This window comes from Microvirga sp. P4_A5 (assembly GCF_056402495.1).
Window position 1 is genome coordinate 1 of record NZ_JBFUHH010000017.1, and the last position, 56,698, is coordinate 56,698.

Genomic DNA, 56,698 nt, shown 5'->3' on the forward strand with positions numbered 1-56,698 from the left:
GTCCCGCTCCCCGGGAAGCGCATCGGCTGTCTTGAGAGCGCCCCGGCGCAGCGCGTCCTCGATGGATTGCTGCAACTGAATGTAGAGGGGCGTCGGATTGCTTTCGTCGAGGGGCGCGAGATCCGGCGCGTCGGGGGCGACGTTATGCATGAGCCCTCACCGCAACGGCATCTCGCGCCAGCAGAATCGCACCGTCCAGGGCGTCCCCGGCCGGTTCCGCGATGGCCTTCTGGACCGGCGGCGGCAACCATGGCCGCAATGGCTCGGCAAGACCGCCGAACAGGCACAGGGCCGGTGCGCCGAGATCCAGGAGACGCAGGGCGATCTGGGCTAGGTCGTCCGCAGCCTTTTTGACGATTGCGAGACCGAGCGGATCGCGTCGGTCAGCATGCTCAAGCACGGTCGGTGCGAAGCGCGCATAGTCGCTCCCGCGCGCGGTGCCAACCCAATCGACGATGGCCTCCGGTTGGTTGCCGAACTCGGCGAGAATCGCATGCGCGAGGGGGCTCGCCGCGATGCGGCCGTCATGAGCCCAAATGGCATGTCGCAACGCGTCGCGTCCGATGGCAGCCCCGCTCCCCTCGTCGGAAATCTCGTAGCCCCAACCGCCCACGTAATGCCGCTTTCCGCCCACGCTGCCGTAGCCACAGGAGCCCGTTCCGACAATCAGGATCGCACCGTCGCCTCCGTTGAAGGCGCCGAGCCAGGCCGCGTGCGCGTCGGTGTCCACTGTCATCGAGGCGAAAGGATGCGGTCGCGACAGGAAACGTTCGAGGGACGATGCCTGCCCGGCGCCGGCCGCACCCATGCCCGCATGAACCCGCGCGAGTTCCGGTTCCCCAAGCTTTGCCGATGACAGCGCCTCGCGCGTGGCGGTGAGAACCGAATTCCAGACGAGATCGGGATCGAGCCTTAGATTGGCGCGCCCGCCCGAACCTTCCCCGAGCAACATTCCCTGCGGGTCACGCAGACGCGCCCGGCACTTGGTGCCGCCTCCGTCAAGGCCGAGAAACAAAGGTTCGCGCATGATCAATCAGTTGCCGGTCCGACGCAGCGATGCTCCGAAATGTCGCCAGGGGCCAACCATGCCACTTAATATCCAGTTCGGGAAGAGCCGCGCGGACCCATGGCTCTCAATGTCCGGTTATGGCCGATGCGGTGGCTCGCATTCAATACCACTAGCAGAGCACTTATGCCCTCCGTCAGACCCCGGTCACCCCGAGCATATAGAGGGTCAGTCCGGCGAGCGAACAGGCGGCCAGCGTCGGTATGACGCCCAGTTTGAATCGAAACATGGCGACGACGGCGCATGCCGAGAGAATCAGCGCCGGAACCCGCACGCTCGCGAGTTCGGGCACGTCCAGGTGCAGGGGTCCGAGATCGATTGACGACACGCGTGCGAACACGGTGTGGATGGCGAACCAGATCCCCAGGTTGAGAATGACGCCGACGACTGCCGCGGTGATGGCCGACAAGGCGCCGCTCAACGCGCGATTTCCACGGATCGTCTCGATGTAGGGCGCGCCGAGAAAGATCCACAGGAAGCAGGGCGCGAACGTGACCCAGGTCGCCAGCAGGCCGCCAAGCGTGCCTGCCACCAAGGGCGTCAGGTGGCCGGGATCGCGAAAAGCCGCGAGAAAACCCACGAATTGCAGCACCATGATCAACGGGCCCGGCGTGGTCTCGGCCATTCCAAGCCCGTCGAGCATTTCGCCCGGTTTGAGCCAGCCAAAATGTTCCACCGCCTGCTGCGCCACATAAGCCAGAGCCGCATAGGCGCCGCCGAACGTTACCAGCGCCATCTTGGAGAAGAAAATGGCGATCTGGCTGAAAACACTTCCGCTTCCGAGCAGCAGGATCAGCGTCACGACCGGCAGCAGCCACAGGGCAAGCCAGATGCCGGCGACGCGCAACGTCCCACCGGCCGAGGGGCGGGCGCCCCCGCCTTCGTCTCCGAGAGCCGTCGGGGCCTCTGCCTCGGCCGGGTCCTTCATCTGTTGCGATGGAAAAGCCCGCCAGCCCGCGCGTCCGCCAATGAATCCGACGAGCCCCGCCACCAGGACGATGAGCGGGAAGGGAACGTCGAACGCAAAAATCGCCAGAAAGGCAACGGCCGCGATAGCGACCAACACGTTGCTCTTCAGAGCCCGTCGGCTGATCCGCACGACCGCTTCCAGCACGATGGCAAGAACCGCCGCCTTCAGGCCGAAAAATATCCCCACGACGAGACCGACATTGCCGTAGAGCGCGTAGATCCAGCTCAACGCCATGATGGCGATCACGCCCGGCAGGATGAACAATCCGCCGGCGAGAAGCCCGCCGCGGGTCCGGTGCATGAGCCAGCCGATATAGGTTGCGAGCTGTTGCGCCTCGGGGCCGGGGAGGAGCATGCAATAGTTCAACGCATGGAGAAAGCGTCCTTCCGAAATCCACCGTTTCTCTTCGACGAGGATACGATGCATCACGGCAATCTGGCCCGCGGGCCCGCCAAACGAGAGCGCGGCGACGCGCGTCCAGACGGCGACGGCCTCTCGCCATGACACGGCGCGCGCGGGTCCGGACTCGGGAAATGACGGTTGCTCGGGCTTCACCGAATCAACGTCCGGTCGGCTTGGCGCTGGGCCAGTTGTGGGTTTCGTCCGTAGCATCCCTGCACCACCGGTAAAAGGCATCGTAGAGGGACAAACCCGCTTCGAGTTGCTCGATGTCGTCGGAATACATCCGCGACAGGCCGAGCGATGCCGCGAGCAGGCCGGCCGCCTCGGGGGCGAGGTCGAGCCGCGCCGTATCGGCACCGCGCACGATCGCCGCCAGCCGAAGCAGCGGCTCCGTCGCGAGGCAGAACTCGGCAACCATCACGTCAAAGGTGCAGGCGTCGCCGCGGTGGCTCCAAAACACGTCTGGATGGTCGACATCGAACGGCGTGGCGTTGAACCGCTCTGCAACGCCCATCACGTCGCCGGGCGGAACATATAGAAATACCGCGCCCGGATCGACAAACCGACGAATGAGCCACGGGCACGCGATGCGATCGATCTTGGGGCGCGCACGGGTCACCCAGATTGTTCGCCCGCGCGTGTCTCTGGGCGGGATTCGGAGGGTTGGGACCATCGGCAATCCCTCGCCCGACCAGGCCAGCGCGCCGCCTTCGAGACTTTCGGCGGCGATACCCTCCTGCCGAAGCCAGGCGGCGACTCCAGCGCTGATTTTAAGACCTTTCTGACAGATGACCACCACGGGTCTTCCGGCAAATTCCGCCGCCCAATCCGGGACTGTCCCAAAGGGACGGCGGATGGCGCCGGGAACGAGACGCGGGTCGGCCGCGAAGTCTTCGTCGATCTGAACGTCGATCAGAGCCGGGCAATCGGGGCGACCGACGAGACGGGCAAGTTTCTGCGGTGAAATGGCGTTGGGTGACGACATGGGATACGTCCGTAATGTTGGGGCGGACGCGATGCTTAGGCATGTCGCCTCGTGGGGAGATCGCAGGTCCCCATGCGGGTATTACGCCGCCGAACTCGCTGTCATGTCAAGACGAAGGCCACAGACGGCCCGACCCCGCTCAGGCGGGCGCATGGCGGGTTCTCTCGGATGCGAGAAAAGCCGCCACTGCTTCGACCGGCATGGGTTCCGCGTAAAGGTTGCCCTGGGCCTGCGCACATCCTCTCGCGCGGAGGAAATCGGCCTGCTCCTTGGTCTCGACACCCTCGGCGATGACGTTCATGCCAAGGCTGAGGCCAAGCTCGATGACGGCCTGAACGATCGCGGCATTTTCGGGGTCGTTCTCCAGATCCGTCACGAAGCTCTGGTCGATCTTGATGTCATCGACCGGAAATTGCTTGAGGTGCAGCAGCGACGCGTAGCCGGTGCCGAAATCATCGAGGGCAATGCGGATGCCGCTATCATGAAACTGCTTGAGCGCCGTGACCACATGGGTCGAGCTTCGACCCAGGAAGACCGTTTCGGTGATCTCCACCTCGAGGCGCTCGTTCGGAACGCCGGCCTCTCCCAGGATGTCGATGAATCGTTTGGCGAGCCCGACCCAGTTGAATTGCGCGGTCGACAGGTTGACCGCGACCCGCCCGCAATCGATTCCCGCGTCGAGCCAATGCCGGATGTCGGCGGCGACGCGACGGATCATGTGTTCGCCGACAGCGACCGACAATTCGGGATCTTCGAAAGCGGACAGAAACGATGCCGGAGTCAGAAATCCCTGGGCCGGGTGTTGCCAGCGCGCCAGAGCCTCGAAGCCGATGACCTGTCCGCTCGCGAGATCGATCTTTGGCTGGTAATACGGGACGATCTCACCCAGCCGGACGGCTTCCTGGATCTCGCGGGTGACGGTCGCACGCTGTTCGATCCGATGGCGCATATCCGGCGTGTAAAACACAGCGCGGTTGCCGCCCTGGGCCTTGGCGGCGTAGAGCGCCAGATCGGCGTCCTTCAGAAGTTCGGTCGGTTTGCGGTCGTGCTCGGGGAAACCCGCCACTCCGATGCTTGCAAGGCCGATGAGAATTTCATCGTTGTGACGGAAGGGTCGACCGAGCTCCGCCAATACCTGTTCGGCGAGGTTCATCGCGTTGCCGAGTTCGATGGGCTCGACGACGACGAGGACGAATTCATCCCCACCCAGCCTGGCGACCGTGTCGCCATCGCGCATCATGGCTTTGAGCCGCGAAGCGGTTTCTACCAGAAGAGCGTCGCCCGCGTCGTGACCGAGCGTGTCGTTGATGCTCTTGAGATTGTCGAGATCCATCAGGAGAAGGCTCACCTGCGTGCCGTTCCGCTCGGCCTCCACAAGCGCCTGCTCGAACCGGCTCTGGAAGAGCGCGCGATTGGGGAGGTCGGTAAGCGAATCGTGGCTGGCGGCGCGCCAGACGCGCTCTTCCGCAGCCTTGCGCTCCGTGATGTCGACCACTGCCGACATGATGTAGGTCTCTCCCCGGATATCGAGCTTGTCGCTGGCGATCAGCACTGCACGAACGGTGCCGTCGGCGATGCGCGCCGTCGTCTCGAAAGCTGCCACGCGCCCATTGCGTGCAAGCGCCTCGAGCATCGTCTTGCGGTCTTCGGGATTGGCATAAACTTCACTGATCGAGCGGATGCGCACCGTCGCGGGGTCGACGCCGAAGAAGCGCATGGAGGCGTCGTTCGTGGCGACCAGCGTACCGTCCACGCGCGTCACGACGAGCGGGATGGGGACTGTCTTGAACATCGTCTCGAACATCGCCCTGCTGGCGATCAATTCCTCCTTCGCATGACGCTCCGCCTGTGTGGCCGACCACTCCGTGCGCTGCAGCCGGTTCGATCGTGTTACGACCAGCAGCAAGGCCAGGTTGAGCGTGACCATCGCCAGCACGAGGCCGGTATCGGTCGGGCTGGTCTGGACGGGTAGGAGGTAGCCCGCGAGCAGCAGGATGCTGCAGACCATGCCGGCAATCACAGTCCAGCGAAACGAGGTCGGAACGACCAGATAGAAAATGGACGGCAAGAGCAGAACCACGAACAGCGCGAGGTTGCTGTGGGAGCTGACCAGAAGCGCCACCCCGACGGCGGTGACCAGTTCCCAAACCACCATCGTTTTCTGGGCACCTCGAAAGGTGGCGGCCTGCCGGATGGCCCAGTAACAGGCGAGAGACACGATGACGACCGCGACGCGCGCGGGAATTGCCACGTAAAAGTGCGGATCGCCGTAGAACCGCCAATCGCTCAGCAGGAAGAGAGAGTTGAGAATCGCGGACAGCACATACAGGATCCGCATGTGCTGGAGCGTGTCCGCGAGACGCTCCGCCTGGAAGGCGGCCTCCCTGTCGGGTGCACGAAACTCCCCACCCAGGGGGGTCAGCGGATGAGCGGGCGTCTCGGTCATATGGGATCGACTGGCTTCTGCCCCCGAGAACTGGGGTGCGGTCGGAGGCTGCGACAACACTAACGGACAAACTTAACCAGCCAAAGGGATATAAGACGTTACCTCGCGGGGAACGTGAACCGTGTGTTTCCCCAACGGCATCTCGCCTGCTAGTCGATCGATGGCCGCTGACCGGCCCACACGCCGCGCATGATCTCTTCCGGCGGCCCCGACGCAACGACCCGTCCGTCCGACACGAAAGACATCTGGTCGGCGATGTCGGCGACCTCGTCGGGCGTGTGGATAGTCATCACAATGGTCACCGGCCTGGTCTTCCGCATCTCGTCGACTAACAGAATCATGTCGCGGCGCAATGTCGGGTCGAGACTGCTGAACGGTTCGTCGAGGAGGATCAGGGGTCTCTTGGAGACGAGTGCGCGCGCAAGGGCGACCCGCTGGCGCTGCCCCCCCGACATCTCGCCGGGCCGTCGGTGGCCGAGCCCCTCGAGGCCGACCGCCGCCAGGGTGTCGGCCACGATCTCGCGCTCGTCCGGTGTCAGGCGCAGCGAGGGACGCAGACCCAGGCTGGCATTCTGCGTGGCGGTCAGATGCGGAAAGAGATTGTGGTCCTGGAACACGATGGCAACCGGGCGCTTGGCGGGTGGAAGCGGCAGCAGATCGAGACTGTCGAAGGCCAGTTCGCCGCTCTCAGGCGTCTCGAAGCCGGCGATCATGTGCAGAAGGGTCGTCTTGCCACCCCCCGAGGGACCCACGATGGCGCAAAGCGCTCCGCTCGGGACCGTCAGCGAGTAATCGGCAATGAAATCCGGCCACACGAGGCGGCACTTTTCAATCCTCAGCATAAGACAACCGACCTGAAACCTGGGCGAGGCAAAACGCCATGACGAGGATGAGCAGCCCGATGGCGGCGGCCTCGTCAAGCCGGTATGCGCCGAGACGCTCATAGAGGAGATAGGGCAGGGTGCGCAGCTCCGTTCCGCCGAAGAGCGCGACGATGCCGAAATCACCGAACGACAACGCCATGGAAAGCGCGAAAGCCGACAGGAACGGGCGGCGAAGGAGAGGCCAATCCATCAATCTCACCCGAGTGGCGCCCGAGAGACCGAGTGAGTCGGACAATCGGCCATAGCGCTCCCCTGCCAACATCATGCGCGGCGCGACTGACCGATAGGCAAATGGCAGGGCGCCCAACCCATTGATCAGCGGCAGGAGGATGATGCCCGCCACCGCAGGATCGACGGATCGTCGGATCATTAGGAAGAGGCCAGCCGTCAACGCGAAGGGCGGCACCGCCAGCAGCATGTTGGGCAACAGGTCGTAGAATGCGGCGAGCCGAGGGGACCTCACGACAAGCCGTTCGCGGCGCGCGGCGGCGCCCAGCGCCACGGCGAGCAGGCACGCGACGACTGCGGCGACGATGGAAATCGCCAGGCTCGTGGCGAACGCAGCAAGAAGATCGGCGTCGAGGACGTCGGCCATGTAGCGCGCGCCTGTCAGCACACTCATGAGCAGGGGGACCATGAAAGCTGCGCCCGCGAAAAGTACAGCCGCGTCGAAGACCTTCAATCCTCCATGAGCGGCGTCTGGCCGCTGGGACGGCGATCGACTGGTAACCGTGGCGGGCGGGCGGGTAAACGTCCAATTCAGCACGATGGTGATCGACAGACAGATTGCGAGCTGGATGAGCGCCAGCCAGGCGGCGCGGGGAAAGTCCAGCTCGATCTTCAGGGCTTCATAGATCGCCACTTCGAGGGTCGCTCGGGCCGGACCGCCGCCTAGAGCCAGCACGATGGCGAAGCTTTTGAAACATAGAAGAAAGACGAGGCTCGCAAGCCCCGCGAGCTCCGATCGCAGAACCGGCCAATCGAGATGCCGGAATGTCTGTGCGGGCGAAAATCCGAGTGCCGCCGCGAGCCGCCATTGTTCAGCCGGAACCTGGGCGAGCCCATCGAGGACGATCCGCGCCACGAAGGGCCCGTTCAACAGGACATGCGCGATGAGAATCGCCGGATAACCGAAGATGCTGAACTCGACGTTCAAGCCTGCGACTTTAAGGCCCTCGGCAAGCCAGCCGTTGCGGCCGTAGACGCTCAGCACGGCCAGCACTGCGACGATGCTCGGCATCACCATGGTGGTACCGAGCATGGCAAGAATGGCGTCGCGGCCCGGAAACCTGCGACGCGCCAGCGCCAGGGCGAGAAAGACGCCGAAAACGATCGACAGGATCGTCGAGAGCGCGGCCTGCGCGAGAGAGAACACAAGAACGCGAACGAGATATGGGCCGATCGACAAAAGCGCGGGCTTGCCGCCATCCACGGACGCAAGAGCGATGAAGCCGCCGACGACGAGAGCCACGATCGCAAAGGCGACGAGGCTCCCGGGATGCGGTGGCTTCACGCGCATGAGGTCAGCGCGACGTGGCGTTCAGCCACTCATCGGTAAAGGCCCGGCGATTCTGCTGCACTTCCTCGGGGGTGTAGAGCAACGTCGAGGACGGCTTCACCAGATCCTTGAAGGCTGCGGGCAGCCCCGAAGCGGGCTCGCTCGCGGGCATCATCCAATTGCCCTCCGGCATGGCCGATTGAAAGGCGTCGGAGAGGATGAAGGTCATGAACTTCTTTGCGAGCTCCGGCTGCCTGGATGTCCGCGTCATGCCGGCGAGTTCAACATGCAGGTAATGCCCTTCGGCAAAAGCTGCCGCTTTGAAATTGTCCTTCTTCTCGGCCACCACATGGTAGGCCGGCGAGGTCGTGTAGGACAAAACCATATCCGCCTCGCCCTTCATGAAGAGGCCGTAGGCTTCCGACCACCCTTTGGTGAAGGTGACGGTTCGCGGTTTCAGTTGCGTCCAGGCCTGCCCCGCCTGATCGCCATAGACCTTTCGCATCCACAGCATGAAGCCGAGGCCTGGGGCGCTCGTGCGCGGGTCCTGCAGAACGATCTTCGGTCCGTTGGGGTTCTCGACCAGTTCCTTCAGGCTTTTGGGTGGATTGGCGAGCTTGGTGGAATCGTAGACGAAAGCCAGGTGTCCCCAATCGAWGGGCACGAAAGTATCGTCGGACCATGCGATGGGCAGCGACAGCTTTTTCACGTCCGCCTGATGAGGCGCGAAGATGCCGAGCGCCTTGGCTTCCGCCGCGAGATTCATGTCGAGGCCGACGACGACATCCGCTTTCGTCGTGTCGCCTTCGAGGCGCAGGCGGCCCACGAGAGATCCGGCATCCTCCGCCGTGACCCAGTTCAACTCGCAGGTGCACTCGGCTTCGAACCGCTCCTTGACGGTTTTGCCCGGGCCGTATTTCCCCGCGAAGGAGCCATACGTATAGACCGTAAGCGAGGGCTTGGTTTGCGCGTGTGCGAGACCTGTCGCCAAAGCAAAGGCAATGGCCGCGGAGGCGAGTGTTCGTAACATCAGGAAGCTCCCATGCGTGAGGCAAGCCGGGCCGGCGGCGCAAATTGCACGGGGCGCAGTGGTCTGCGAGATCGCATGCTCATTCCCTCCGCCGGCATAACCCGGATCAGGTTCAACGGGTCGACGGCTCAGCCGCCTCTCAGCCCTGACAACAGGCTCCCCGTGAGACATCCCGCTTCTAGAACAGTTCCGGCCGCCTCACAAGTCTGCCGAAGAGTTGCCGACGTGCCGGTATTCTGCTTGGGATGCGAGAGATTTCTGCAAGGGAGATGGCGATGACGGGCAGGCCCGAGGCCTATGACGTGGCAGTGGTTGGCCTTGGCGCCATGGGGGCGGCGACGATCTACCAGCTTGCACGGCGCGGTGTGAATGCCATTGGCATCGACCGTCACTCGCCGCCGCACGATCGCGGATCGACCCACGGGGAAACGCGCATCACCCGGCAGGCGGTGGGTGAAGGGGAAGCCTATGTGCCGCTGGTTCTGCGGGCGCACGAGATCTGGCGGGAGCTGGAAGCGGAGACGGGCGAGACGCTGTTGACCCAATGCGGCTGTCTCATCGTCGGTTCGGGGACAGGCGCCACTGGCACGCGCCGCGCGGCTTTTTTTGCCACCACCCAGCGTGCCGCCGAGCGCTACGGAATCGCTCATGAAATGCTGAGCTCTTCGGAGATCCGTCATCGTTTCCCACAATTCACGCCGCAGGATTACGAAATGGGTTATTTCGAACCGGGCGGCGGCTATGTCGACCCCGAGCGTTGCGTCGCCGCCCAGCTTCGGCGCGCCGTAGAGCTGGGCGCCGTTCTGACCACAGGCAGGAATGTTCTGGCGATGGACGACGAGGGCGCGGGCGTTCGCATCCGCACAGACCGCGGCGACATTCTCGCCGGACAGGTCGTCGTCGCCGCCGGATCGTGGGCCCCGTCATTACTCGGCGCGCAATTCCATGAGGTTCTGTCGCCGAGCCGGCAGGTGATGCACTGGTTCCCGGTGGACGAGGACCGTCTGGAGGATTGGCAAAACGGACYGGTCTTCATCTGGACGCATGGCCCGCTCCCGTCCGACATGTTCTATGGTTTTCCGGCTCTTCAAGGGCATCGCTCGGTCAAGACCGCGGGCGAGCAATATGACGATACCACTCATCCGGACCGCGTGGAGCGCGACATCGGGGAGGACGAGTCCCGCCTCATGCGCGAAGCCCACGTTGCCGGCCGCCTGCTCGGCCTCGCGCCGAGAGCGGAGAAATCCGTGACGTGCCTCTACACGGTAACGCCCGACTCACACTTCCTCATCGACCGGCATCCTCGAAACGAGCGGATCCTCGTCGTGTCTCCCTGTTCCGGGCACGGTTTCAAGCATTCGGCTGGGATCGGCGAAGCCGTCGCCGAAATTGCAACGACGGGGCGCAGCGCGTGCGATCTCACGCCTTTCGGATTGGCACGCTTCGCTTCATCGGCCGCGTGATTATCCTTATTGGCGCTTGTCGGACAGCCCCGCTCGCCGCAACGCATCCGCGAGCGCCCCGCCGCCCGACGAGTCCTTGGGGCTTGCAGGCTTCTTGTCGGCGTAGCGCTGGAACGACGCCCGTTCGTCGCTGCGCGGTCCCGTCGGCTTTTTATCGATGGGGTCGCTCATCCGCATGGTGAGCGCGATACGTTTGCGCGCCTGATCGATCTCGATCACCCTCACGCGAACCACGTCGCCTGGCTTCACAACGCTGCGGGGGTCCTTGACGAAGGTGTCGGCCAGGGCCGAGATATGGACGAGCCCGTCCTGGTGCACGCCGATATCGACGAAAGCGCCGAAGGCCGCGACGTTCGTCACCACGCCTTCCAGCATCATGCCGGGCGTCAGATCGCTGATCTTCTCGACGCCGTCCATGAAGGTCGCGGTCTTGAATTCCGGGCGCGGATCGCGGCCGGGTTTTTCGAGCTCGGCCAGAATATCCTTCACCGTCGGGACACCGAATTTCTCGTCGGTGAATTGCTGCGGTTTGAGCGCTTTCAGCATTGAGCCGTTGCCGATCAGAACCTTGATGTCGCTCTTTGTCGCTTCGATGATCCGTCGCACGACGGGGTACGCTTCCGGATGCACGCCGGATGCGTCGAGCGGGTCGTCGCCTCCGGGAATGCGCAGGAAGCCTGCGGCCTGCTCGAAGGTCTTCGGCCCAAGTCCCATCACGCCCGAGAGCGCCTTCCGCGTGCGGAAAGGTCCATTGGCATCGCGGTGGCTGACGATGTTCTGCGCCACCCACTCGCCGAGGCCGGAGACGCGTGCCAGCAAGGGAGCGGATGCAGTGTTGAGATCGACGCCGACGGCGTTCACGCAGTCTTCCACCACCGCGTCGAGCGAACGCGAGAGTTTGTGCTCGGCAAGATCGTGCTGGTACTGGCCGACGCCGATGGATTTCGGATCGATCTTCACCAGTTCGGCCAGTGGATCCTGCAAACGCCGCGCGATCGACACGGCGCCGCGAATGGACACGTCGAGGTCGGGCAGTTCCTGGCTCGCATAGGCCGAGGCCGAGTAGACGGAAGCGCCTGCTTCCGACACCATGATCTTGGTAAGCTTGAGATCCGCGTTCTTCGCCACCAGTTCGGCAGCGAGCTTGTCGGTCTCGCGGGATGCCGTGCCGTTTCCGATCGCCACCAGCTCCACCTTGTGCGCGCGGCACAGCTTTGCAAGGCTTGCGAGCGAATGGTCCCATTGCCGTTTCGGTTCGTGCGGGTAGATGGTGTCGGTCGCCACGACCTTGCCGGTCGCGTCCACGACCGCCACCTTGACGCCGGTTCGAAACCCCGGATCGAGTCCAAGCGTCGGACGGGCACCCGCGGGTGCCGCGAGCAGCAGATCGCGCAGGTTGCCGGCAAACACCCGGACGCCTTCCTCTTCGGCCAGCTGCCAGAGCCGCATTTTCATGTCGAGTTCGATGGCGAAGCGGAGTTTCGTGCGCCATGCCCACCGCACCGTTTCGAGAAGCCAGCGATCGCCCGGTCGTCCCCTGTCGGCAATGCCGAAGGTCGTCGCCGTTCGGCCCTCATAGGCGCTGGTATATCCGGGTTCGGCGCTGTCCTTGTCCTCGTCCATCCTCAAATCGAGGATCTCTTCCTTCTCGCCGCGAAACAGCGCGAGAATGCGATGCGATGGCAGCTTGGTGAGAGGCTCGACGAAATCGAAATAATCCGAAAACTTGGCGCCATCGGTGGATTTGCCGTCGCGTACCTTCGACGTCAACTTGCCGCGCTGCCAATAAAGATCGCGCAGGGCACCCAGCAATTCCGCATGCTCCGCGAAGCGCTCGACCAGAATTGACCGTGCGCCCTCGAGWGCGGTCTCGGGGCTCGCCACATCCTTCGCCACGTCGACGAACGGGAGGGCCGAGATTTTCGGATCATGGCTCGGGTCGGTGAGCAAAAGATCCGCCAGCGGCTCCAATCCGGCTTCGCGGGCGATCTGCGCCTTGGTGCGGCGTTTTGGCTTGAAGGGCAGGTAGAGATCTTCCAGACGCGCCTTGGTGTCGGCGCCGGTGATCTGGACCAGCAGTTCATCCGTCAGCTTACCCTGCTCGCGGACGCTCTCAAGGATCGTTTTCCTGCGATCTTCCATTTCCCGCAAGTACCGGAGCCGCTCTTCGAGGGTGCGGAGCTGCGAATCGTCCAGCGTCCCCGTCACTTCCTTGCGGTAGCGGGCGATGAAGGGAACCGTCGATCCGGCGTCCAGCAGCTCGATGGCGGCCTTGACCTGCCATTCCTGGGCGTTCAGTTCCGCGGCGATGCGCTGGCCGATGGATTGCATCAAAACCTCCGAGAGTTGAGGCGCGGCTTCTACGGGGAGCCGACGCCCCGGGTCAACAACGCCCCAAAAGAGTGCCCCAGCGGCAGGTGAAATCGCTTGGCGTCCGGGACTGGCGCGTATAGACCGTGCGGCCCCGTCCGCACGCCCCATGAGCCCCCATGTCAGCCCCGCCCAGCGACCTCTCCGTCGGAATCGATTTCGGGACGAGCAACACGGTCGTGGCGATCGCCGATCCGGATGGGCGGGTCGAAGCGGTGACGTTCGATCATGCGGGCGAAACGCTGAGGGTCTATGTCACCGCCATGTGCTTCTGGGACGAACGTCATGGGAATGGCCGGCGCACCCATGTGGAGGGCGGACCTTGGGCCATCGAGCATTTTCTCGACGGCCTGCATGCCCATCGGTTCATCCAGTCCTTCAAGACCTTCGCCGCAAGCGCGACATTTCAGGAAACGCGCATCTTTCGTGAGCGCTACCGCTTCGAGGACCTACTCACCGCTTTTCTCCGCACACTTGTTCGTCACGGCGGTTCGCGAGTCGATTTTTCGGCGCGCAATGTCGTGGTCGGGCGGCCGGTGCAATTTGCCGGGCACAACCCCAACGACGCGCTTGCGATGCAGCGCTATCGCGCGGCGTTCTCCAAGCTCGGGGCCGGGAATGCGAGCTACGTGTACGAACCCGTGGGCGCCGCGTTCTTCTTCGCGCGGCAGCTCGACTACGATGCAACGGTGCTGGTGGCGGATTTCGGCGGCGGCACCAGCGATTTCTCGGTGATGCGTTTCTCGAGACAGGCCGAGATACTGAAGGCAGAGCCGCTCGGGCATTCGGGCATCGGGATCGCGGGCGACACCTTCGATTACCGGATCGTCGACCGCGTGGTGTCGCCGCGTCTCGGCAAGGGCGGGAGCTATCGTTCGATGGACAAGGTCCTGTCAATCCCGAACCATTACTACGCGAATTTCGCGCGATGGAACCAACTCGCCCTGATGAAGGGGAGCGGCGACCTGAAGGAGTTGCGAGAGCTTGCGCGCGTGGCGCTCGATCCTGAGCCGATTGAGACCTTCATCGACATCGTCGAGCGCGACCTCGGTTTCGCCCTCTACCGCGCCGTGTCGTCCGCCAAGGTGGCGCTTTCGGCTCACGATGAGGCGGCGTTTCATTTCCATGGCGATGGCGTCGATATCCGCGCCGACATCACGCGCCGGGAATTCGAAGGCTGGATCGCCGATGACGTGGCGCGGATCGCCGCGACGCTCGACCGAGCCCTGGTCGATGCAGGTGTCGCGGCCGGCGAGATCGAGCGGGTGTTCCTCACCGGGGGCACATCGTTCGTCCCCGCGATCCGCCGGCTTTTCGCGGACCGCTTCGGCGCCAATATCCTTACCTCCGCCGACCAATTCGAATCTATCGCCTACGGTCTGGCTTTGATCGGACAGGGCGCAGATCCCGGCCACTGGGCCGTTGCCAACTGACCGGGATGCAAGTTGGCGCTTGCCGAGTGAGGGAGCAGGGGGTTTATTCGCAGGTGCAGCATCTGCCAGCGAGGCCTGAACCGTGTCCGCGAACCCTCTCGACACCACTCCTGCGAAGGATATTCCCCTTCGCGACGATATCCGGCTTCTGGGGAGGCTGCTCGGCGATACGATCCGCGAACAGGAGGGCGAGTCTGTCTTCGACATCGTCGAGCGCATCCGGCAGACATCGATCCGGTTCCATCGGGAAGAGGACGAGGGCGCGCAGCGCGAACTTCAGACGACACTGAACAGCCTTTCGCGCGGGCGCACCAACCAGATCATCCGGGCGTACAGTTACTTCTCTCACCTGTCGAACCTTGCCGAAGACCAGCACCATGTGCGCCGGTCGCGGGCGCACATGATGGCGAAATCCGGCCCTCGCCCCGGAACGATCGCCAACGCCCTGAGGGCGGCACAGGCGGCGGGCGTCAAACAGGCGGATCTTGCGGCTTTTTTTGCCTCGGCGCTCGTCTCGCCGGTTCTGACAGCGCATCCGACGGAAGTGCGCCGCAAGAGCACCATCGACCGCGAGATGGAGGTGTCGCAAATTCTCGCCATGCGCGACCGCCAGCGTCTCACGCCCGCCGAATTGTCGGACAGTGAGGAAGCGCTGCGTCGGGCCATCCTGACCCTCTGGCAAACCAGCATCCTGCGCCGCAATCGTCTCAAGGTCATCGACGAGGTGATGAACGGGCTGTCATATTACGACTACACGTTCTTCGAGGAGATTCCCGGCCTCTACGCGTCGCTGGAAGATCAACTGGCCGCGCAGGATCCGATCTGGAATACGGTCGAACTTCCGTCCTTCCTGCGCATGGGAAGCTGGATCGGAGGCGATCGCGATGGAAACCCATTCGTCACGGCCGATGCGCTACGTCAGGGTCTTCTGTTGCAGAGCCAGCGCGCTCTGAGCTTTTATCTCGATCAGGTGAACCTCCTCGGAGGCGAGCTCTCGCTGGACGGACACTACGTCGCCGTATCGGAGCAAGCGCAGGCCTTGGCGGATTCCTCGCCCGATCATTCGCCTCACCGGCAGGACGAGCCTTATCGCCGCGCATTGTCGGGCATCTATGCGCGGCTGGCGGCGACCGCGGCACGTTTGGGTCACGCGGAGATCGCCCGGCACGCGGTCGGGGTAGCGCCCACCTACGAGAATGTGGAGGAATTTTCAGGCGACCTTGCGATCATCCATCGCTCTCTCCTGTCGAACGGATCGGGCGCTCTCGCACGCGGGCGGCTGCGAAAGCTTCGGCGGGCGGTCGACGTGTTCGGATTTCATCTCGCCAGTATCGACATGCGGCAGAACTCCGACGTGCATGAGCGAGTTGTCCACGAACTCCTCGAGAAAGCCCTTCCGGGAACGGGCTATGCGGGCCTGCCGGAAAAGGAGCGCGTGTCGCTGCTGCTGGATGAACTGCGTACGCCGCGCCTGCTGGCTTCACCTTTCCTCGCCTATTCGGACGAGACGACATCGGAACTTGCAATCGCTCGCGAAGCCGCGAATGCGCACCGGCTCTACGGCGCGATTTCGGTCCCCAACTATGTGATCTCCAAGGCGAGCGATCCGTCCGATATTCTCGAGGTCGCGTTGCTGTTGAAGGAGGCGGGCCTCCTGCGGCCGCGCGACGGCGAGATGGACGTCAACATCGTCCCGCTTTTCGAGACCATCGACGACCTGCGCAATTCCGGTACCGTGATGGAAACCCTGTTCGCATTGCCGGATTTCATGCGGCTTCTGCGCAGCAGAGGGCAGGCGCAGGAGGTCATGCTCGGTTATTCGGACAGCAACAAGGATGGCGGCTTTCTCACCTCCGGGTGGGAGCTCTACAAGGCCGAGATCGAACTCATCGCGGTCTTCCGGCGTCACGCCGTCGGATTGCGGTTGTTTCATGGACGCGGCGGCTCGGTCGGGCGCGGCGGCGGGCCCAGCTATCAGGCGATTCTCGCGCAGCCGGGCGGCGCCGTGCAGGGCGCGATCCGCATCACCGAACAGGGCGAAGTCATCGCCGGAAAGTACTCCAACCGCGATCTCGGGCGACGTAACCTGGAGATCCTCGCTGCGGCGACCATCGAGGCATCGCTCCTCCATTCGGGCCAATCGGCTCCCCGCGACGAATATCTGGCCGCCATGGAGGAATTGTCGGGCCGCGCATTCGAAGCCTATCGCGGGCTCGTCTACGAGACCGAAGGGTTCGAGCGCTATTTCTGGGAATCCACCGTGATCGGCGAGATCGCGAATCTCAATATCGGCAGCCGGCCCGCCTCGCGCACCAATTCGCGCCGCATCGAGGATTTGCGCGCCATTCCGTGGGTGTTCGGCTGGGCCCAGTGCCGGCTCATGCTGCCGGGATGGTATGGATTCGGTTCAGCGGTCGACGCCTTTCTTGACGCCCATCCGGACAATGGCATGCCGCTGCTGCAGGAAATGTATCGCGAGTGGCCCTTCTTCGAGGCCCTCATTTCGAACATGGACATGGTGCTGGCCAAGAGCAATATCGCGATCGCATCGCAATATGCCAAGCTGGTTGAAGATAAGGCCCTGCGCGACGCCATCTTCCCGCGCATCCGGCGTGAGTGGGAAAGCTCCATCGCCAAGCTTCTGGTAATCTCCGGTCAGGAAAAGCTGCTCGACGGCAATCCCCTACTGGCCCGGTCCATCCGCAACCGGTTCCCTTATCTAGACCCGCTCAATCATCTGCAGATCGAGCTCTTGAAGCGCCACCGGGCTGGCGATCGGGACGAGCGCGTCGTGGAGGGCATTCACCTGTCGATCAACGGCATCGCGGCGGGATTGCGCAACAGCGGGTAGGGCCGGAACCTGATTGTCGCTTGGCTTGTTGGGTAATGGGGCGTCCCACGCAAGGGAGCCCGAGCGGATCGACAGGAGGCGAGAATGCCCCGGGGAGACAAGTCCAGCTACACCGACAAGCAAAAGCGCAAGGCCGAGCATATCGAGGCATCGTATGAGAGCCGCGGCGTGTCCGAGAAGGAAGCCGAGAGCCGCGCCTGGGCTACCGTCAACAAGGAAAGCGGCGGCGGCAACAAGAGCGGTTCGGGAAGAGGCAAGAAGGACACGACTGTTTCGGCAAAGAAAGGCGGCAAAGCGGGTGGCGAAGCCGCGGCCTCACGGTCCCCCGCAGCGCGGTCGGCTTCCGCCAAGAATGCAGCCGCTACACGAAAGCGGAACGCGGCAAAATCCTGAGCGAGCGTCTGAGGGCTATCGCCTTGTGTGGCTCGTCGCACGCGTGATATGCGAAGGCGGGATATGCAAAGGAGCCTCACGGCATGGATACGGGTTTGACGGGCAAGCGAGCGCTTGTGCTTGGCGCAAGCAAAGGTCTGGGTTTCGGCATTGCACAGGGACTGGCCGGTGAGGGCGCGCGGGTTGCCATCGCGAGCCGTTCGATGGACGGATCGAAAGCTGCCGCCGACAAGATCGGCCCCGGGGTCGTGCCCTTCGTCTGCGATACCGGCAAGGTCGATCAGGTCGACGCCCTGGTGCGCGATGTGGTGGCGGCACTCGGTGGCATCGACATCCTCGTGCTGAACAGCGGCGGTCCGCCTCCGGGGAAAGCTCAGGGCGTGTCATCCGACCAGTGGCGCACCTCATTCGAGGCGATGTTCGTCAACCTCGTGCGCATCGCCGATCAGGTGTTGCCAGGCATGATGGAGCGCAAGTTCGGCCGCATCATTTCTGTGATCTCCTCGGGTGTGATTCAACCCATACCGAACCTGGCGATTTCGAATGCGATCCGGCCGGCGCTCGTCGGATGGGGCAAGACTCTCGCGGCCGAGGTCGCATCGTCGGGCGTGACCGTCAACGCGATCGCGCCGGGCCGGATTTCCACCGATCGCCTCAAGCAGCTCGACGCTGCCAATGCCGAGCGCACCGGGCGTTCGATGGAAGACGTCGCAGCGGCAGCGCGCGCGGGGATTCCTGCGGGTCGTTATGGAGAGATCGAAGAATTCGCAGCCGCGGCTGTGTTCCTCGCGAGCGAAAAAGCGTCGTTCATGACAGGATCGATCCTTCGGGTGGACGGCGGCCAGATCTCGGCCACCTGATCCAGGTCTCTGGCGGTCGCGGACAAGTTCGCGGCCGCCAGCCACGACAGACTGCTATGGCAGGCGCGTCAGGACGCCACCGCCGACAAGCTTGCGCCAGATTTCCTCGGCGCTTTCGGCATATTGCACGACATCGCGCTCGCTTTCCGTGATCATGCCATTTTCGATCAGGGCATTGAAGTTGATGACGCTCTCCCAATAGGCCCGGTCGAACAGAACAATGGGCAGCGGTGGCGCCTTGCCGGTGATCCGAAGATTGAGGATCTCGAACAATTCGTCGAACGTCCCGAACCCGCCCGGCAGCACGACCAGGGCATTGGCCCGCATCGCCAGATGCATCTTGCGCATGGCGAAATAGTGGAAACGGAAGGTGAGTTCCGGGGTCGAGTATGGATTTGGCTCCTGCTCCCGCGGCAGGGTGATGTTGAATCCGATGGACGGAGCGCCGATATCGGCCGCGCCGCGGTTCGCGGCTTCCATCAGGCCGGGTCCGCCGCCGGTGGCGATCACGTTGTCGCGCGCGCCCTCGCCGACCTTGAGCGCGCCCCCCCGCTCGGACGCGATGCGGCCAAAAGTTCGTGCCTCGTTGTACCAGAAAGTATGCCGACCGAGCCCATTCTCCTTGATGCGGGCGCTCCCGAATACCACGATCGTCGACCGCACGCCCCAGATCCTGAGACTTTCCTCCGCCTTGGCGTATTCCAGCTGGAAACGGACGCCCCGCATGGAATCACCGAGCAGAAACTCCTGGTCGAGGGCCGGAAGTCGAAACGACGGCGACGCCAGATGCGCGGCGTTGGGCTTCTTTCCGTCACTCATGGCGTCCTCGAATCCTGGTGTGCTCAGATGGCGAATTGTTGCCGCCACCCGGTGAGATCGTCGAGTGCCACATTGGAGCCGCAGAGCACAAGTCCGACGACGGCGTCCGCCGGCAGGGTCTCGGCCATGCCCCGGGCCGCGGTGAGCACACACGCGGCGGCCGGTTCGCACAGGACCTTCTCGGTCTGAAGCAGCCAGACGAGATCCTCGACCACCGGCTTGTCGTCGACCACGAGAATGCGCTCGACGAAAGTCCTGGCCGCCTCGAGGGTGCGGTCCGTGACGAAGGGGGCGCCTAGCGTCCGCGCCAGCGACGTGGCCCGGATCGTGACCGGCGCACCGGCTTTCAGCGCCAGGGTCATCGTCTCGGCACCCGTCGTCTCGACGCCGTAAATCGTGAGCGCAGGGCTCTTCGACTTCAGGGCGGCAGCGCTCCCCGCGATGAATCCACCACCGCCGATGGACATGAAGACATGGGTGAGGTCGGGAAAGTCGTCGATGAATTCGAGACCCACCGTGCCGTGTCCCGCGATGATGGCCGGATCGTCGTAGGGATGGACGAACAGCATTCCGGCCCGTCCATACGCCTCGGCCTTGGCAAAAGCCTCCGCCGCATCCTCGCAGAGCTCGACGCGGCCGCCGTACTTCTCCGTGAGATCGATATTGAACCGCGGCGTGACCTTCGGCATCAGCACCAGCGCGTCGATCCCCAACGTGCCCGCCACCTTCGCCAACGCGATCGCGTGGTTGCCCCCCGATACGGTGACCAGGCCCCGCGCGCGCTCCTCCTCCGTGAGGCCCATCACCTTGTTGAAGACGCCGCGCACCTTGAACGAACCGGCGATCTGCAATGCCTCGAACTTGAGGATCGTGCGGCGGCCGAGCAGTGCCGATACATCCGCGCTCTCGAAAGCCGGCGTTCGGCGAACAAGACCAGCGATGCGCGCTCTCGCGGCTTCGATATCGGACAGGGATACGTCGAAGGTTGCCATGAAGGGTCCTTGAGGGTCTTGAAATGTCGGATATCAGGCGAGAGCGATGCACTCGACTTCGATCAGCATGCCTTTGGGAAGGCGAGTGATCTCCACTGTCGAGCGCGCGGGAAACGGCGCGTCGAAGCAGCGCGCATACACGTCGTTCATCGCCGCGAAATCATCGAGGTTCGTCAGGAAAACGGTGGTCTTCACAACCTTCTCCATCGATGACCCCGCCTCTCGGAGGATTGCCGCCATATGGGCGAATACCGTCTCGGTCTGGCGCGCTATATCGTTTTGGCCAATGACGCCGCCGTGGACATCGAGGGGCAGTTGCCCCGCCACGAATACGAGGCCGCCGGCCCTGACGGCTTGTGAATAGGGGCCGAGAGGCTTCGGCGCATCGGGGCTGAGAACGGTATCGCGAGTCATTTTTTGGTTTCGGGTTGCGGGCGTGGATCATGGGCCCACCGACGCCGAAAGGTCAATCTTTGGGCGGTCTCTCCCGCAATCGCGATTGCGCCTTGACCGCGAGCCGCAACCGGCCCGATGCTGGCGGCGATCCACGGAGCGATTGTCGATGCAGCTGTCTTCCCGCGAAATGCTCGCGCGCCTGATTGCCTTTCCGAGCGTCTCGACCTCCAGCAACCTCGACATCATCCATTTCTGTCGCGATTGGTTGAACAGCCACGGCGTCGAGAGCCATCTCGTTTTCAGTCCGGAACGGGATAAGGCCAATCTCTACGCGACTATCGGCCCTATGGTGGAAGGCGGCGTGGTCCTGTCGGGACACACGGATGTGGTTCCGGTGGAAGGGCAGGACTGGACGAGCGACCCGTGGACATTGACCGAACGCGGCGGCCGTCTCTACGGGCGGGGGACGACGGACATGAAGGGTTTCGATGCCCTCGCATTGGCGCTCGTTCCCGACATGCTGAAGGCGGACCTGAAACGCCCCCTTCACATCGCATTGTCCTATGATGAGGAACTGGCTTGCCGCGGCGCACCGTCCATGGTGGAGCAGATGGCAGAGGCCATTCCGTCGCCATCCGCCGTCATCGTGGGCGAGCCGACCCGGCATGCGGTCGTTACCGGCCACAAGGCATCCGTCCAATTGCGGACACGGCTCACCGGCCGCGCCGTCCATTCGAGCCGGATCGACCAGGGTGTCAGCGCTGTGATGACAGGTGCCCGCCTGATCGTGTGGCTGGAAGACATCATGAACCGCAACCGTGCGGAACACGATGCCGCAAATCCGTTCGAGCCGCCCTACACCACGTTACATTGCGGCGTCATGGAGGGCGGCACCGCCGCTAACATTGTTGCATCCTCGGCGTGGTTCTATTCCGACATCCGCGCCATCCCCAGCGAAGACCCGATGGAGTATCTCGCGCGATACAGGAACCATGTCGCGGAGATCGTTCCCGCCATGCGGACCATAGCGCCAGAGGCCGGAATCGAGGTAGAATTGGTTTCCCACGTGCCGGGCCTGCGCCAGGAGCAGGACGGTTCCGCCGAGCGTTTGATGCGCCGGCTGACGGGCGATAACGGAAGTCATGTCGTTTCGTACGGAACAGAGGCGGGTCTTTTTCAACAGGCCGGATGGTCGACGGTCGTTTGCGGGCCCGGAGATATCGCCCAGGCGCACCAGCCTGACGAATATATCGAGATCAGTGAGTTCGAAGCCGGCGAGCGGCTTCTGCGCCGGGTCATTGCGAAGCTAGCAGCCTAGGTGATCCACTTTGATCGCCAAGTGGGGCTAGACCGTAGACCCATTACCTGTCTAACTTCCGGCGTCATCGAGAGAACAATCGCGACCACGCGAGCCTCTCGCACATAAAACATCGCGCATCGACGCGGGACTTCAGAGGAGAACGACAAAAAATGACGATCCGGACACGAATTTGGGCGGCGTCTGCCGCCCTTCTGCTGGCAGGAACCGCCTTGCCGGCCATGGCAGTCACGCTTCGATATGCCAACCAGGGCGATCTCAAGTCTCTCGATCCCTACACCCTGAACGAAACCACCACCAACGCGCATCTCGGCCATGTCTATGAGGGCCTCACGCGGCGCGGCAAGGATCTGGCCGTGCAGCCGGGCCTCGCAGAGAAATGGGAAATCAGCGATGACGGGCTGACGTGGCGGTTCTTCCTTCGCAAAGGCGTGAAGTTTCACAATGGCAACCCGTTCACCGCGGACGACGTGGTCTTCTCCGCAACCCGCGTTCGTGCTCCCGGCTCCAACTTCCAGACGCGCGTTCCCAGCGCCGCCGAATTCGTGAAGGTCGACGACTACACGGTGGATGTGAAGCTGAAATCGCCCAATCCGATCCTGAACTACCAGTGGGACACCTGGTATATCATGGACAAGGAATGGGCCGAGGCGAACAACACCGCCGGCCCGACGCCCGCCGCCGCCACGAGCCCGAGCTACGCGGCCCTCAACGCCAACGGCACGGGGGCATTCAAGATCGAAAGCCACCAGCCCGGGGTGAAGACCGTATTCAAGGCGAACCCCGATTGGTGGACGAAGGCCGAGCATAATCTCGACGAGATCGTCTTTACGCCCATCAATTCCGATGCGACCCGCGTCGCGGCTCTCCTCTCGGGCGAAGTGGACGTCATCGAGCCGGTTCCGCTGCAGGATATCGCGCGCGTCAACTCCAGCGCCAACGCGCAGGTCATGACGGGCCCCGAGCTCCGCACCATCTTCCTCGGTTTCGACCAGACCCGCGATGAATTGCTGTTCTCGAATGTGAAGGGCAAAAATCCTTTCAAGGATCCGAAAGTTCGGCAGGCATTCTTCCAGGCCATCGACATCGAGACCATCAAATCCCGCGTGATGCGTGGACTCGCGACGCCTTCGGCCCTGATGATCGCGCCTGAGCTCTTCGCCTTCTCAAAGGATTTCGTTCGTCCGAAATACGATGCGGACGGCGCCAAGAAACTCCTCGCCGATGCCGGATATCCGAATGGTTTCGAGGTGGGCATGGATTGCCCGAACGACCGCTATGTGAACGACGAGGCGATCTGCCAGGCCGTGGTGGGCATGCTTGCCCGCGTGGGCGTCAAGATCAATTTGATGGCGCAACCGAAGGCTCAGTACTTCGCCAAGGTCCTCAAATCCGGCAACTACCAGACCTCGTTCTACCTGCTTGGTTGGACGCCCGGAACCTTCGACAGCCATAACGTGCTGTTCGATATCGAAGGCTGCCGCGACGATGCAAAGTCCTCGCGCGGGGAATCGAACCTCGGCAATTACTGCAACAAGAAGCATGACGAACTGGCCGACAAGATCCTTGTCGAGAACGACAAGGGCAAGCGCGATCAGTTGATCAAAGAAGCCTTCCAGGAGACGACGAAGGATTTCGGCTATATCCCGCTCCATCAGCAATCGCTGGCATGGGGCGTGTCGAAGAAGGTCAAGCTCAGCCAGCGGGCGGACAATTCCGTGCTGCTGTATTGGGCCCGTAAGGACTAATCGCCTGCCGATCCATCTCCCGGGCGCGGAGCATCCGCGCTCGGGACCTACTGCGCAACCGTGCCGCCGCCCTTGGCGTCGTTCGGGCAGGATTTGTAGGACTCATTGATGCTTGCATTTATTTTGCGCCGTGCCTTTCAGGCGCTCGGTGTTTTATTGACCGTCGGATTGATCTCATTTTCGATGTTCCGCTTCGCAGGCGATCCGGTGAACCAGATCGTCTCCATCGACACTCCGGCTGCCGAGCGCGAGCAGGTCAGGCGTTCGCTTGGGCTCGACGATCCGGTCCCGATTCAATTTGGGCGCTACCTCGCACAAGCGGCGCAAGGCGATTTCGGTGTCTCGTATCAGTTCCGCCAACCGGTGTCCGATCTGCTCGCCGAGAGAATGCCCGCGACACTGGAACTTGCATTCTGCGCCACCGTGTTTGCCATCGTGTTCGGTATCCTGATGGGCGTCTTTTCAGGGCTCAACCGCGAAAGCTTCGTCGCCAAGCTGTTCCAGACCATTTCGCTGGTGGGAATTTCGCTGCCGACTTTTCTCATCGGCATTCTGCTGATCTATCTCTTCGCCGTCACCTTGGGATGGCTGCCCTCATATGGGCGCGGCGACACGGTTCGCCTCGGCTGGTGGACGACAGGCTTCCTGACGAAATCCGGCCTTACGGCGCTGATCCTGCCCTCGATCACGCTCGGCCTGTTCCAGATGACCCTCATCATGCGCATCGTGCGGGCCGAAATGCTGGAAGTCCTTCGCACGGATTACATCAAGTTCGCCCGCGCCCGCGGTCTCACCACGCGCGCCATCAATTTCGGCCATGCGCTCAAGAATACGCTCGTGCCGGTGATCACCATCGTCGGCCTGCAACTCGGCTCCGTCATCGCCTTCTCGATCATCACCGAGACGGTGTTCCAATGGCCCGGCATGGGATTGCTGTTCGTGCAGGCGGTCCAAAACGTAGATATCCCCATCATGGCCGCTTACCTGATGCTGGTGGCGCTGATCTTCGTCATCATCAATCTGAGCGTCGACATTCTCTACACGGTGGTCGATCCGCGCCTGCGGTCGAGCATCCGGCAACCGGCGTGAGGGAGACGACCATGTCAGAGACCTCCGGCGTCGATCCGATCGTCGCGCCGCGTCCGCCCTCGTGGCTGGCGCGATTTCTCGACGGCGATRTGTGGGCAAGCTTCAAGCGCTCCAAGCTCACCATGGTGGCGGCCACGTTGACGTTGCTGTTCTTTCTGGGAGCGCTGCTTGCCGGCCTGCTGTCCCCGCAAGACCCCTTCGATCCCGCGCAACTTGAACTCATGAACAGCCGTCTTCCGCCACTCTGGGATGCGGAGGGACAATCGCCCTTCCTGCTCGGAACCGACGAGCAGGGGCGCGACATCCTGTCGGCCATTCTCTACGGCTTGCGGATTTCGCTGCTGGTCGGGTTTCTCGGCGTCGCATTCTCGGCGACGCTGGGAATCACCCTCGGCCTTCTGGCGGGTTATCTCGGCGGGATCACCGACACCATCATCATGAGGATCGCGGACGTCCAGCTCACCTTCCCGGCCATCCTGATCGCGCTTCTCATCGACGGCGTGGTGAAAGCGGTCTTGGGGAGCAACCTCGATGCCGGCACCACCTTGGCGGTTCTCGTGGTGTCCATCGGCCTAAGCTTCTGGGTTCAATATGCGCGAACCGTGCGCGGCTCCGTGATGGTGGAAAAGAGCAAGGACTACATCGCGGCGGCCCGTCTCATCGGGTTGCCGGCCTCCGCCATCATGCTCAAGCACATCCTGCCGAACGTCACCGGCCCCGTCCTGGTCATCGCCACCATCAATCTCGCGCTCGCGGTAATCACCGAGGCGACACTATCCTTCCTCGGAACGGGAATGCCCGAGACGATGCCGTCTCTGGGAACGCTCATCCGGATCGGCAACAATTACCTGTTCTCGGGCGAATGGTGGATTGTCGCATTTCCCGGCATCGCACTTGCGGCGCTCGTGCTCGCCATCAATCTTCTGGGCGATTGGCTGCGCGATGCACTCAATCCGAAACTGCGATGAGAGGGCGAGTATCGCTATGACAGAGCCCGTTCTCTCGGTCCGCGACCTGCGTGTGGAATTCGTGACGCGGCGCGGCGCGCTCAAGGCCATCGACGGCATCTCCTTCGACATTGCGCGCGGCGAGGTGCTGGGCGTGGTGGGCGAATCCGGCGCCGGAAAATCCGTCACCGGTTCGGCCGTCACGGGCCTCATCGATCCCCCGGGACGGATTGCCGGTGGCGAGATCCTGCTGTCGGGCTATCGGATCGACAATCTGCCCCCTGAGGACATGCGCAAGGTGCGTGGCAAACGCATCGGCATGATCTTCCAGGATCCGCTGACCAGCCTGAACCCGCTTTATCGGGTGGGAGAGCAGCTGATCGAAACCATTCGCACGCACACCAATCTTTCGGCCACGGCTGCCCGCAAACGCGCGATCGATCTTCTCGCGGAGGTCGGAATCCCAGCACCGGACCGCAGGATCGACAGCTACCCGCACGAGTTCTCGGGCGGAATGCGTCAGCGTGTGGTGATCGCGCTCGCACTTTGCGCCGAACCCGAACTCATCATCGCCGACGAACCGACGACCGCCCTCGACGTCTCGGTCCAAGCGCAGATCATCGCTCTCCTCAAGCGGTTGGGGCGCGATCACGGTACGGCCATCATGCTGGTGACCCACGACATGGGGGTGATTGCGGAGACCGCGGATCGTGTCGCCGTCATGTATGCCGGCCGCATCGTCGAAATCGGCCCCGTGCGCGAAGTGGTGCAGCATCCGCTCCACCCTTACGCCAAAGGCCTCATGGGAGCGATTCCATCGCTCGTAGGCGACACGCATCGCCTGACGCAGATCCCCGGCAGCATGCCGCGGCTATCGGCCATTCCGCCGGGTTGCGCGTTCAATCCCCGCTGCCCCTTCGTGTTCGACCGGTGTCGGGTAGAGCGTCCCGAACCGATCGCGCGCGACATGCATCCTGTTGCGTGCCACCTCTACGATGAAGCCCCGGCCAAGACGGAGTCTGTCGCGTGATCGAAAAACCCTATGCGCAGATCAACGATCTGCGCCGGACCTTCGACATCTCGAAGCCCTGGCTCAACCGCGTGCTTGAAGGTGGTGAGAAGCAATATCTGAAGGCTGTCGATGGCGTATCGTTCGACATCGCGCGGGGCGAGACCTTCGCGCTGGTGGGCGAGTCGGGGTCGGGCAAGTCGACGGTTGCCCGGATGGTGGTGGGCTTGCTGCCGCCGAGCGGTGGCGACGTGACGATCGACGGCGTTCCCATGGTGGGGCGCGCCTCCGCTCAGGACAGGCAGCGCCTGCGCCGGCGCATCCAGATGATCTTTCAGGATCCGTATGCGAGTCTCAATCCACGCTGGAAGGTCGAGGATATCGTTGCCGAGCCGATCCGCGCCTTTCGTCTTCTCGAGGGCGACAAGGCGATCAGCGCGCGGGTCGGGGAACTGCTTTCGCTGGTAGGGCTCCACCCTGCGGACGGCGTCAAATTCCCGCACGAATTCTCCGGCGGCCAGCGCCAGCGGGTCGCCATTGCACGGGCGCTCGCGTCGAACGCCGAATTCATCGTCTGCGATGAACCGACCTCCGCGCTCGACGTGTCGGTGCAGGCGCAGATCCTCAACCTCATGCGGGACCTGCAGGATCAGTTCGGGCTCACCTACCTCTTCATCAGTCACAACCTGGCGGTCGTGCGGCACATGGCCACGCGCATCGGCGTCATGTATCTTGGTCGCATCGTCGAGATCTCCGGCGGCAGGGAGCTCTTTGCGGCGCCAAAGCATCCCTACACGCGGATGCTCCTCGACGCCGTGCCGGACATGAACATGGCCGGCGAAGAACGGGCGCCGATCAGCGGCGAGATCCCCAACCCCATCAATCCGCCGAGCGGCTGCACTTTCAATCCGCGCTGCCCGTTCGCGAACGAGCGCTGTCGTCGGGAAATCCCAAAGCTGCTGGATGGGGTGGCCTGCCACGCTGTCCACGAGGGACGTCTCGGGATCTTTGCCGTGGCCTGACACTGCATGCGGACCTCGAAGACTGCCGACCCGCCCCGCTTGAGCGTGCGGGTAGAGCGCAGGTCTGGCTGTCTAGGAATTGTTCCGCCAGCGTCAGGAACAAAGCGTTACAGTTCAATACATTTCCCCGGCGGTTAAGTGTAACAATATTGTAAATATTGATAAGCATCTGGAAATTTTCTTGAATTGGCGTATTTAGACTTCCAGATTAGAGAGAGACTAAAATGATTACTACAAGACGTTATCTCATTGCTTCGTCGCTCGCCCGCCTCATTCGCAAGGAGCGGGGCGGCAACCGTCTTACCGAGGGTCATTTCCCCAATCAGGCGGATCGCAGCTCGTTCGTCGTCATCGACGGCGACAAGGGTAGTCTCGTTCTGGTCACCTCGGGTGGCGGCATCCCGGTGGAGGAGAGAACCGATGTGCCCCGGACTCACGCCGAAGCGCTTCTGGATGTGACGCCCGGGAAGGTCGATTATGTGCGTTCCACGCTGTCCATCGGCGCTCGCGAAGTGCGCGTCGACCGGTTCGTGACACCGGGACCGCTTGATCTCATTTCGGTCGATTTCGACAAGGAAGACGATTCCCGGGATTTCCGACCTCTGCCGTGGTTCGGCCCCGAGGTCACGGGTGAGGCGGGATACCAAAACCGCGCGATCGCCCTCGAAGGTCTTCCGCCCTCCCTTGATGTTCCATTGTCCAACGCCGCCCTCAACACGCTGCTCGATACTCTCGAGGGACGTCTCGGCGCCAATCGTAACTATGCGCCGCAGAAAGCCCCCCGGGACAATGGCGATCAGGCCGAACAGCGCCGCAACACCGGCCCGACTGCCGAGCGCCCGGGCCGACAGCCTCCCGCCGGAAAGCCCGAAGCCCCCTCGGCTGGAGAAGGCGATCACTCGGACGACGATCAGGACGGTCTCAATCTGAACATCGAGGACAATGTCATCCGCGAGCTGGCCCGGTCCCTGCGCCCGCAAAGACGCTAACAACAGGTGGGCCGTAAAACGGGTGGTCGGTAGAATTCGTTAGCCTTACGAGCCGATCTTCCGGGCTTAGGTCCATTGGAGGCTATACCGGGCGCAAGATTACGTTGCGTTCGTTACGATCTTGCTTGACCTTGTTGTCGAATGACCTCACGAGGTAGGCGGAAATTCGAACCGGGAATTGTCATGCGTCTGAAGTCTCTTGCGATGTTCACCGCCACCGCGCTGGCGGCAATTCCCGCCTCTGCGGCCGATCCTATTTTTACAGCCCTGCCCACCAATCCGGCTGGCTGGGTCGTGACCCTGAAGGGCAATGCCCGGATCGGCCCGTCCTATCCGGGTTCCGACGACATGGATTTCGTAGCGTTTCCCTCGGTGAGTTTTCGCCGGGCCGGGACACCTGTGCGCTACAGCGCGCCCGACGATGGCCTGAGCTTCTCCTTCGTCGAGCAATCCTCCCTGACGATCGGCGTGGTGGGTCGCTATCAGGGCGGTCGCTATCTGGCGAGCGACCGGCGGCTGTTCGGACTTGAAAAGATCGACTGGGCGATCGAGCCCGGTGTTTTCATGGAATACTGGCCTGTGGAATTCCTGCGCGCCCGTGGGGAGATCAGGCACGGGATCAACGGGCACGATGGGTTCGTGGCCGATTTCGGCCTCGACGTCGTGCAGCGCTACGGCGCCTTCACGCTCTCGGTGGGCCCCCGCCTCGCTCTCGGCGACAGCTCTTTTGCCCGCACCTATTTCGGCGTGACGCCCTACGAGGCAGCACTCAACGGACGAGTGACGGCTTACCGACCTTCGGGCGGCATCACGTCAGTCGGGGTGACATCCGGTTTGACCTATGATTGGTCGGATCAGTGGTCGACCACCGGCTACGTCTCCTACAAGCGGCTTGTCGGTGACGCTGCGGACAGCCCGATCGTGAAGCGCTTTGGATCCGAAAATCAGGTGGGATTGGGCCTGACCGTCTCCTATTCGTTCGATTCCGGAATGTAATTCTTCCTGCAGGAGCTCCGGCCCAACCACGTTCAAGGCGTCGCGCAAGCGGCGCCTTTTGCTTTGATCGGCTTCGGCCTCAGGGCGCCTTCGTCCCGTCGCCGAACCTGTTGAACATCATGTCCGGAGCGCTCGTGTTGTGCCGGGACGGCACGAGGCGTCCCATCCACACGTCGGTGGCCTTTGCGCTGCCGAAAGTCATGATGGGGCTTTCGGTCCAGGACGGCGCTCCTTCCGGTCGGACTGCGATCCGCGCGACGTCGGCATTGAACTCCGTCACATACATGGACCGCAAAGCCGCGAAGGCGCCGCGCTCGACGGGGCGATCGAAACTGACGTCCAGCGTAAGACGGTCGCGGTCCAGGTTCTTTATCGCCACGGTGGCCTTTCCGCCCTTGGCGAACGTCACGGTGAAGGTCATCGTTTTGGGGTCGAACTCGACATCCTTGAGATTGACCACAGGCCGCTCGCCGACTTCGATGGGGCCGAGCAGGAAGGACGATCCGTAGGCGCTCCATCCCAGATGGGCGGGCGGCAGGGGACGGATGCGCCAGTAGCCATCGGCCGGATAGAGAACCAGCACCTCTTCGGCGCGGTCGCCCCGCCGGACCCAGAGTTGGACCAGATGAAGGTTCTTCTCGACCCGGTCGCCGACCCGCACCGCCACATCGCTCTGGCGCCAGAAATTGGGAAACGTGAAGCCGGTCAGCCACATGTCGACGCTCTCGTAGAACGTGACCTTGTGCACCGGCGGAGCGGCGGAGGATTCAGCCGTCAGGGTTCCGCAAGCCGTCCAGTCCGGCTCCCATTTGTCGTCGCGCAGGCTGCCCAGATAGGTGGGATGCGCTGCCTCGATGCGAAAATTGCGCACAGTCGGAGACGCGAAATTGATCGTCACGTTGTCTTTTTCTGCGCACAGAACCGGTTCGCTGGCGTTGGTCACATCAACCGCTATTCCGTCGAGAGACGCCGCGGGGGCCGCCGTCGAAACAAACAGAAATCCGATCAGGGCAAGGAAGGGGCGGAGCATATGAACCATCGGGACATTGTCGGTTGGCGGGACGGGTGTCGCGCCCTAAGGACTGATATCCTGCTATCCCCCATCCGTCGAGGCTGCGGCCTCGCCCGCTGAAAGGATCGTCGCGCCCATGAATCTTTCCCTTCTCCATTCGGCCGGGCCGCTTCTCGCGGGCTATGATGTCGTGTTCTGCGACGTATGGGGCGTGGTTCATGACGGTGTTCGCGCCTATCCGGAGGCCTGCCTCGCACTGGCCCAGTTTCGCCGCCGGGGCGGCAGCGTGGTGCTGATCTCAAACGCGCCGTCAACGGCCGCCGAGGTCGCGGCGCTGCTCGACCGAAAGCAGGTTTCGCGCGAGGCCTGGGATGCCATTGTCACCTCCGGCGATCTCACCCGATTGCGGATCGGCGAAACCGGTGTGAGGCGCATCTTCCATATCGGCGCGACCCGAGGTGAGCATGTGTTCGACGGGCTTGGCGTTTCGCTGGTCGATGTGCATGAAGCGGACGCCATCGTGGCGACCGAACTTGTCGATTACTACTCGGAAACGCCGGACGATTATCGCGACGTGCTGACGGATGCCGTCTCGCGTCGCCTCCCGTTCATCTGCGCCAACCCCGATCTGGTGGTGCATGTGGGAGACGATCTGCTGCCCTGTGCGGGTGCATTGGCGGTCATCTACCGGGACTTGGGCGGAGACGTTTACTGGGCCGGCAAGCCGCATCGGCCGATTTACGAACGGGCGCTGGCATTGGCCCGCGATGCGCGCGGAAGCGACGTGGATCAATCACGCATCCTGGCGATCGGCGATGCGCTCAGAACCGACATCGCGGGCGCTCGCGCCTTCGGGATCGACGCCCTCTTCATCGCCGGAGGCATTCACCGCGATGAGGTGCTGCGTGACGAGATCATCGACCGCGTGCTTCTTCGCCACCTGGTGGGCTCGCAGGCGGACGGCGTGGTCGGCGTGATGAAAGGTCTCGCCTGATCAGAAGCCCATGCGGCGCACGATCTGGTCGTAGGCCCCCGCGAAAGGACGAAACGCGAAGCGCACCCGATGGCGACCGGGCGGCACCTGGACCGCGCGAAAGATCACGTTGGCGCGCAGCATCTCGACGGGCGTCTCATCCACGAACGCGAACCACCAAGGATGCCAGGCATCGTTCAGCACGACAAAACCGCCGGCATCGGATGAGACCGCGATGGTTACGTCCGTGTTGCGGTAGGTTTCGATAGCGATCTGGGCACCGGACGATCCGGCGCGGTTGTTCAGGGCGCGGGGTGCTCGCTCGAGCAGCACCACGTCATCCGACTGGCTCGGCCAGATTCCGGTTCTGATCATGCTGGGAAAATCGGCGAGCTGCCATTGCGACGCGAACATGATGCGGGGGAGGGCAGCGGGATTTTCGGCAATCACGGCCTCATCGGTCCGCCCGATGACCGGCAGCGCACCGCGCTTCAGGCGCGGGTCGATCTCTTGCGGCGGAACGCGTGACGCGATGTAGCGAAGGCCGAGGAGGTTGGCGAGCCGCGATTCATAGGACGGGAACAGCGCCGAAAACTTACGCTGATCCGGCAATGCGACGTGGTCGGCAGCGCCCGTAGCCTCACTGTACCAGCGCAGCCGCACCGGATTGTACCCGAGGGTGTTTTCGAGCCGATGGATCATGCTTGCGTTGGGCCAGTGGAAATCGATCCCGGCGAGTTCGACCCTGTCGCGCCGCGTCGGCGATGCGGTGGCGGATACGCGATCCTTCAGGAACGCTATGGTCGGGTCGCCACCGCCGGTTTCCAGTGCTTGAAACATCGATGGCGGCAGCGCCGTCGATTCGCTGGGGCCATTGTTCCAGCCGAGATCGACGATCATGAAGCCGGTCGCCAGCAGGGCTGACGCGAGAGCGTTCCAGCGCGCGAGGGGGCGCAGGGCGAACAGGATCAAGATCGCGACGCCAGCGAACACGGCGGATTGCGCGAGCGGCCAGAGTGCATAACCTCCCTGGCCCTTGCCGTCGGCGACGGCCGCGGCGGCGACAATGCACACGGCAAATCCCACGCCGACGCGAAGAAGCAGTCCGCGCGGGTCGGGGCGGGTATCGTCGCTGAGCCAGCGATTGAGCAGATAGGCGGCGCAGAGGGCCGCGAGGGGAGTGAGCAGGAAGGTTGCATCCGCCGGGCGTCGGAACAGCGACAGGCCCGGCACGACATCGAAGGTCAGCCCCAGGAGTGGGGTATAGCGGCCGAGCGCGTAGACCAGAACGCCTATCGTCGCCCACGCGATGCCCTTGACCTCAGGCCGTCGGAACAATCCCCGCCGCCAACCAAGCGCGAAGAGGGCCGCGAGGGGCAGCGCGCCGAAATAGATCTGGCCCATATTGCGAGCGAGATAGAGATCGACAGGTCCCCATGCCGGACTGGGAGGGCCCCAATGCTGCGCGAGCGGCCCGGCAGCCCCAAAAAGCTGCGGCACCGCCGCCGTGAGAAGGAGGGCGGGATGGAGGGATCCTCGTCCGGCGCCCTCGCGGTCGATCACGAAGCGATTGGAATCGCCGTTGAGGAGCATGGTCAGCACCAGAGGAATGGTCACGATCATCAGCCCGCCCAGCATGCCCATTGCCAGCGGCGCCCAGGCTCGCCGGATCGCGGCTCTGGGGGAGGGCGCGAAGGCGACGTGGCAGGCGACGACCCCCAACAGCAGCCAGATCGCCAGATACGCGACCTGATCCCGCCCTAGCACCATGAATCCCGCAACCACGCCCGCCATCAAGCCATAGCCGAGCGAAGAGCGGTGGAGCGCGCGACTCAGAAGGAGCCAAGCAATCGGCCAATAAGAGAGGCTGAGGATTTGGCCGATGTGCTGGATGCGCCATGCGGACGAGCCGCCATAGGCGAAAACGAGAGCGGCCATGAGCGCTGCCGCCGGATGCCAGCCACGATCCCGGGCGAGAAGCAGGATCGCGATCGCCCCCGCCAGCAACATGGCGAGGACCGTCGCGTCGGCGGCGCGAAAGCCCGGGTCCGGCGAAAGGGCCGCCAAGGCCAGAAAGGGAGGCGAGAAAATCAGCGATTGGGGATCGGCGATCTGCGGATGACCCGCGAAGACATAAGGGTTCCAGAAGGGCCATTCGCCGCCATGGATCGATTGCGCAAGAAACTGCAGCTGCGGGTAGAAATGCGCCTTTGCATCCCAGGGGATGGTGACATGACCCGACAGCCACGGCCAGCCGAGAGCGGCCCATGCAGCGACGAGGATCGCCAGGTAGGCCGACAGGGGCCATGGCCTGTTGGCGGCGGCCGGACCCCCTGTTGCGCGCATGGAATTTTCGCCGGTTGCGGTCAGTCGTTAGGAGCGGCGAACGCCGCGAGCGCATCGAAATCGATCTTGTGCCCGGCGCGGTCCCGCTTGGAGGCAAGATACCGCACGTTCTCGGCCGTCGCACGTCCGAGCACGCGTTGCTCTTCCACACGCAGGCCCGCCTCGCGCAAGGCCGCGATCTTGATCGGGTTGTTGGTGATCAGCCGCACCGACGAGACGCCGAGCTGCTTCAGCATCGCGGCTGCGAATTCGAAGCGCCGCTGGTCGAGGTCGAAGCCTAGCACCTCGTCGGCATCATAGGTGTCGTATCCCTGCGACTGAAGCTTGTAGGCTTTCATCTTGTTGGCGATGCCGTTGCCGCGGCCTTCCTGGTCCAGATACAGCAGAATGCCGCCCTGGCCCTTCGCCATCCGCGAAACCGTATCGCGCAGTTGGTCGCCGCAATCGCATTTGAGGCTGCCGAAGAGGTCTCCGGTCAGGCATGCGGAATGCAGGCGAACGTCGACGATCCCGGAAAAGTCAGGCTTTCCGATGATGATCGCCACCTGATCGCGCAGACCTTCGCCGCCCCGGAATATCACGAATTCCGTGTCGGGCGCGCCATCGAGGGGCACGGGCGCGCGGCTCACGATATGGAGGGCGTCGATCTTGCGGCGCTTGAACGAGCGAATATCGTCCGCGTCGACGACGAGGGCGCCGAGATCCGGGGCGATCGCGGGGTCGATCGGAACGGCAACCACCGCTGGGAAAACGAGCGCCAGATGGGCCAGCTCAAGCGCCACGTCCTCGAGCCTGGAGCTCGGGCCCACGGGCGCGTCGACGCGGCCATCCACTTTCAGCGCGAGGGTCTCGATCCGCCCGAGATCGATTGTCGGAAGCGCCACCACGCCCGAGACGAGGCGATCCAGTCCCAGATGGCGCAGGCGCGCGGCAGGCAGCACGAGCCGGGCCGGGCTCTCACCCAATCGGCCCAGGCGTTCCGCCAATCCAGCCTCCAGGCCTTCGACGCCAACCGTCACGAGCGCTTGGCCGTCGCCCCGCAGGACGACCGGTCGGGCTGCGCGAATTTCTGCGATGGCCCGCTCCGCCGCGGTGGATCCGAGGTCTTCAATCAGGTTCAGGCCCGTGCGAACGGTGCTCATCGGCTTCTTTTGTCCCGGTGACGGAGTTTGTCAGGCTTGGGTTGGAAGTAGGTACAAGCATCGACCTTTCCAGCCAATTGCCCCATATAACACGTTCAAGTGAACACGGCACAGGCCCAACGCCATGAAAACACTCGGTCTTTAATGGTCCCGATGTCAAAGAGCCGCATGGAGGCCGATCCGCTGTCCCATCTGCGGAACGCACCGCCCGACCGACCTTTCGTCGTGGCGCAGCTGGGCCAATCGCTCGACGGTCGGATCGCAACGCCCACCGGGGCATCCCGCTACATCAATGGAGCCTGCGCGCTCGATCATCTGCATCGGCTGCGCGCCCATGTGGATGCCGTGGTGGTCGGCGTCGGAACGGTGATTGCCGACGACCCCGCGCTGACGGTGAGGAGGGTCGATGGGCGCAATCCCGCACGGGTCTTCATCGATCCCAACGGGCGGCTGCCCAGCGATGCCCGTTGCGTGACCTCGGATTGCGCGGACCGTTACGTGATCCGCACCAGACCCGGCCCGGCCATGCGCTCGATGGAGGAGATCCTGGTGGATTCGGTCGAGGGAGCAATTCCCCCGACCGCCATCGTCGAGGCTCTCTTCCTGCGCGGCATGCGGCGGCTTCTCATCGAGGGCGGCGCACGCACGATCTCGTCCTTCGTCGCTGCCGGCGGCGTCAACCGGCTCCATGTCCTTGTGGCGCCCCTGATCATCGGTTCGGGAATGCCTGGGCTCTCGCTCCCGCCCATCGACGGGCTGGACGAGGCCATCAGGCCCACCGTCGAGGTCCATGTCTTTCCGGATGGCGACGTTCTGTTCGATTGCGACATGAAAACGCCAAGGAGCGGGAGCCATGACCGAGAAGCTTGAACAGTATAGCGGCCCCTCGCGGTTCGTTCACTGGGCTATCGCGGGGCTGATCCTGCTGATCCTCATCCCGGTCGGCCTGACCATGGTCAACCTCCCGGATGGCGGGGCGAAGAATACGCTCTACGAATTGCACAAATCCTTCGGCATGACCGTCTTTGCCCTGGCGGTGATCCGTGTGACCATCCGGGCGGTGGAGGGGTTTCCGACCCTGCCGTCCTCCCTTCCAGCCTGGCAGAAGGCCGCTGCGAGGGGCACGCATCTGGCGCTGTTCGGGCTGATCCTCCTCGTTCCGGTTCTCGGCTTCGCTGGCACCTCGATGTGTTGTTCGCCGGTGAACTATTTCTGGCTCTTTCCCATACCCATCGAGCTCTCCGGCGGGATGGACCGCGCAAAGATCGTGCTGGGATGGCACAAGGCGGCCGTTTTCCTGATGGCGGTCCTCCTCGGGGTGCACGTCGCGGCGGCGCTCTGGCACGGTTTCGTGCGCCGCGACGGCGTCTGGGAGCGGATGGTCAAGGGGCGGGGCTGATCAGGTCGGCGGGATCGCCAGCAAGTCCGTGTGGCCGATGACGCAGGCCTTCGGTGCCGATCGCGCCCGTTCCCAGGCCAGAAGATCGCCGGGAGACACCGGTCCCGTCTGCCTCGCGGCCTCCACGATGCCCGCGGCAAGCGGCGCCATCAATGCCCGATCCGCCGAAGTCAGCCGCCAGGGGCTGTCGCCGAGGATGACGTCGTAACCCCTCGCTTTCAACGATGCAGCAAGGATTTCCGCAGCCATCGGGCCCGCGGCGGGACCGAACCCCTTGTCGGTCTGTTGATGCCGGTTGAACGCCGCGTTCACTAGCCGGTCGCTCGGGTCAGGAGGGTCCCATCCTTCGTCGCCGTTGTAGATGAGCACCGTGTAGAGCGGCAGCGCGCGAGCCGCGATCGCGGCGGCGAAACGCTCGATCCACTCGGCCGAGACGAGATCGAAAAACGCCGCTGCCGTCACCAGATCAGCGGGTTCGTCGAGCACCGTCTCGATGTCGGCGGCAAGATCGGCAAGGCGAAATTCGACGTCGAGTACATGTTCATCTCTCGCCAAGTGCAAAGCCTCGCCGCGCGCGCTCGCCTCATCGGCCCAAGTCGAGAGGGAATCCTGCGCGGCCGAGATCAATTCCGGGTCATAATCGACAAGGCGCCAGTTCTGCCGAAGGGGCAGGTGCGGCGCGGTCCCACGCAGATTCGAGCCAGACCCGGAACCGAGATCGAGAACGCGAACCGACTCGCGGTCGGCAAACAACCGGGCGAGGGTAGCGAGCAAATCGCGATTTCGCGCTCGATGATCGGCCGGTTCGCGGAGTGCCAGCCATTCTGCGCTGAAACCCGTCACGCGCCATGCTCCTTCAATACGTCCGCGATGATGCGGGCCGTCTCGTCCCATCGGGTCAGCGTCTGGGCTTCCTGCCAGGCCGAATCCGCCAGGAGTTGTCGCGCAACCGGATTCTCGATCAAACGCTTCAGGGCCGTTCGGAGGGCTGACACGTCGTCCGGAGGGACCTTGACGGCGGCTTTATCTGAGACGGTTTCGGCCGCGGCGCCCCCAGTCGTCGTGACGATGGGAAGACCGCGCGCGAGGGYCTCCGTGAGAACCATGCCGAATCCCTCGAAACGGGATGCAAGAACGAACAGGTCCGCGTCGCCGTAATGTCCCGCGAGAGCTGTGTCCCCAACCGCGCCCGTGATCGCGATGCGCTCGCCTAATCCATGCTTGGCGATCTGTCCCCGGATCTCCGCCGCATATTCCGCCGAGCGGTCATCGGCGCCGACGATGGTCAGGCGCCAGGGGATGGCGGCGAGCCCTGCGAGGGCTTCGATCAGCACGTCATAGCCCTTCCGCCGCACGATCGAACCGACGGCCAGAATTCGCACCGGTCCGCCGACCTGGAGTTGGGAGCGCCGTGCGGGCTCCGTCCCCGGCCCCGCGACTGTGATGCGGTCCCGCGGCACTGAAAAGTCGGCCGCCACAAGGTTCGCGGTGGTGCGGCTGGTGACGATCACTGCTTCGGTGCGGGAAAGGGCGGCGGTTTCGTTCCGAACCAGCCCTGCGGCGTCAACGGCGTTCAGGCCTGATTCGAGTCCGAGCGGATGATGCACCAGGGCGACGACCGGGCGGGATATCTGCGCCACGATGTCCGGTGGAAGCGCCCCATACGCCAGACCGTCGATCAGCACGAGGGTCCCGAGCGGGAGATCGTTGATCAGGCGCAGTGTCTCGGCAAGATCGTCCCGCGACGGTGTCGGGAACGAACCGGGAAGCGCAAGGTGGCGCACTTCGATGCCGAGCGCGGGAAGCCGCGCGAGGACCTGCCGGTCATACGCATAGCCGCCCGTCGGCGTGGACAGATCGCCGGGAATTGCGAACGCCACCTCAGCCATCGGCGAGCGGTCCCTCGAACCAGGCCTTGGCCACGTGGGATTCGTGCAGCACGACCCGGATTTTCGAAAGACCGTCCGATCCCGGCCCCAATGTGCCATTCCTCGCCGCTTCGGCCATCGCATCGAAGATGTGGCGGCAGAGGAACTCCGTGGTCGTGTTGCGGCCTGAGAATTGCGGAAGCTCATCGAGGTTCTGATAGTTCAGCGGAGCCAGCGTGGCTTTGAGCGCATCATGCGCCCGCCCGATATCCACCACGACGGAATCGACCGTGAGTTCGTCGCGGAAGAACGCCACGTCGACCACGAACGTGGCTCCGTGCAATTTCTGTGCGGGTCCAAAAAGCTCGCCCTTGAAACTGTGGGCGATCATGATGTGCTCTCGCACCTCGACGGCGTACATGCGGGCGTCCCTCTGAGCGGCGTTACGGATAGCGAACGACCGGTGGCAAACCTTTGGCGTTCGGCGACAGGATCGAAGGCAGCGCTGACGGCAGGTCTTCGAATCTCACATCCTCGGCGACCAGCGTATCGAGGCGCGGATCGTCGAGAAGCGCCATCGCGGCCTCAAGGCGTCGGCCGTGGGTCCATCGCATCCGACGAGATACGGCGACCTGGCCGACTTGCGAGGCAATGAGCCTCAACCGCTTGCTGTGGAAGACCCCGCCGAGGGCGATATTTACCGCTCGGTCGCCATACCAGCTCATTTCGACGATCGACGCTTCGATGCCCGCGCAAGACAGCGAAAGATCGAGGCCGGCCGCCGATGCGCTGGTGTGAAAGACGAGGTCGGCCTCCGTGGGGGTGTCCGGCGGCAGTGCGAACCGGATGCCGAGGGCTTGCGCGACCTCCCGCCGTTCCGGGTCGACATCGACGAGGGTGACGTCGGTGCCGGGCAGCCGCCCCGCCAGATGCGCCACGAGAAGCCCGATGATACCGCCGCCCACCACGACCACCCGATCGGCCGGGCCGCAGCCGGCATCCCATAGGGCGTTGAGAGCGGTCTCCATGTTGGCCGCCAACACCGCGCGCCTTGCCGGAATGCTGTCCGGAACACGCGCCAGCATGTCGACGGGCGCGGTGAAGCGGTCCTGGTGCGGATGCAGCGCGAACACCGTCCGGCCCATCAGGGTTTGGGGACCGTCCTCGACGATCCCGACGGCGCAATAGCCGTATTTTACGGGAAAGGGGAACGTTCCCTCCTGGAGCGGACCTGCCATCCGATCGTATTCGCTCGCCGGGACATGGCCGCCATAGACGAGGCGTTCTGTCCCTCGGCTGATTCCAGACCACAGGGTGCGGATTCGCGCCTCCCCGGCATTCAGTCGCGGTTCAGGCGCCGCTCTCAATTCTGATTGGCCTCGTCCGGTGATCCAAAGGGCCAGAACCTGTCCTTTGCGGCCGCTCCCTGGATCTGGCATGGCTTCTTCGATCCTCGTATAACGAAACTTGCCTCTCACAGAGCGCTCCGTGACCGACACATCCGATCCCGTAAGCTTCCCCATTCGGCCGAATGTCCCCGCCGTCTCTACGACGCCTGCGGGTCTTCAGTCCACGTCTGAAATATCCCGCCGCCGCTGGCTCATGGTCGGGCTCAACGGAGCGACCTATCTGGGGCTTTGCGTCTGGCTTGCCACCATCCTGGGCGCTGAGGGATGGTCGGCGATCGACGCGATCCTGTTCGCATGTTTCCTCATTGGCTCACCGTGGACGGTCCTCGGATTCTGGAACGCGGTGATCGGGCTCTGGCTTCTTCACGTGGCGAGTGATCCGGTCGCAAGGGTTGCGCCGTTCGTCGCTGCGGGCGACAGCGATGAGCCGGTTCGGCTCGATACCGCCATCTTGCTTACGTTGCGTAATGAAGATCCGGCGCGGGCGCTCAAGCGGCTGCGCATCGTCAAGCAGAGCCTGGACGCCACCGGAGCGGGCGAGCATTTCTCCTATTTCATCCTCAGCGATACCAGCGATGCGGTGGTGGCGATCGCCGAGGAGGCGATGGCGCATGCGTGGGCGCTCGAAAGCGGCGCACCGCACCGGATGATCTATCGCCGCCGCACCGATAATGCGGGCTTCAAGGCCGGGAACGTGCGCGATTTCTGCACGCGCTGGGGCTCGTCGTTCGAGCTGATGCTTCCGCTCGATGCCGACAGCCTGATGACGGGCGATACCATCCTGCGCATGGTCCGCATGATGCAGGCGTATCCGAAGCTCGGCATTCTGCAGAGTCTCGTGACGGGGATGCCATCGAAAAGCGCGTTCGCGCGGATTTTCCAGTTCGGGATGCGCCACGGAATGCGCCCCTACACGATGGGCTCCGCGTGGTGGATGGCGGATTGCGGTCCGTTCTGGGGACACAACGCCTTGGTGCGGATCAAGCCCTTCATCGAGCATTGCGACCTCCCGCTTCTGCCCGGCACCGGTCCTTTGAGCGGCCATGTGTTGTCGCACGATCAGGTCGAGGCGACGCTGATGCGCCGTGGCGGTTATGAGGTGCGCGTCTGGCCGGAGGAATGCGGAAGCTGGGAGGAAAACCCACCCACGCTGGCGGATTTCTCACGCCGGGATGTGCGGTGGTGCCAGGGAAATCTACAATACGTTAGATTGTTGAGACTGCCCGGCCTCCTGCCGATGAGCCGGTTTCAGCTCGCTTGGGCGATCCTGATGTTTCTGGGGGTCCCGGCTTGGACGCTCCTGATCGGCCTTCTCCCCTTCAAGGCTCTCGATGGCGAAGAGGCTGCGCTTTTTCCCGTGACCTCCGCGGCGGCGCTCTACCTGACGTTCCTCGGCATGTATCTGTCGCCGAAACTCGCGGGTTTCGCCGATGTGCTGGCCGAAAGTGGCGCCCGCCTGCGCTACGGGGGCGGGTTGCGCTTCCTCGCGGGTGCCGCCACGGAGTTGTTGTTCTCATTTCTGGTCGGAGCAGCCACGACGCTGCGGATCACCCTCTTCATGCTGGGACTTCCCTTCGGCAAGTCCGCCACCTGGAACGGGCAGGAGCGCGACGCCCATCGGCTGACGTGGCGAAGCGCGGTGGCGGGGTTGTGGCCGCAACTGGCGTTCGGGGTCGCGGTGATCGGCCCCCTGATGGCGGTCGCGCCCGCTCTCGTCGGCTGGTCTCTTCCGCTGACCCTCGGTTATCTGGTGGCCATTCCGTTCGCTGTTGTCACGTCCGGCGCGGCCCTGGGACAGATCCTCGTCGGGACCGGCCTGTGCGCCATTCCCGAAGAGCGCGAGACTCCTTGGGAAATCACCGCGCTTCACGCCCACGGTGACACGAGCCTTCGGCCCGTGCTGGAAACGGAAGCCGCATGATCGCTGGATTGCGGACGGGTATCGCGCTTGCGCGTTCGGTCTGGGTTTATCACGGCGATCGGGCGAGGCATCGCCGAATGGACGCGCTGTACGGCCGCTATATCCGCCCCGGCGATCTCGCCTTCGATATCGGCTCCCATGTGGGTGACCGGATTTCGGCCTTTCGCCGGTTGGGGGCGAGAGTCGTGGCGCTCGAGCCCCAGCCCGGGCCGGCTTCCGTCATCCGAGTGATCCACGGGCGCGATCGCAAGGTCACCTGCCTCCGCTCGGCCGCCGGCTCGGCACCGGGGGAGCTGGTTCTGCGGGTCAATTCCCGCAACCCGACGGTTTCGAGCCTCTCGGCTGATTTCATCTCGGCCGCGCAGGGCGCTCGCGGATGGGAAGGGCAGGATTGGGACCAGTCTCTCGCCGTGCCTGTGACAACCCTCGATCTCCTGATTGCCGAACATGGGGTGCCGACCTTCATCAAGATCGACGTAGAGGGTTTCGAGGAGGAGGTGCTGGCCGGTCTGACCCAGGCCGTTCCCGCCTTGTCGTTCGAATTCACGACGATCGCCCGCGATGCCGCGAGAGCCTGTCTGACAAGGCTCGAGAGGCTCGGCCCGTATCGATTCAATGTCGCCCTCGGCGAGAGCCAGGTTTTGTCTTTCGGCGAAGCGATCCCGGTAGGGCAGATGTGGGATTTCATCGCAAGCCTGCCCGACGAGGCCAATTCGGGCGATGTCTATGCCGAGCTTCCGCGAGGTTGACCGGACCGCAAGGGCTTGCCCACAGGAACTTTATAGCTACGCTGGCGTTGGAATGGGCCCCGATGCGGAGCGAGGTGCGCGATGTCCGGAAGCGGCGATCAACCCACGAAAAGACGGAGCAATCTGCCGCCTCTCCCGCCGGCGGTGCAGGAACATCTCGGCCAGAAATTGAGGGCGCAATATCACGAGACAGGGGATAAGCCGAAATATCTGGGCGACCCGATGGTTCCGGTCGAATTCGACCCGCTGCTCGACAAGATCGACAAGTCCGAGCGGAAGCACAAAGCCGAGAAGATCGGGGAGGCCGGACGACAGGCCGTGGCGGCCGCTCTCGGAGACATAACGGGTATCGCGGTCCCGGAGATCGACCCCCGTCCGGGTATCGCTCCCAAACGCATCCCCAAGCTGAGCGAGTAAAAATGGGAACGGCACCCGGAGGTGCCGTTTCTGTTGCTAGGCTTTCCCGAGCCCCGGATGGTTACGCCGCGAGGCGAACCGCACCCATGTCAACGTTGTCGTTGGCATTTGTGAATTTGCACTGTTAAGGCCGTAGCTCAGCCTAATCGCAGCCTAGCCTTTATCACGCCTAGTCGAACCCATGTCGCCCCCATCACCAAGGCACACCGAACGATGCCCTCGTGGTGGAGGCGGCGGGAATCGAACCCGCGTCCTAAACGCTTATTCCACTCTGCCTCTACGATCATAGCCAGGTTGCCCTGACACGCCCGATATAGGATGGCGGGCGTCCCATTGCTAGCCCGCGCGCTCATTTTGAACCTCACAGCAGCGGGCTCATGAGCCGTGCGATATTCTCGATCGTCTTGGCTGCGAGCGACCGCCGGCCCCAGCGATCGAGGTCAAGCTCGTCGCTCTCGGCGAAATAGCGCTCCTGCTCCTCACGCAGGCGGGCGGTCACGTCGGGATCGAAGAGAACGAGGCTGACCTCGGAGTTTAGGATGAACGAGCGCAGATCGATGTTGCTCGATCCGATCAGGCAGAGATCCTCATCGACGCTCAGGTGCTTGGCGTGCAGGAGCTTGTCCCGGTAGAGATGGATCTTCACCCCGGCCGCGAGGAGGCCCGCGTAATAGGAGCGTTGCGCGAGGTTGACGAGGATCTGATCGACCGGCTTCGACAGGACGAGATGGACCTCCACACCTCGAAGTACGGCCGTCTCCAGCGCGTGAAGAAGCGCTTCGTTGGGGATAAAATAGGGGGTCGTGATCACCACGCGGGATCGCGCCCCGTAGACGAGCGCCTCGATCAGGCGTTCGACCCCTGCGCCCGGGTGGTCCGGCCCCGATGGAAGCACCTGCGCGATCGTCTCGCCGGTATCCACCGGTTCGGGACAGATCGCCGGGTCGTCGAGCACCTGTTCGGTTTCCAGAAACCAGTCGGTCACGAAGACGCCCTGGAGTTCCAGCACCACCGGTCCGGTGGCGCGGACCACGAGCTCCTGGTTGACGATGCCAGGCTTGAAGTCCCGATTGACCAGGTTCTGGGAGCCCACATAGCCCACTTTGCCGTCGATCACCGCGATCTTGCGATGGTTGCGCAGGTCTGCGCGGGCGGATTTGCGCCGAAGCAGGCCGAGGGGCAGCACGAGATGGACCTCGACGCCCGCCGATTGGAGCGCCGCGACCGTCCGGGTCGCCCAGGGGCGGGATCCGAGGGCGTCGATCAGGACCCGGCACGCCACGCCGCGCAAGACTGCCCGCGCCAAAGCATCGATGATCTTCCGGCCCGTCTCGTCATCGGCGAAAATGTAGAACAGCAGATGGACATGGAGGCGGCTGGCGTCGATGTCCTCCGCCAGACGGTCGATCGTGCCGTCGTAATCCGAGAGCAACTCCGCATTGTTGCCGCTCACGCTGGCGAACCGCCCGAGGTTCTGGATCAGCGTGGCAGCCTGCTTCAGGTTCGCCGGAAGATGCGGCCGCTGTTCATCGGTGACCTCGGTCAGTCGCTCACCCACCGCCCGGAAGACGACGGGGAGCTTGGAAAATCGCCGTTGCCGCCATTCGGGATAGGAGGGGCGCCCGATCAGGAAGTAAACGAGCAGGGCAGGCCATGGCAGGAAGAACACGAAAAGCAGCCAGCCTTTCGCGGCGTCAGGCGAACGCCGGAACGGGACCACGACGAGCATCACGATCCTGACGATCCATTCGGACGCCAGATAAACCGTCGCCCACGAAATGCTGCCGAAAAGGCTCATGACGGGTGCCGCGGGCTGTTGTGGGGAAGCGTGATCGGCGCGGTGCGACGACAGTGACCGCGTTGTCCTGAGGTCATGGGTTCGTATGTCCGCAAGAGGAAAATCTGCCTCCCATTTTGGATAGCCGCGACACCTCTGTCCAGCTTGGGGCGGCGGCAGCCGCGACGGCGCTGACGATGTCGATTGAACCGCGGCCCATATCCATTCAGATTAAGTCACATTTCTTTGCGCCGGACAGGTCTTCATGGATATCAAGCCCGACATCCTCGCCGCTATCGGCAACACCCCTCTGATCAAGCTGCGACGTGCATCGGAGCTGACGGGCTGCACGATTCTCGGAAAGGCCGAATTCATGAATCCGGGCCACTCCGTCAAGGATCGGGCGGCCTTGTTCATCGTCGAAGATGCTGTGCGTCGGGGCCTTCTGCGTCCGGGCGGCATCATTGTCGAGGGAACGGCGGGTAATACCGGCATCGGTCTCGCGCTGGTGGCGAGCGTGCTGGGCTTTCGAACCCTCATCGTCATTCCGGAAACGCAGAGCGAGGAAAAGAAGAACATGCTTCGGCTGGCGGGTGCCGAGCTGATCGAAGTGCCGGCCGTCCCGTACGCGAATCCCAATAATTACGTGAAGATCTCGGGCCGTCTGGCGGATCGCTTGGCGCAAACGGAGCCGAATGGCGCCATCTGGGCGAACCAGTTCGACAATGTCGCCAACCGGGACGGTCACGTGAAAACGACCGGCCGGGAGGTCTGGGAGCAGACGGACGGGACGGTCCATGGCTTCGTCAGCGCGGTCGGAACCGGGGGAACGCTAGCGGGCGTGGGAATCGCGCTCAAGGAGAAAAACCCGCAGGTTCAGATCGCGCTCGCCGACCCCATGGGGGCGGCGCTCTATCATTATTTTACTCATGGCGAGCTGAAATCGACCGGCTCCTCGATCACCGAGGGTATCGGGCAGGGCCGCATCACGCGGAATCTGGAGGGCGCGCCGATCGATCTGGCCTTCCAGATACCGGATGAGGAGGCGCTCCCGATCATCTTCGATCTGGTCGAGCACGAAGGGCTGTGCCTCGGCGGTTCGTCGGGAATCAATATCGCGGGTGCCATCCGCCTGGCGAAGCATCTCGGCCCGGGTCACACCATCGTGACCATCCTGTGCGATTCCGGATCTCGGTATCAATCGAAGCTCTTCAACCCGGATTTCCTGAGCGCGCGCGGACTGCCCTTGCCGGGATGGCTCACACGCGGTTCCGCGGTCGATCCAGGTTTCGTGTGATTACGGCGCGGGCACAGGGCAATCGCCGCGCAGCAACGCACGTTGACGTCCAGCTGCCATCATTTAGAATAAATTTTCCTCTCGCCCGTCGAATCGCCGAAGCGTGGATAATAATTTTCTACTTTCGTTGGGCGAGAGGGCCGAGCTACGTCGTCAGTGGATAGTGAGAATGGACGCGATCGACACCAAAATTCTCGCCCTGCTGCAAGAGGACACCTCGATTTCCATCGCCGAACTGGCGCAGAAGGTGGGCTTGTCCCAGACACCCTGCTGGAAGCGCATTCAGAGGCTTGAATCCCGCGGGGTCATCGAGAGGCGTGTGGCGCTCCTGAACCCGGAAAAAATTGGTCTTGGGCTGACTGTTTTCGTATCGATCGAGACCTCCGACCATTCGGGAGCCTGGCTTCAACGGTTCGCCGAATTCGTATCGGCGATGCCGGAGGTCATGGAGTTTTACCGGATGGCCGGGGACGTCGATTACATGCTGCGTGTCGTCGTCCAGGACATGGCAGCCTATGACTTGTTCTACAAGCGACTCATCGATGCCATTCCGCTGAGAAATGTGACGTCCCGGTTCGCCATGCAGCGCGTGAAATCGACCACCGCCTTCGCGTTGCCCCCGCCGGATATGCGCAAGACCGCCTGAGCAGGCCCGGCTCCAGCCACTCCGCAGCCATCGAGGGATATCGGAGACAGATGGTCGCACAAGCCTTGCAGGAACGCGTCGCCACAGACAGTTGCTAAGAACCCCCGAGATCAACCCGTTTCAGTTCCGAAGAGGGCTGCAGACGACAATTAGGGGGAATATCGCGGAATTGACCCCCGACAAGCCCGCACTTCCGTGATCGGCGGTCAGGAGAAGATTTTGGTCTGCCGGTGTCTTTTCAGTGTATGCCCGGAAGTTTCGGCAACCTCAGCGGTAGATTTAAGTTATGATGACGTAGGGTGTAAATTCGGTAGGTGCCGATGCTTCCTCACAGTGATCTCTTTTCGAGTTACGCACGAACTTATGAGACCCGCCGCGACAGCGAGATGTCTCTGACAGAATATCTTGAGGGATGTCGCGACGACCCGATGATGTATGCGAGCGCGCCAGAGCGCATTCTGGCCGCCATCGGCGACGCGGAACTCGTCGACACCGCAAGAGATGCCCGCCTCGGTCGCATTTTCATGAACCGCACGATCCGCAGGTATCCGGCCTTTGCCGAGTTCTACGGCATGGAGGAGACGATCGAGCGAATCGTCAGCTTCTTCCGGCATGCCGCTCAGGGGCTGGAGGAACGCAAGCAGATCCTCTACCTGCTGGGACCGGTCGGCGGCGGCAAGTCCTCTCTGGCCGAACGGCTCAAGGCCCTCGTGGAGCTCCAGCCGATCTACGTGCTGAAGGCGGGGGACGATCTCAGTCCAGTTTTCGAGAGCCCCCTCGGACTCTTCGACCCCGAGCACATGGGTGACGTCCTCGAAGAGCGGTACGGTATCCCGCGTCGCCGCCTCACGACGGTCATGAGCCCCTGGTGCCTCAAGCGTCTGGATGAGTTCGGCGGCGACATTTCGCGATTCCGCGTCGCGCGAATCAACCCCTCGCGCTTGCGCCAGATCGCCGTGTCGAAAACCGAACCCGGCGACGAGAACAATCAGGATATCTCGTCGCTGGTCGGCAAGGTCGATATCCGAAAACTCGAGACGCTGTCGCAGGCCGATCCGGACGCTTATAGCTATTCGGGCGGCCTCAACCGCGCCAACCAGGGCATCCTCGAATTCGTCGAGATGTTCAAGGCCCCGATCAAGATGCTCCATCCGCTGCTCACCGCGACGCAGGAGGGCAACTATGTCGGCACCGAGAATATCGGCGCAATCCCGTTCTCGGGCATCATCATGGCGCATTCCAACGAGGCGGAGTGGCAGAGCTTCAAGGCCAACAAGAACAACGAGGCGTTCATAGATCGCATCTACGTGATCAAGGTGCCGTACTGCCTGCGCGCGACCGAGGAACAGCAAATCTACCAGAAGCTGATCCGGTCGTCCGAGTTGGCCACGGCTCCGTGTGCACCCGCGACGCTCGAAATGCTGGCGCAGTTCTCGGTGCTTTCACGGCTTCGTGAACACGAGAATTCCAACGTTTTTTCGAAGATGCGTGTCTATGACGGCGAGAGCATCCGCGAGGTCGATCCCCGCGCGCGATCCTTGCAGGAATACAAGGACGCGGCCGGCGTCGACGAGGGCATGGAGGGGATTTCCACCCGCTTCGCCTTCAAGGTCCTGGCCGCCACGTTCAACCACGACACGGTCGAGGTCTCGGCCGATCCCGTCCACCTGATGTATGTGCTGCAACAGGCGCTGCGGCGGGAACAATTGCCGCCCGAGACGGAGAAACGCTATCTCGAGTTCATCAAGGCCGAACTCGCGCCGCGCTACGCCGAGTTTATCGGGCACGAGATCCAGAAGGCCTATCTGGAATCCTACCACGATTACGGCCAGAACCTGTTCGACCGCTATGTCGATTATGCGGATGCCTGGATCGAGGATCAGGATTTCAAGGATGCGGATACGGGCCAGCTCCTGAACCGCGAGCTTTTGAACCAGGAGCTCAGCAAGACCGAGAAGGCGGCCGGCATTGCCAACCCGAAAGACTTCCGCAACGAGGTGGTCAAATTCGCCTTGCGGTCCCGCGCGGCGAATGGCGGGCGTAACCCGTCCTGGACCAGCTACGAGAAGCTTCGCGAGGTGATCGAGCGTCGCATGTTCTCGCAGGTGGAGGAGTTGCTTCCGGTGATCAGCTTCGGATCCAAGAAGGATACCGAAACCGAGAAGAAGCACGGTGAGTTCGTGGAACGAATGCTGGCCCGTGGGTATACCGAAAGACAGGTTCGCCGACTGGTCGAATGGTACATGAGAGTGAAGCAGGCGGATTGACGTTGGTCGGTCGGGAGTAGCGTGTCATGTATATCATTGACCGACGCCTCAATGCCGGGGGCAAGAGCCTCCCCAACCGACAGCGCTTTCTTCGTCGCGCCAAGGCGCTTGTGCAGCGCGCGGTCGCCGACAAGGCGGCGGAGCGGGACATCACGGACATCGACTCCTCTGCGGAGGTGTCGATCCCCAAAGGCGGAATCAGCGAACCGCGTCTTCGGCGCGCCAATTCGGGCGGGTTGCGGGATTATGTCTTGCCCGGAAACAAGAGATTCGTGGAAGGCGACACCATCGAGCGGCCGCCCGGTGGCTCGGGCCGGGGGTCGGAGGCAGGTGATGGAGAGGGTGAAGACCAGTTTCGGTTTGTCCTCTCGCGGGAGGAGTTTCTGCAGCTCTTCCTCGACGACCTCGATCTTCCCAATCTCTCCAAACGCCGGCTGATGGCGACCGAAGCCTCGGGTCTGAGACGCGCCGGCTATTCCGTGACGGGCTCGCCTCCCAACCTGGCGCTGACCCGGACCATGCGCAATTCGCTGTCGCGACGCATCGCGCTGAAGCGCCCTGGTCTTGCCGAGCTGGAGAGGCTCGCGCAGGAGATCGCGGATCTCGAGAGACAAGAGCCCGAAAGCAGCGAAAGGCTGACTTTGCTGCGCGCGGAACTGGAGCGGCTCAATCGCCGGACGCGGCAGGTTCCCTACATCGACCCCATCGATTTGCGGTATCGACGCTTCGAGCCCGTGACGCGGCCCGTCAGCCAGGCTGTCATGTTCTGCCTGATGGATGTGTCGGGCTCAATGACAGAGCACATGAAGGATCTGGCGAAACGATTCTACATGCTGCTCTACGTGTTTCTGAAACGCCGCTATCGCCACGTCGAGATCGTCTTCGTCCGGCACACGCACGAGGCGAAGGAGGTGGACGAGGAGACGTTCTTCAACAGCCCGGAGACCGGCGGAACGCTCGTCTCGTCGGCTCTCGTCGAGATGAAGCGAATCGTCGCGGAGCGCTACCCGCCTGCGAGCTGGAACATCTATGCCGCGCAGGCTTCCGACGGTGACAATTCGACGGCGGACCGGGCCACATGCACGGCGTTGCTGCGCGATGCCATCCTGCCGCTGTGCCAGTATTTTGCGTATCTCGAAGTCGGTGCCGAGGACGAGGGGCAGCGGATAGGTTTCTCGACGCACCGGACGACCCTCTGGCAAACCTATGAGGCTCTCGTGCAGAACGGCAGCGAGATCGCCATGCGCAAGGTCAACCATCGACGCGAGATCTACCCCGTCTTCCGCGATCTCTTCCGGCGGAGGACGGAAGCCGTCGAGCAGGGCGCGCCATGACCGGAAGCCGCGAGCGAAAGCTTCTGTTTAAAGGGTCCGACTGGGACTTCGCGACGATCCAGCACATCTACGACGCCGTCGAAGACGTAGCGGTGGGTCAGCTCGGCCTCAACGTCTATCAAAATCAGGTGGAGGTCATCACCGCCGAGCAGATGCTCGACGCCTACGCGTCGACCGGGATGCCGCTGCTCTATCGACACTGGTCCTTCGGCAAGCACTTCGCCGCCCATGACGCCGTCTACCGAAAAGGATTCATGGGCCTCGCCTATGAGATCGTCATCAATTCGAATCCTTGCGTGTGCTACATCATGGAGGGAAACACCGCCACGATGCAGACCCTCGTCATCGCTCACGCGGCTTTCGGTCACAATCACTTCTTCAAGAATAATCATCTGTTCCGGCAATGGACCGATGCGGACGGCATCCTCGACTATCTGTCATTTGCAAAAAACTATGTGGCGCGATGCGAGGAACGCTATGGACAAGCGGCCGTCGAGCGCCTTCTGGACGCGGCTCACGCGCTCATGTCGCATGGCGTCCACCGCTATCCCCGCAAGAAGCGCCCGGACCTGCGTTCCGAGGAGCGTCGCGAGCGGGAACGGCAGTTGCATCGGGAGCAGACCTACAACGATCTCTGGAAAACGCTTCCTGGAAAGCGACGCGGTCACGGCAAAGCCACGGAGGAGCAGCACCTGCGCGCGCTCTTGGAACTGCCGCAGGAAAACCTGCTCTATTTCCTGGAAAAGACCGCGCCCCGTCTGAAGCCATGGCAACGGGAGATCCTTCGTCTCGTGCGCCACATCGCGCAATATTTCTATCCGCAGCGTCAGACCAAGGTCATGAACGAAGGCTGTGCCACCTATTGCCATTATGAAATCATGACCCGCCTTCATGACGAAGGGCGGATCACCGACGGCTCGTTTCTCGAATTCCTTCAGTCACACACCAACGTGGTGCGACAACCGGAATTCGACGATCCCCATTACGGCGAGATCAACCCTTATGCGCTTGGCTTCGCGATGATGCGGGACATCGCGCGAATCTGCGAGCGGCCCGAAGATGAGGACCGGCTGTGGTTTCCGGAAATCGCCGGCAGCAGGGACGTCATGGGAGTCCTGAAGGACGTGTGGGCGAATTACCGCGACGAAAGCTTCATCTTGCAATTCCTGAGCCCGCGGTTGATGAGGGAGTGGCGCATGTTCCATCTCGTCGACAACCCGGACGAGCCGACGCTTCGCATTCAGGCCATTCACAACGAACAGGGCTACAGGCGCGTCCGGCAATCGCTCGCACGGCATTACGATATGGCCTGGCTCGATCCCGACATTCAGGTGGTCAACGTGGACCTGGCGGGCGACCGGCGGCTCGAACTCCATCACAACGTCTTGAACGGAATTCTCCTGCAAGGCGACGAGACCGACCAGGTGCTGCAGCATCTGGCAGACTTGTGGGGTTATGGCGTGGTGCTGAAAGAGGTCGACCCGGCAACCGGGACGGTCCTGAAAGAGCATACGGCGAGGGCCCGCGCGCCGTTCTGCTGACTGCCCGCCGTCAGTGCCCGGCTTCGGATTGCCGCTCGAGAAGCTTGCGCTCCACGCTCTGCAGATGGATGCGCATCGCCGATGCGGCGCCGCTCATGTCACGGTTGGCGATTGCCTCGATGATCGCATCGTGCTCCGCGAAGCTGTGATGGTCGCTCGCGGGCTTCAAGGGCGTCGTGCGCAGGCGGCCCCACGTCACCGCCCGCCGGACGGCGTTGATGGTGTCGAACAGACCGACCAGAAGGCTGTTCTGGGTCGCCTCCGCGATGGTGCGATGCAGGCGGTTGTCCCAGTTCTCGTATTGCCGCCACGTGCCGGCTTCCCGCATGCGGGTCACGCAGGTGCGCATTTCGGTGAGGTGCATCGGTGTGGCGGTCAGCGCCGCCGCCCGCGCGATCTCAGGCTCCATGATCAAGCGCACGCGCATCACCTCGGCAGGATTGGTGCGCTTGGCCAAGGACGCAATGTCCGCGAACGTATCAAGGGGTCGGCTGCCGATGAACGTGCCTTTCCCCACGTGGCGCCAGAGCTGACCCTCGGTCTCGAGCGCCGTCAGCGCCTTGCGCAATTCCGTCCGCGAGACGCCCAACGCATCCGACAATTCGCGCTCAGGCGGCAGCCTCCCGTCTTCCGGCAGTGCCGCTTGGGCCAGATAGGCGCGGAGTTGCGTGATCACGCCGCGCTCCATCGTCATTTCGCTGATGTTCGACATCTGGATCCAACCAATCGATAATTGGTTGATCTATGAAACACTGTGCCGACGCAGTCAATAGGGACATTCACTTGACATTACGGCAGTTCCAATTGTAACCATTGGGCGATTGGTCGCGGATAACGCGGCCAGACGATAGGGCGGATCAACCGCTGGAGCCTCGGGAGATGGAAATGTTCAAGATGTTCTCAGGTCTAAAGGCGAGCGCTGCCGCGCTGACATTGGGCGCCGCACTGGTTGCATCCGGTTCGGCGGATGCCGCGAAGGTGCGCGTCGCTTTCGGCGACATCGCGAGCGTCGAATCGCTGCACCTTCTGGCCGCGTTCGAGCGTGCGAGGGAGCAGGGCGTCGATATCGAGGTGACGTATCTGAAATCCGAGGATATCGCCGCTCAGGCCGTCGTCGGCGGGCAGGCCGATATCGGAGTGGGCGGGCCGTATGCACTCGTGCAGAAGGTCAAAGCCCCGATCCGCATGTTCATGCAGCTCTCGACCCTCCGCTTCTACCCGGCCGTCAACGCCCAGTTCTACAAGACCTGGAAGGATTTGAACGGGCAGGAGATCGCGGTCCACTCGCGGGGTTCCGGCACCGAAGCGATCATGAAGTTGATGGAAGACCGCCAGGGCATCAAGTTCTCCAAGATCAGCTACATTCCCGGCTCCGAAGTGCGGACAGGCGCGCTTCTGCAGGGCAACGTCAAGGCCACCATCGTCGATTCAGCAGGCCGTCGGCTTCTCGAAACCCAGGCCCCCGGCAAGTTCATCATCCTGCCGCTCGAAGGCGTGAACGCCACCGACGAAGCGCTTTTCGCCAACACCGATTTCCTCGAGAAGAATGCGGCCGATGTCGACAAGATCGTCGAGGCGATCCTCACCACCTGGCGCGAGGTCACGGCGAACCCGGCCGTCGTCACGGAACTGCGCGCGAAGTACAAGCTTCTGCCGGATCTTCCGGCCGCGCAGGTGACGGAAATCGTGCCGTACTTCGAAGAGCTCGCGAAGGGAAAAGCGTTCCCGCTCAATGGCGGCGGCGCGGCGGCGGCGAAGGACGATTTCGCTTTCTACACGCTTTCCGGTCAGCTCACGGGTGAGCCCGCGAGCCTGAAGGTGGAAGATTTCTGGGATACCCGCTCGCTTGACCGCGCGCTTGCCAAGCTCGGCAAAAAGTAAGGCGGCCGGGATGATGGCTCCCTCTCAGGTGGACGGCCCCGTGCGGGCCGTTCACGCGCCCGCCGCCGCGCGCCCCGGCTTCGGCCGGGCCCTCGGACGGTACCCCGCCCTCTGGCGTGTGGCGTCCCTGGCGCTCTTCTTCCTGGCTTGGGAGATCGCGGGCCGCGTGCCGATCAGCTACGCGTTCCCGACCTTCTCGGCGACCTTCGCGGCGCTCGCTTCCATGCTGTTCGACGGAAGCCTGTTCGTCGCCTACGCCGAAACCCTGCAGCCGTTGATCATCGGCGTTGCGATTTCGGGCGTGATCGGGGTAGGGCTCGGCATCGTGATGGGGTTGTCCCGCTCCGCCGAATGGCTCGTGGCGCCCTTGTTCATCGTCCTGCAAGCGGCTCCGATGGCAGCGCTCATTCCGCTGATCACCTTCGTGTACGGGATCGGCCTTGTGGCGAAGACCCTCGCGGTCATCATGCTGGCCCTCCCGGTCATCGTGCTCAACGGCTACAAGGCGGTGCGCAATGCCAACCCGTCGCTCGTCGCCATGTGCCGATCGTTCCAGGGCACGAAACTCCAGCAGATCGCCAAGATCATCATTCCGGATGCAAGCCCTGTGATTTTCGCCGGATTGCGGCTGGGTCTGGCCGCGGGCTTCATTGGCGTGATTCTGGCGGAGCTGCTCATCACGCCCACGGGCATCGGCGATCTCATCACCTATCATCGTTCGGTCGCCAATTACGCGGAGATGTATGCCGCCGTGGTGTCGATCATTCTTGTCTCAACCCTGACGCTCGCGGCGCTTGAATCGTTCGAGATGCGCGTCCTGCGTCCAGAGAAAAGGAGGGGCTGACGTGATGCTCCCCGCCGCCGCCGTCAACACGGCCTATCCTGCCGCCGAAACCGTCGTCGAGGTTCGAGGCATCTGCAAGAGATACAACGAAGTCGAGGCCTTGYGGCTCATCGACCTCGACTTTCCCCGGGGCAAGCTGACGACGCTGCTCGGCCCCTCGGGCTGCGGCAAGACCACGCTGCTCAAGATCATCGCCGGTCTGATCGACGCGACATCCGGAGAGGTTCGGGTGAATGGCAAGACCGTCACGGGGCCTGGTCCTGAGCGCGCCTTCGTGTTCCAGGATTTCGCCCTGATGCCCTGGGCGACGGTCATGCGCAATGTTGCGTTCGGCCTCGAGCTGCAAGGCATGGGGAAGGCGGAACGGCAATCCATCGCGCGCAACTACATCGCGGAGGTCGGCCTCAACGGCTTCGAGGACAAGTACCCGCATGAGCTTTCAGGCGGTATGCGCCAGCGCGTGGGGCTTGCGCGGGCTTTCGCGGTCAATGCCGAGGTCTTGTTGCTCGACGAGCCGTTCTCCGCGGTCGACGAGCAGAACCGCCGCAAGTTCCAGGAGGATCTGCTGCGTCTGGTCGACAAGGAAAACAAGACCTTCATCTTCGTCACCCATAGCATCGAAGAGGCGGTCTACGTCTCCGACCGCATCGTGCTTCTTTCCCGTCGTCCCGGACGCGTTTCGCAGATCATCGAACCGAAGATCGACCGCACCGCATCCCCCGACGCCATTCGCCGCGACCAGGGCTATCTCGATACCGTCGAGGAGATCTGGCAAGGCCTCAAGCATTACGTGGATTGAGGAGCGGATCATGGTTCTTTTCGGCTATCGGGTGCCCATGATGGCATCTTTGATTGTCTGGTGTGTGATCTGGGAAATCGTCGGCCGCGCCGGGCTGCTCTTTCTCATCCCGCCACTCTCGAGCGTGCTCGTGGCGGCTTTGGCCCTCGTGCAGACAGGCACATGGCAGGCCGCGGCGCTGATCACGCTGCACAGCTTCGTCATCGGCATGGGATTGGCCATCGTTGTCGGCATCACCCTGGGAGTGTTGATGGGCCGGTTCAAGGCGGTCGACGAATTGTTCGGTATCTGGGTGAACATCTTCGTCAGCGCTCCCCTCTCAGCCCTCGTGCCCGTTCTCATGATCCTGTTCGGCATCGGCGAGACGACGGTCATCGTCACCGTGTTCCTCTTCGCGGTCTGGATCATCGTTCTTGACACGCGTGCCGGCATCCAGCACGTCCCCAACTCGCTGATCGAGATGGGCCGCAGCTACGGCGCCACGACATTCGCCCTTTACAGCAAGATCGTTCTCCTCGCGGCGCTTCCGGAGATCCTCGCGGGGATAAGGCTCGGGCTCGTCCGCGGCGTGAAGGGCGTGGTGATCGGCCAGCTTCTGGTGTCGATCATCGGATATGGCGAGCTGTTCGAGCTTTATTCGCGCAGCTTCGACATGGAGAACTTCTGGGCGCTGACCATCATCCTCTTCGCCGCGGCGATGCTGATGTCGGCGGCCATCGAACACGTCGAGAAAAAAGTCGATTATTACGCAGGAGTAAGATGATGAATGCGCCTATCTCAACCGCCGGCTACGTGGTCGAGCCTCTGCCGGTTCCAAGCTTGCCGGTGAAAGGCAGCGACAAGCTGTTCCCGGTTCATCGCATCTATTGCGTCGGGCGCAATTATGCCGAGCATGCGATCGAGATGGGTCACGACCCGTCGAAGGAGCCTCCGTTCTTCTTCCAGAAAAATCCCGACAACGTGGTGACGGACGGGAATTTTCCGTATCCCGGCATGACCAAGGACGTCCATTTCGAGATCGAGATGGTGGTGGCGCTCGGCAAGGGCGGCACCGACATTCCGGTCGAGAATGCGCTCGACCACGTGTTCGGCTACGGGGT

Annotated in this window: 49 protein-coding genes, 1 other RNA gene and 1 riboswitch; of the genes, 29 read left to right on the forward strand and 21 right to left on the reverse strand. The window is 63.0% G+C overall.

Going from position 1 to position 56,698, the window contains the following annotated elements; all coding sequences use genetic code 11:
• Window positions 1-142 precede the first annotated feature (142 nt).
• The 7 genes from AC1DVM_RS07415 to thiB form a co-directional block, all read right to left on the reverse strand.
• Window positions 143-1,027 carry a glucosamine kinase nucleotide-binding domain-containing protein gene (locus AC1DVM_RS07415; RefSeq protein WP_477253316.1) on the reverse strand — a complete coding sequence of 295 codons (885 nt, stop codon included), beginning with the start codon at window positions 1,025-1,027 and terminating at the stop codon, window positions 143-145.
• Window positions 1,028-1,202: 175 nt separating this feature from the next.
• On the reverse strand, window positions 1,203-2,591 hold the full coding sequence (gene chrA, locus AC1DVM_RS07420) for a chromate efflux transporter (protein ID WP_477253318.1): 1,389 nt from the start codon (window positions 2,589-2,591) through the stop codon (window positions 1,203-1,205).
• Between the two features lie 4 nt (window positions 2,592-2,595).
• On the reverse strand, window positions 2,596-3,423 hold the full coding sequence (locus AC1DVM_RS07425; protein WP_477253320.1) for a chromate resistance protein ChrB domain-containing protein: 828 nt from the start codon (window positions 3,421-3,423) through the stop codon (window positions 2,596-2,598).
• A 139-nt stretch (window positions 3,424-3,562) separates the two neighbouring features.
• A complete protein-coding gene (locus AC1DVM_RS07430) occupies window positions 3,563-5,869 on the reverse strand; it encodes a putative bifunctional diguanylate cyclase/phosphodiesterase (RefSeq protein ID WP_477253322.1) in 2,307 nt (768 codons plus the stop codon).
• A 149-nt stretch (window positions 5,870-6,018) separates the two neighbouring features.
• Window positions 6,019-6,711, reverse strand: a complete 693-nt coding sequence (locus AC1DVM_RS07435) for a thiamine ABC transporter ATP-binding protein (protein WP_477253323.1) — start codon at window positions 6,709-6,711, stop codon at window positions 6,019-6,021.
• Window positions 6,698-8,272: an ABC transporter permease subunit gene (locus AC1DVM_RS07440; RefSeq protein ID WP_477253325.1), complete on the reverse strand. Its 1,575-nt coding sequence runs from the start codon at window positions 8,270-8,272 to the stop codon at window positions 6,698-6,700. Before AC1DVM_RS07440 ends, AC1DVM_RS07435 begins: the two co-directional genes overlap by 14 nt.
• 4 nt (window positions 8,273-8,276) lie before the next feature.
• Window positions 8,277-9,281 carry a thiamine ABC transporter substrate binding subunit gene (thiB, locus tag AC1DVM_RS07445; protein ID WP_477253327.1) on the reverse strand — a complete coding sequence of 335 codons (1,005 nt, stop codon included), beginning with the start codon at window positions 9,279-9,281 and terminating at the stop codon, window positions 8,277-8,279.
• A gap of 65 nt (window positions 9,282-9,346) precedes the next feature.
• A riboswitch (TPP riboswitch) is annotated at window positions 9,347-9,454 on the reverse strand.
• Between the two features lie 102 nt (window positions 9,455-9,556).
• Here thiB and solA point away from each other — a divergent pair.
• A complete protein-coding gene (solA, locus tag AC1DVM_RS07450) occupies window positions 9,557-10,744 on the forward strand; it encodes an N-methyl-L-tryptophan oxidase (RefSeq protein WP_477253329.1) in 1,188 nt (395 codons plus the stop codon).
• A gap of 6 nt (window positions 10,745-10,750) precedes the next feature.
• On the opposite strand, the gene AC1DVM_RS07455 is transcribed toward solA, so the two are convergent.
• A complete protein-coding gene (locus AC1DVM_RS07455) occupies window positions 10,751-13,075 on the reverse strand; it encodes a Tex family protein (protein ID WP_477253330.1) in 2,325 nt (774 codons plus the stop codon).
• Between the two features lie 158 nt (window positions 13,076-13,233).
• Here AC1DVM_RS07455 and AC1DVM_RS07460 point away from each other — a divergent pair, with 158 nt between their 5' ends.
• The 4 genes from AC1DVM_RS07460 to AC1DVM_RS07475 all read left to right on the forward strand — a co-directional run bounded on the left by AC1DVM_RS07460 (window position 13,234) and on the right by AC1DVM_RS07475 (window position 18,651).
• Window positions 13,234-14,547 carry an Hsp70 family protein gene (locus AC1DVM_RS07460; protein WP_477253331.1) on the forward strand — a complete coding sequence of 438 codons (1,314 nt, stop codon included), beginning with the start codon at window positions 13,234-13,236 and terminating at the stop codon, window positions 14,545-14,547.
• Window positions 14,548-14,629: 82 nt separating this feature from the next.
• Window positions 14,630-17,398: a phosphoenolpyruvate carboxylase gene (gene ppc, locus AC1DVM_RS07465; protein WP_477253333.1), complete on the forward strand. Its 2,769-nt coding sequence runs from the start codon at window positions 14,630-14,632 to the stop codon at window positions 17,396-17,398.
• A gap of 84 nt (window positions 17,399-17,482) precedes the next feature.
• A complete protein-coding gene (locus AC1DVM_RS07470; protein ID WP_477253335.1) occupies window positions 17,483-17,791 on the forward strand; it encodes a plasmid stabilization protein in 309 nt (102 codons plus the stop codon).
• A gap of 83 nt (window positions 17,792-17,874) precedes the next feature.
• Window positions 17,875-18,651: an SDR family oxidoreductase gene (locus AC1DVM_RS07475; protein ID WP_477253337.1), complete on the forward strand. Its 777-nt coding sequence runs from the start codon at window positions 17,875-17,877 to the stop codon at window positions 18,649-18,651.
• A 54-nt stretch (window positions 18,652-18,705) separates the two neighbouring features.
• Here AC1DVM_RS07475 and AC1DVM_RS07480 read toward each other — a convergent pair whose 3' ends face one another.
• The 3 genes from AC1DVM_RS07480 to AC1DVM_RS07490 are packed head-to-tail and all read right to left on the reverse strand — an operon-like array spanning window position 18,706 to window position 20,876.
• On the reverse strand, window positions 18,706-19,470 hold the full coding sequence (locus AC1DVM_RS07480) for an LOG family protein (protein WP_477253339.1): 765 nt from the start codon (window positions 19,468-19,470) through the stop codon (window positions 18,706-18,708).
• Between the two features lie 23 nt (window positions 19,471-19,493).
• Window positions 19,494-20,462 carry a threonine ammonia-lyase gene (locus AC1DVM_RS07485; protein ID WP_477253341.1) on the reverse strand — a complete coding sequence of 323 codons (969 nt, stop codon included), beginning with the start codon at window positions 20,460-20,462 and terminating at the stop codon, window positions 19,494-19,496.
• A gap of 33 nt (window positions 20,463-20,495) precedes the next feature.
• Window positions 20,496-20,876, reverse strand: a complete 381-nt coding sequence (locus tag AC1DVM_RS07490) for a Rid family detoxifying hydrolase (RefSeq protein WP_477253343.1) — start codon at window positions 20,874-20,876, stop codon at window positions 20,496-20,498.
• A gap of 148 nt (window positions 20,877-21,024) precedes the next feature.
• Here AC1DVM_RS07490 and argE point away from each other — a divergent pair, with 148 nt between their 5' ends.
• The 8 genes from argE to AC1DVM_RS07530 all read left to right on the forward strand — a co-directional run bounded on the left by argE (window position 21,025) and on the right by AC1DVM_RS07530 (window position 29,976).
• The gene (gene argE, locus AC1DVM_RS07495) at window positions 21,025-22,176 is read left to right on the forward strand and encodes an acetylornithine deacetylase (RefSeq protein ID WP_477253345.1); all 1,152 of its coding nucleotides are present in this window, start codon (window positions 21,025-21,027) and stop codon (window positions 22,174-22,176) included.
• Window positions 22,177-22,328: 152 nt separating this feature from the next.
• Window positions 22,329-23,924 carry an ABC transporter substrate-binding protein gene (locus AC1DVM_RS07500; RefSeq protein WP_477253347.1) on the forward strand — a complete coding sequence of 532 codons (1,596 nt, stop codon included), beginning with the start codon at window positions 22,329-22,331 and terminating at the stop codon, window positions 23,922-23,924.
• A gap of 108 nt (window positions 23,925-24,032) precedes the next feature.
• On the forward strand, window positions 24,033-25,013 hold the full coding sequence (locus AC1DVM_RS07505; protein ID WP_477253349.1) for an ABC transporter permease: 981 nt from the start codon (window positions 24,033-24,035) through the stop codon (window positions 25,011-25,013).
• Window positions 25,014-25,024: 11 nt separating this feature from the next.
• A complete protein-coding gene (locus tag AC1DVM_RS07510; protein ID WP_477253351.1) occupies window positions 25,025-25,981 on the forward strand; it encodes an ABC transporter permease in 957 nt (318 codons plus the stop codon).
• Window positions 25,982-25,997: 16 nt separating this feature from the next.
• Complete coding sequence (locus AC1DVM_RS07515) at window positions 25,998-26,990, forward strand: ABC transporter ATP-binding protein (protein ID WP_477253353.1); 993 nt, start codon at window positions 25,998-26,000, stop codon at window positions 26,988-26,990.
• The gene (locus tag AC1DVM_RS07520; protein WP_477253393.1) at window positions 26,990-27,991 is read left to right on the forward strand and encodes an ABC transporter ATP-binding protein; all 1,002 of its coding nucleotides are present in this window, start codon (window positions 26,990-26,992) and stop codon (window positions 27,989-27,991) included. Before AC1DVM_RS07515 ends, AC1DVM_RS07520 begins: the two co-directional genes overlap by 1 nt.
• Before the next feature lie 224 nt (window positions 27,992-28,215).
• Window positions 28,216-28,980, forward strand: coding sequence for a CYTH domain-containing protein (locus AC1DVM_RS07525; RefSeq protein ID WP_477253355.1), 765 nt, complete (start codon window positions 28,216-28,218; stop codon window positions 28,978-28,980).
• A gap of 183 nt (window positions 28,981-29,163) precedes the next feature.
• A complete protein-coding gene (locus AC1DVM_RS07530) occupies window positions 29,164-29,976 on the forward strand; it encodes a MipA/OmpV family protein (protein ID WP_477253357.1) in 813 nt (270 codons plus the stop codon).
• A gap of 79 nt (window positions 29,977-30,055) precedes the next feature.
• Here the strand turns inward: AC1DVM_RS07530 and AC1DVM_RS07535 are convergent, their stop codons facing one another.
• Complete coding sequence (locus AC1DVM_RS07535) at window positions 30,056-31,006, reverse strand: hypothetical protein (RefSeq protein ID WP_477253359.1); 951 nt, start codon at window positions 31,004-31,006, stop codon at window positions 30,056-30,058.
• Window positions 31,007-31,124: 118 nt separating this feature from the next.
• Between AC1DVM_RS07535 and AC1DVM_RS07540 the strand changes: the two genes are divergently transcribed.
• The gene (locus AC1DVM_RS07540) at window positions 31,125-31,982 is read left to right on the forward strand and encodes a TIGR01459 family HAD-type hydrolase (protein ID WP_477253361.1); all 858 of its coding nucleotides are present in this window, start codon (window positions 31,125-31,127) and stop codon (window positions 31,980-31,982) included.
• Here the strand turns inward: AC1DVM_RS07540 and AC1DVM_RS07545 are convergent, their stop codons facing one another.
• The gene (locus tag AC1DVM_RS07545) at window positions 31,983-34,307 is read right to left on the reverse strand and encodes a hypothetical protein (RefSeq protein ID WP_477253362.1); all 2,325 of its coding nucleotides are present in this window, start codon (window positions 34,305-34,307) and stop codon (window positions 31,983-31,985) included.
• 20 nt (window positions 34,308-34,327) lie between these two features.
• Window positions 34,328-35,449: a GTP cyclohydrolase II RibA gene (gene ribA, locus AC1DVM_RS07550; RefSeq protein ID WP_477253363.1), complete on the reverse strand. Its 1,122-nt coding sequence runs from the start codon at window positions 35,447-35,449 to the stop codon at window positions 34,328-34,330.
• Between the two features lie 153 nt (window positions 35,450-35,602).
• Here ribA and AC1DVM_RS07555 point away from each other — a divergent pair, with 153 nt between their 5' ends.
• Both AC1DVM_RS07555 and AC1DVM_RS07560 read left to right on the forward strand, forming a co-directional pair.
• On the forward strand, window positions 35,603-36,319 hold the full coding sequence (locus tag AC1DVM_RS07555) for a RibD family protein (RefSeq protein ID WP_477253364.1): 717 nt from the start codon (window positions 35,603-35,605) through the stop codon (window positions 36,317-36,319).
• On the forward strand, window positions 36,303-36,848 hold the full coding sequence (locus AC1DVM_RS07560) for a cytochrome b (RefSeq protein ID WP_477253366.1): 546 nt from the start codon (window positions 36,303-36,305) through the stop codon (window positions 36,846-36,848). The genes AC1DVM_RS07555 and AC1DVM_RS07560 overlap by 17 nt, the downstream gene beginning before the upstream one ends.
• Here AC1DVM_RS07560 and AC1DVM_RS07565 read toward each other — a convergent pair whose 3' ends face one another.
• From AC1DVM_RS07565 to AC1DVM_RS07580, 4 genes are read right to left on the reverse strand one after another with little or no spacing between them, the layout of a single operon-like run.
• Window positions 36,849-37,691 (reverse strand): SAM-dependent methyltransferase, encoded by an 843-nt coding sequence (locus AC1DVM_RS07565; RefSeq protein ID WP_477253367.1) that lies wholly within the window; start codon window positions 37,689-37,691, stop codon window positions 36,849-36,851.
• Window positions 37,688-38,737, reverse strand: coding sequence for a glycosyltransferase family 4 protein (locus AC1DVM_RS07570; RefSeq protein WP_477253369.1), 1,050 nt, complete (start codon window positions 38,735-38,737; stop codon window positions 37,688-37,690). The genes AC1DVM_RS07565 and AC1DVM_RS07570 overlap by 4 nt, the downstream gene beginning before the upstream one ends.
• Window positions 38,730-39,137 carry a 6-pyruvoyl trahydropterin synthase family protein gene (locus AC1DVM_RS07575; protein ID WP_477253371.1) on the reverse strand — a complete coding sequence of 136 codons (408 nt, stop codon included), beginning with the start codon at window positions 39,135-39,137 and terminating at the stop codon, window positions 38,730-38,732. The genes AC1DVM_RS07570 and AC1DVM_RS07575 overlap by 8 nt, the downstream gene beginning before the upstream one ends.
• Window positions 39,138-39,159: 22 nt before the next feature.
• Window positions 39,160-40,155 carry a zinc-dependent alcohol dehydrogenase gene (locus AC1DVM_RS07580; RefSeq protein ID WP_477253373.1) on the reverse strand — a complete coding sequence of 332 codons (996 nt, stop codon included), beginning with the start codon at window positions 40,153-40,155 and terminating at the stop codon, window positions 39,160-39,162.
• 49 nt (window positions 40,156-40,204) lie between these two features.
• Between AC1DVM_RS07580 and mdoH the strand changes: the two genes are divergently transcribed.
• The 3 genes from mdoH to AC1DVM_RS07595 all read left to right on the forward strand — a co-directional run bounded on the left by mdoH (window position 40,205) and on the right by AC1DVM_RS07595 (window position 43,212).
• Window positions 40,205-42,046 (forward strand): glucans biosynthesis glucosyltransferase MdoH, encoded by a 1,842-nt coding sequence (gene mdoH / locus AC1DVM_RS07585; RefSeq protein ID WP_477253374.1) that lies wholly within the window; start codon window positions 40,205-40,207, stop codon window positions 42,044-42,046.
• On the forward strand, window positions 42,043-42,795 hold the full coding sequence (locus AC1DVM_RS07590; RefSeq protein ID WP_477253376.1) for an FkbM family methyltransferase: 753 nt from the start codon (window positions 42,043-42,045) through the stop codon (window positions 42,793-42,795). The genes mdoH and AC1DVM_RS07590 overlap by 4 nt, the downstream gene beginning before the upstream one ends.
• A gap of 81 nt (window positions 42,796-42,876) precedes the next feature.
• Window positions 42,877-43,212 (forward strand): hypothetical protein, encoded by a 336-nt coding sequence (locus AC1DVM_RS07595; RefSeq protein ID WP_477253377.1) that lies wholly within the window; start codon window positions 42,877-42,879, stop codon window positions 43,210-43,212.
• 19 nt (window positions 43,213-43,231) lie between these two features.
• Here the strand turns inward: AC1DVM_RS07595 and ssrA are convergent.
• Window positions 43,232-43,555, reverse strand: a transfer-messenger RNA (tmRNA) gene (gene ssrA, locus AC1DVM_RS07600).
• 18 nt (window positions 43,556-43,573) lie between these two features.
• Window positions 43,574-45,010, reverse strand: coding sequence for a cardiolipin synthase (gene cls / locus AC1DVM_RS07605; RefSeq protein ID WP_477253378.1), 1,437 nt, complete (start codon window positions 45,008-45,010; stop codon window positions 43,574-43,576).
• Between the two features lie 244 nt (window positions 45,011-45,254).
• On the opposite strand from cls, the gene AC1DVM_RS07610 reads away from it, so the two are divergent.
• From AC1DVM_RS07610 to AC1DVM_RS07630, 5 genes are all read left to right on the forward strand, one after another.
• Window positions 45,255-46,286, forward strand: a complete 1,032-nt coding sequence (locus AC1DVM_RS07610; RefSeq protein ID WP_477253380.1) for a cysteine synthase A — start codon at window positions 45,255-45,257, stop codon at window positions 46,284-46,286.
• 169 nt (window positions 46,287-46,455) lie between these two features.
• A complete protein-coding gene (locus AC1DVM_RS07615; protein WP_477253381.1) occupies window positions 46,456-46,932 on the forward strand; it encodes an Lrp/AsnC family transcriptional regulator in 477 nt (158 codons plus the stop codon).
• A 320-nt stretch (window positions 46,933-47,252) separates the two neighbouring features.
• Window positions 47,253-49,199 (forward strand): PrkA family serine protein kinase, encoded by a 1,947-nt coding sequence (locus AC1DVM_RS07620; protein WP_477253382.1) that lies wholly within the window; start codon window positions 47,253-47,255, stop codon window positions 49,197-49,199.
• A 26-nt stretch (window positions 49,200-49,225) separates the two neighbouring features.
• Window positions 49,226-50,533 (forward strand): YeaH/YhbH family protein, encoded by a 1,308-nt coding sequence (locus AC1DVM_RS07625; RefSeq protein WP_477253383.1) that lies wholly within the window; start codon window positions 49,226-49,228, stop codon window positions 50,531-50,533.
• Window positions 50,530-52,074 (forward strand): SpoVR family protein, encoded by a 1,545-nt coding sequence (locus tag AC1DVM_RS07630; protein ID WP_477253384.1) that lies wholly within the window; start codon window positions 50,530-50,532, stop codon window positions 52,072-52,074. The genes AC1DVM_RS07625 and AC1DVM_RS07630 overlap by 4 nt, the downstream gene beginning before the upstream one ends.
• Before the next feature lie 10 nt (window positions 52,075-52,084).
• Here the strand turns inward: AC1DVM_RS07630 and AC1DVM_RS07635 are convergent, their stop codons facing one another.
• Window positions 52,085-52,786, reverse strand: a complete 702-nt coding sequence (locus tag AC1DVM_RS07635; protein ID WP_477253385.1) for a FadR/GntR family transcriptional regulator — start codon at window positions 52,784-52,786, stop codon at window positions 52,085-52,087.
• A gap of 173 nt (window positions 52,787-52,959) precedes the next feature.
• Here AC1DVM_RS07635 and AC1DVM_RS07640 point away from each other — a divergent pair, with 173 nt between their 5' ends.
• The 5 genes from AC1DVM_RS07640 to AC1DVM_RS07660 form a co-directional block, all read left to right on the forward strand.
• Window positions 52,960-53,955, forward strand: coding sequence for an ABC transporter substrate-binding protein (locus AC1DVM_RS07640; protein ID WP_477253387.1), 996 nt, complete (start codon window positions 52,960-52,962; stop codon window positions 53,953-53,955).
• 10 nt (window positions 53,956-53,965) lie between these two features.
• Window positions 53,966-54,799: an ABC transporter permease gene (locus AC1DVM_RS07645; protein ID WP_477253388.1), complete on the forward strand. Its 834-nt coding sequence runs from the start codon at window positions 53,966-53,968 to the stop codon at window positions 54,797-54,799.
• Between the two features lie 4 nt (window positions 54,800-54,803).
• Window positions 54,804-55,598 carry an ABC transporter ATP-binding protein gene (locus AC1DVM_RS07650; RefSeq protein ID WP_477253395.1) on the forward strand — a complete coding sequence of 265 codons (795 nt, stop codon included), beginning with the start codon at window positions 54,804-54,806 and terminating at the stop codon, window positions 55,596-55,598.
• Window positions 55,599-55,608: 10 nt separating this feature from the next.
• A complete protein-coding gene (locus tag AC1DVM_RS07655) occupies window positions 55,609-56,361 on the forward strand; it encodes an ABC transporter permease (RefSeq protein WP_477253390.1) in 753 nt (250 codons plus the stop codon).
• The coding region (locus AC1DVM_RS07660; RefSeq protein ID WP_477253391.1) for a fumarylacetoacetate hydrolase family protein at window positions 56,361-56,698 on the forward strand (338 nt) is incomplete at its 3' end. The genes AC1DVM_RS07655 and AC1DVM_RS07660, both read left to right, overlap by 1 nt.

Excerpts from the sequence above, each read along its gene's own strand:
- AC1DVM_RS07415 (WP_477253316.1), bottom strand. The coding sequence starts at position 1,027 with ATGCGCGAACCTTTGTTTCTCGGCCTTGACGGAGGCGGCACCAAGTGC.
- AC1DVM_RS07425 (WP_477253320.1), bottom strand. The coding sequence starts at position 3,423 with ATGTCGTCACCCAACGCCATTTCACCGCAGAAACTTGCCCGTCTCGTC.
- AC1DVM_RS07430 (WP_477253322.1), bottom strand. The coding sequence starts at position 5,869 with ATGACCGAGACGCCCGCTCATCCGCTGACCCCCCTGGGTGGGGAGTTT.
- AC1DVM_RS07435 (WP_477253323.1), bottom strand. The coding sequence starts at position 6,711 with ATGCTGAGGATTGAAAAGTGCCGCCTCGTGTGGCCGGATTTCATTGCC.
- AC1DVM_RS07440 (WP_477253325.1), bottom strand. The coding sequence starts at position 8,272 with ATGCGCGTGAAGCCACCGCATCCCGGGAGCCTCGTCGCCTTTGCGATC.
- AC1DVM_RS07460 (WP_477253331.1), top strand. The coding sequence starts at position 13,234 with ATGTCAGCCCCGCCCAGCGACCTCTCCGTCGGAATCGATTTCGGGACG.
- AC1DVM_RS07470 (WP_477253335.1), top strand. The coding sequence starts at position 17,483 with ATGCCCCGGGGAGACAAGTCCAGCTACACCGACAAGCAAAAGCGCAAG.
- AC1DVM_RS07475 (WP_477253337.1), top strand. The coding sequence starts at position 17,875 with ATGGATACGGGTTTGACGGGCAAGCGAGCGCTTGTGCTTGGCGCAAGC.
- AC1DVM_RS07480 (WP_477253339.1), bottom strand. The coding sequence starts at position 19,470 with ATGAGTGACGGAAAGAAGCCCAACGCCGCGCATCTGGCGTCGCCGTCG.
- AC1DVM_RS07485 (WP_477253341.1), bottom strand. The coding sequence starts at position 20,462 with ATGGCAACCTTCGACGTATCCCTGTCCGATATCGAAGCCGCGAGAGCG.
- AC1DVM_RS07490 (WP_477253343.1), bottom strand. The coding sequence starts at position 20,876 with ATGACTCGCGATACCGTTCTCAGCCCCGATGCGCCGAAGCCTCTCGGC.
- argE (WP_477253345.1), top strand. The coding sequence starts at position 21,025 with ATGCAGCTGTCTTCCCGCGAAATGCTCGCGCGCCTGATTGCCTTTCCG.
- AC1DVM_RS07500 (WP_477253347.1), top strand. The coding sequence starts at position 22,329 with ATGACGATCCGGACACGAATTTGGGCGGCGTCTGCCGCCCTTCTGCTG.
- AC1DVM_RS07505 (WP_477253349.1), top strand. The coding sequence starts at position 24,033 with ATGCTTGCATTTATTTTGCGCCGTGCCTTTCAGGCGCTCGGTGTTTTA.
- AC1DVM_RS07515 (WP_477253353.1), top strand. The coding sequence starts at position 25,998 with ATGACAGAGCCCGTTCTCTCGGTCCGCGACCTGCGTGTGGAATTCGTG.
- AC1DVM_RS07525 (WP_477253355.1), top strand. The coding sequence starts at position 28,216 with ATGATTACTACAAGACGTTATCTCATTGCTTCGTCGCTCGCCCGCCTC.
- AC1DVM_RS07530 (WP_477253357.1), top strand. The coding sequence starts at position 29,164 with ATGCGTCTGAAGTCTCTTGCGATGTTCACCGCCACCGCGCTGGCGGCA.
- AC1DVM_RS07535 (WP_477253359.1), bottom strand. The coding sequence starts at position 31,006 with ATGCTCCGCCCCTTCCTTGCCCTGATCGGATTTCTGTTTGTTTCGACG.
- AC1DVM_RS07540 (WP_477253361.1), top strand. The coding sequence starts at position 31,125 with ATGAATCTTTCCCTTCTCCATTCGGCCGGGCCGCTTCTCGCGGGCTAT.
- AC1DVM_RS07545 (WP_477253362.1), bottom strand. The coding sequence starts at position 34,307 with ATGCGCGCAACAGGGGGTCCGGCCGCCGCCAACAGGCCATGGCCCCTG.
- ribA (WP_477253363.1), bottom strand. The coding sequence starts at position 35,449 with ATGAGCACCGTTCGCACGGGCCTGAACCTGATTGAAGACCTCGGATCC.
- AC1DVM_RS07555 (WP_477253364.1), top strand. The coding sequence starts at position 35,603 with ATGTCAAAGAGCCGCATGGAGGCCGATCCGCTGTCCCATCTGCGGAAC.
- AC1DVM_RS07560 (WP_477253366.1), top strand. The coding sequence starts at position 36,303 with ATGACCGAGAAGCTTGAACAGTATAGCGGCCCCTCGCGGTTCGTTCAC.
- AC1DVM_RS07575 (WP_477253371.1), bottom strand. The coding sequence starts at position 39,137 with ATGTACGCCGTCGAGGTGCGAGAGCACATCATGATCGCCCACAGTTTC.
- AC1DVM_RS07580 (WP_477253373.1), bottom strand. The coding sequence starts at position 40,155 with ATGCCAGATCCAGGGAGCGGCCGCAAAGGACAGGTTCTGGCCCTTTGG.
- AC1DVM_RS07590 (WP_477253376.1), top strand. The coding sequence starts at position 42,043 with ATGATCGCTGGATTGCGGACGGGTATCGCGCTTGCGCGTTCGGTCTGG.
- AC1DVM_RS07595 (WP_477253377.1), top strand. The coding sequence starts at position 42,877 with ATGTCCGGAAGCGGCGATCAACCCACGAAAAGACGGAGCAATCTGCCG.
- cls (WP_477253378.1), bottom strand. The coding sequence starts at position 45,010 with ATGAGCCTTTTCGGCAGCATTTCGTGGGCGACGGTTTATCTGGCGTCC.
- AC1DVM_RS07610 (WP_477253380.1), top strand. The coding sequence starts at position 45,255 with ATGGATATCAAGCCCGACATCCTCGCCGCTATCGGCAACACCCCTCTG.
- AC1DVM_RS07615 (WP_477253381.1), top strand. The coding sequence starts at position 46,456 with ATGGACGCGATCGACACCAAAATTCTCGCCCTGCTGCAAGAGGACACC.
- AC1DVM_RS07620 (WP_477253382.1), top strand. The coding sequence starts at position 47,253 with ATGCTTCCTCACAGTGATCTCTTTTCGAGTTACGCACGAACTTATGAG.
- AC1DVM_RS07625 (WP_477253383.1), top strand. The coding sequence starts at position 49,226 with ATGTATATCATTGACCGACGCCTCAATGCCGGGGGCAAGAGCCTCCCC.
- AC1DVM_RS07630 (WP_477253384.1), top strand. The coding sequence starts at position 50,530 with ATGACCGGAAGCCGCGAGCGAAAGCTTCTGTTTAAAGGGTCCGACTGG.
- AC1DVM_RS07635 (WP_477253385.1), bottom strand. The coding sequence starts at position 52,786 with ATGTCGAACATCAGCGAAATGACGATGGAGCGCGGCGTGATCACGCAA.
- AC1DVM_RS07640 (WP_477253387.1), top strand. The coding sequence starts at position 52,960 with ATGTTCAAGATGTTCTCAGGTCTAAAGGCGAGCGCTGCCGCGCTGACA.
- AC1DVM_RS07645 (WP_477253388.1), top strand. The coding sequence starts at position 53,966 with ATGATGGCTCCCTCTCAGGTGGACGGCCCCGTGCGGGCCGTTCACGCG.
- AC1DVM_RS07655 (WP_477253390.1), top strand. The coding sequence starts at position 55,609 with ATGGTTCTTTTCGGCTATCGGGTGCCCATGATGGCATCTTTGATTGTC.